Annotated in this window: 41 protein-coding genes and 4 tRNA genes; 13 read left to right on the forward strand and 32 right to left on the reverse strand. The window is 67.2% G+C overall.

What is annotated here, in order from left to right:
- The 24 genes from ACFXN1_RS43685 to ACFXN1_RS43800 form a co-directional block, all read right to left on the reverse strand.
- A partial coding sequence (locus tag ACFXN1_RS43685; RefSeq protein WP_379442435.1) for a DNA-directed RNA polymerase subunit beta occupies positions 1 to 1,992 on the reverse strand: 1,992 nt, incomplete at its 3' end.
- 533 nt (positions 1,993 to 2,525) lie between these two features.
- The gene (locus ACFXN1_RS43690; RefSeq protein ID WP_379399505.1) at positions 2,526 to 3,278 is read right to left on the reverse strand and encodes a hypothetical protein; all 753 of its coding nucleotides are present in this window, start codon (positions 3,276 to 3,278) and stop codon (positions 2,526 to 2,528) included.
- A gap of 12 nt (positions 3,279 to 3,290) precedes the next feature.
- On the reverse strand, positions 3,291 to 4,166 hold the full coding sequence (locus tag ACFXN1_RS43695; RefSeq protein WP_379442434.1) for a hypothetical protein: 876 nt from the start codon (positions 4,164 to 4,166) through the stop codon (positions 3,291 to 3,293).
- 82 nt (positions 4,167 to 4,248) lie between these two features.
- Positions 4,249 to 5,493, reverse strand: coding sequence for an MCE family protein (locus tag ACFXN1_RS43700; RefSeq protein WP_379442432.1), 1,245 nt, complete (start codon positions 5,491 to 5,493; stop codon positions 4,249 to 4,251).
- Positions 5,490 to 6,731 (reverse strand): MCE family protein, encoded by a 1,242-nt coding sequence (locus ACFXN1_RS43705; RefSeq protein ID WP_379442431.1) that lies wholly within the window; start codon positions 6,729 to 6,731, stop codon positions 5,490 to 5,492. The genes ACFXN1_RS43700 and ACFXN1_RS43705 overlap by 4 nt, the downstream gene beginning before the upstream one ends.
- Positions 6,728 to 8,005: an MCE family protein gene (locus ACFXN1_RS43710; RefSeq protein ID WP_379442430.1), complete on the reverse strand. Its 1,278-nt coding sequence runs from the start codon at positions 8,003 to 8,005 to the stop codon at positions 6,728 to 6,730. The genes ACFXN1_RS43705 and ACFXN1_RS43710 overlap by 4 nt, the downstream gene beginning before the upstream one ends.
- Positions 8,006 to 8,008: 3 nt before the next feature.
- On the reverse strand, positions 8,009 to 9,016 hold the full coding sequence (locus ACFXN1_RS43715; RefSeq protein ID WP_364625557.1) for an MCE family protein: 1,008 nt from the start codon (positions 9,014 to 9,016) through the stop codon (positions 8,009 to 8,011).
- Positions 9,016 to 10,092, reverse strand: coding sequence for an MlaD family protein (locus ACFXN1_RS43720; protein WP_354850823.1), 1,077 nt, complete (start codon positions 10,090 to 10,092; stop codon positions 9,016 to 9,018). Before ACFXN1_RS43720 ends, ACFXN1_RS43715 begins: the two co-directional genes overlap by 1 nt.
- 8 nt (positions 10,093 to 10,100) lie before the next feature.
- Positions 10,101 to 11,453 (reverse strand): MCE family protein, encoded by a 1,353-nt coding sequence (locus ACFXN1_RS43725; protein WP_379399510.1) that lies wholly within the window; start codon positions 11,451 to 11,453, stop codon positions 10,101 to 10,103.
- Positions 11,450 to 12,253 (reverse strand): MlaE family ABC transporter permease, encoded by an 804-nt coding sequence (locus ACFXN1_RS43730; protein WP_379390846.1) that lies wholly within the window; start codon positions 12,251 to 12,253, stop codon positions 11,450 to 11,452. The genes ACFXN1_RS43725 and ACFXN1_RS43730 overlap by 4 nt, the downstream gene beginning before the upstream one ends.
- A 66-nt stretch (positions 12,254 to 12,319) precedes the next feature.
- Positions 12,320 to 13,114, reverse strand: coding sequence for an ABC transporter permease (locus ACFXN1_RS43735; protein ID WP_354850753.1), 795 nt, complete (start codon positions 13,112 to 13,114; stop codon positions 12,320 to 12,322).
- Between the two features lie 10 nt (positions 13,115 to 13,124).
- The gene (locus tag ACFXN1_RS43740; protein WP_379399511.1) at positions 13,125 to 14,186 is read right to left on the reverse strand and encodes an ABC transporter ATP-binding protein; all 1,062 of its coding nucleotides are present in this window, start codon (positions 14,184 to 14,186) and stop codon (positions 13,125 to 13,127) included.
- Between the two features lie 272 nt (positions 14,187 to 14,458).
- Complete coding sequence (rplL, locus tag ACFXN1_RS43745; RefSeq protein ID WP_040862028.1) at positions 14,459 to 14,839, reverse strand: 50S ribosomal protein L7/L12; 381 nt, start codon at positions 14,837 to 14,839, stop codon at positions 14,459 to 14,461.
- 64 nt (positions 14,840 to 14,903) lie between these two features.
- On the reverse strand, positions 14,904 to 15,458 hold the full coding sequence (gene rplJ, locus ACFXN1_RS43750; RefSeq protein ID WP_354850760.1) for a 50S ribosomal protein L10: 555 nt from the start codon (positions 15,456 to 15,458) through the stop codon (positions 14,904 to 14,906).
- A gap of 418 nt (positions 15,459 to 15,876) precedes the next feature.
- Positions 15,877 to 16,587 (reverse strand): 50S ribosomal protein L1, encoded by a 711-nt coding sequence (gene rplA / locus ACFXN1_RS43755; protein ID WP_040862030.1) that lies wholly within the window; start codon positions 16,585 to 16,587, stop codon positions 15,877 to 15,879.
- Positions 16,588 to 16,657: 70 nt separating this feature from the next.
- Positions 16,658 to 17,092 carry a 50S ribosomal protein L11 gene (gene rplK, locus ACFXN1_RS43760; protein ID WP_354850762.1) on the reverse strand — a complete coding sequence of 145 codons (435 nt, stop codon included), beginning with the start codon at positions 17,090 to 17,092 and terminating at the stop codon, positions 16,658 to 16,660.
- A 158-nt stretch (positions 17,093 to 17,250) separates the two neighbouring features.
- Positions 17,251 to 18,078 carry a transcription termination/antitermination protein NusG gene (gene nusG / locus ACFXN1_RS43765; protein ID WP_379442428.1) on the reverse strand — a complete coding sequence of 276 codons (828 nt, stop codon included), beginning with the start codon at positions 18,076 to 18,078 and terminating at the stop codon, positions 17,251 to 17,253.
- 135 nt (positions 18,079 to 18,213) lie between these two features.
- Entirely contained in the window at positions 18,214 to 18,603 is a 390-nt protein-coding gene (gene secE / locus ACFXN1_RS43770; protein WP_379390814.1) for a preprotein translocase subunit SecE, read from the reverse strand.
- 29 nt (positions 18,604 to 18,632) lie between these two features.
- Positions 18,633 to 18,705: transfer RNA gene (locus tag ACFXN1_RS43775), tRNA-Trp, on the reverse strand.
- A 181-nt stretch (positions 18,706 to 18,886) separates the two neighbouring features.
- Entirely contained in the window at positions 18,887 to 19,939 is a 1,053-nt protein-coding gene (locus ACFXN1_RS43780; protein ID WP_379442440.1) for a fused (3R)-hydroxyacyl-ACP dehydratase subunits HadA/HadB, read from the reverse strand.
- A gap of 199 nt (positions 19,940 to 20,138) precedes the next feature.
- A complete protein-coding gene (rpmG, locus tag ACFXN1_RS43785) occupies positions 20,139 to 20,309 on the reverse strand; it encodes a 50S ribosomal protein L33 (RefSeq protein ID WP_029925945.1) in 171 nt (56 codons plus the stop codon).
- 42 nt (positions 20,310 to 20,351) lie between these two features.
- A tRNA-Met gene (locus ACFXN1_RS43790) sits at positions 20,352 to 20,424 on the reverse strand.
- 80 nt (positions 20,425 to 20,504) lie between these two features.
- A tRNA-Thr gene (locus tag ACFXN1_RS43795) sits at positions 20,505 to 20,577 on the reverse strand.
- A gap of 225 nt (positions 20,578 to 20,802) precedes the next feature.
- Positions 20,803 to 20,887, reverse strand: a tRNA-Tyr gene (locus tag ACFXN1_RS43800).
- A gap of 138 nt (positions 20,888 to 21,025) precedes the next feature.
- On the opposite strand from ACFXN1_RS43800, the gene ACFXN1_RS43805 reads away from it, so the two are divergent.
- Positions 21,026 to 21,517, forward strand: coding sequence for a YajQ family cyclic di-GMP-binding protein (locus ACFXN1_RS43805; protein ID WP_379442438.1), 492 nt, complete (start codon positions 21,026 to 21,028; stop codon positions 21,515 to 21,517).
- Here ACFXN1_RS43805 and htpX read toward each other — a convergent pair.
- Both htpX and ACFXN1_RS43815 read right to left on the reverse strand, forming a co-directional pair.
- Positions 21,514 to 22,395, reverse strand: a complete 882-nt coding sequence (htpX, locus tag ACFXN1_RS43810; protein WP_364625579.1) for a zinc metalloprotease HtpX — start codon at positions 22,393 to 22,395, stop codon at positions 21,514 to 21,516. The two genes, ACFXN1_RS43805 and htpX, sit on opposite strands and share 4 nt — an antisense overlap.
- A gap of 107 nt (positions 22,396 to 22,502) precedes the next feature.
- A complete protein-coding gene (locus ACFXN1_RS43815; RefSeq protein ID WP_357011283.1) occupies positions 22,503 to 23,525 on the reverse strand; it encodes a polyprenyl synthetase family protein in 1,023 nt (340 codons plus the stop codon).
- A 178-nt stretch (positions 23,526 to 23,703) separates the two neighbouring features.
- Between ACFXN1_RS43815 and ACFXN1_RS43820 the strand changes: the two genes are divergently transcribed.
- Both ACFXN1_RS43820 and ACFXN1_RS43825 read left to right on the forward strand, forming a co-directional pair.
- Positions 23,704 to 24,978 (forward strand): geranylgeranyl reductase family protein, encoded by a 1,275-nt coding sequence (locus ACFXN1_RS43820; protein ID WP_379399514.1) that lies wholly within the window; start codon positions 23,704 to 23,706, stop codon positions 24,976 to 24,978.
- Positions 24,975 to 25,394: a helix-turn-helix domain-containing protein gene (locus ACFXN1_RS43825; protein WP_379399515.1), complete on the forward strand. Its 420-nt coding sequence runs from the start codon at positions 24,975 to 24,977 to the stop codon at positions 25,392 to 25,394. The genes ACFXN1_RS43820 and ACFXN1_RS43825 overlap by 4 nt, the downstream gene beginning before the upstream one ends.
- A gap of 24 nt (positions 25,395 to 25,418) precedes the next feature.
- On the opposite strand, the gene ACFXN1_RS43830 is transcribed toward ACFXN1_RS43825, so the two are convergent.
- Positions 25,419 to 27,068, reverse strand: a complete 1,650-nt coding sequence (locus ACFXN1_RS43830) for a purine-cytosine permease family protein (RefSeq protein ID WP_379442437.1) — start codon at positions 27,066 to 27,068, stop codon at positions 25,419 to 25,421.
- A gap of 216 nt (positions 27,069 to 27,284) precedes the next feature.
- Here ACFXN1_RS43830 and ACFXN1_RS43835 point away from each other — a divergent pair, with 216 nt between their 5' ends.
- The gene (locus ACFXN1_RS43835; RefSeq protein ID WP_379399600.1) at positions 27,285 to 27,728 is read left to right on the forward strand and encodes a VOC family protein; all 444 of its coding nucleotides are present in this window, start codon (positions 27,285 to 27,287) and stop codon (positions 27,726 to 27,728) included.
- Between the two features lie 52 nt (positions 27,729 to 27,780).
- On the opposite strand, the gene ACFXN1_RS43840 is transcribed toward ACFXN1_RS43835, so the two are convergent.
- Complete coding sequence (locus tag ACFXN1_RS43840) at positions 27,781 to 28,284, reverse strand: DUF2505 domain-containing protein (RefSeq protein WP_379399516.1); 504 nt, start codon at positions 28,282 to 28,284, stop codon at positions 27,781 to 27,783.
- Between the two features lie 147 nt (positions 28,285 to 28,431).
- Here ACFXN1_RS43840 and ACFXN1_RS43845 point away from each other — a divergent pair, with 147 nt between their 5' ends.
- The 4 genes from ACFXN1_RS43845 (at position 28,432) to ACFXN1_RS43860 (ending at position 35,607) form a co-directional block, all read left to right on the forward strand.
- Positions 28,432 to 28,851, forward strand: a complete 420-nt coding sequence (locus tag ACFXN1_RS43845; RefSeq protein WP_379399517.1) for a DUF3592 domain-containing protein — start codon at positions 28,432 to 28,434, stop codon at positions 28,849 to 28,851.
- 166 nt (positions 28,852 to 29,017) lie between these two features.
- Positions 29,018 to 29,719 (forward strand): demethylmenaquinone methyltransferase, encoded by a 702-nt coding sequence (locus tag ACFXN1_RS43850; RefSeq protein WP_379399601.1) that lies wholly within the window; start codon positions 29,018 to 29,020, stop codon positions 29,717 to 29,719.
- Between the two features lie 157 nt (positions 29,720 to 29,876).
- A complete protein-coding gene (locus tag ACFXN1_RS43855) occupies positions 29,877 to 34,400 on the forward strand; it encodes a molybdopterin-dependent oxidoreductase (RefSeq protein ID WP_379442426.1) in 4,524 nt (1,507 codons plus the stop codon).
- Positions 34,401 to 34,545: 145 nt separating this feature from the next.
- Positions 34,546 to 35,607: an alpha/beta hydrolase gene (locus ACFXN1_RS43860; RefSeq protein ID WP_379399519.1), complete on the forward strand. Its 1,062-nt coding sequence runs from the start codon at positions 34,546 to 34,548 to the stop codon at positions 35,605 to 35,607.
- Positions 35,608 to 35,611: 4 nt separating this feature from the next.
- On the opposite strand, the gene ACFXN1_RS43865 is transcribed toward ACFXN1_RS43860, so the two are convergent.
- Positions 35,612 to 36,646 (reverse strand): aldo/keto reductase, encoded by a 1,035-nt coding sequence (locus ACFXN1_RS43865; RefSeq protein WP_379399520.1) that lies wholly within the window; start codon positions 36,644 to 36,646, stop codon positions 35,612 to 35,614.
- Positions 36,647 to 36,731: 85 nt separating this feature from the next.
- Between ACFXN1_RS43865 and ACFXN1_RS43870 the strand changes: the two genes are divergently transcribed.
- Positions 36,732 to 37,418: a TetR/AcrR family transcriptional regulator gene (locus ACFXN1_RS43870; protein WP_379442424.1), complete on the forward strand. Its 687-nt coding sequence runs from the start codon at positions 36,732 to 36,734 to the stop codon at positions 37,416 to 37,418.
- 76 nt (positions 37,419 to 37,494) lie between these two features.
- Here the strand turns inward: ACFXN1_RS43870 and ACFXN1_RS43875 are convergent, their stop codons facing one another.
- On the reverse strand, positions 37,495 to 38,073 hold the full coding sequence (locus ACFXN1_RS43875; RefSeq protein WP_379442423.1) for a TIGR03086 family metal-binding protein: 579 nt from the start codon (positions 38,071 to 38,073) through the stop codon (positions 37,495 to 37,497).
- Positions 38,074 to 38,268: 195 nt separating this feature from the next.
- Between ACFXN1_RS43875 and ACFXN1_RS43880 the strand changes: the two genes are divergently transcribed.
- Both ACFXN1_RS43880 and ACFXN1_RS43885 read left to right on the forward strand, forming a co-directional pair.
- Positions 38,269 to 38,502 (forward strand): hypothetical protein, encoded by a 234-nt coding sequence (locus tag ACFXN1_RS43880; RefSeq protein ID WP_364625607.1) that lies wholly within the window; start codon positions 38,269 to 38,271, stop codon positions 38,500 to 38,502.
- Between the two features lie 113 nt (positions 38,503 to 38,615).
- Positions 38,616 to 38,843 (forward strand): hypothetical protein, encoded by a 228-nt coding sequence (locus tag ACFXN1_RS43885; RefSeq protein ID WP_379390838.1) that lies wholly within the window; start codon positions 38,616 to 38,618, stop codon positions 38,841 to 38,843.
- A gap of 21 nt (positions 38,844 to 38,864) precedes the next feature.
- Here the strand turns inward: ACFXN1_RS43885 and menD are convergent, their stop codons facing one another.
- The gene (gene menD / locus ACFXN1_RS43890; RefSeq protein ID WP_379399523.1) at positions 38,865 to 40,499 is read right to left on the reverse strand and encodes a 2-succinyl-5-enolpyruvyl-6-hydroxy-3-cyclohexene-1-carboxylic-acid synthase; all 1,635 of its coding nucleotides are present in this window, start codon (positions 40,497 to 40,499) and stop codon (positions 38,865 to 38,867) included.
- A gap of 88 nt (positions 40,500 to 40,587) precedes the next feature.
- Here menD and ACFXN1_RS43895 point away from each other — a divergent pair, with 88 nt between their 5' ends.
- Positions 40,588 to 41,415: a siderophore-interacting protein gene (locus ACFXN1_RS43895; protein ID WP_379442421.1), complete on the forward strand. Its 828-nt coding sequence runs from the start codon at positions 40,588 to 40,590 to the stop codon at positions 41,413 to 41,415.
- A gap of 133 nt (positions 41,416 to 41,548) precedes the next feature.
- Here the strand turns inward: ACFXN1_RS43895 and ACFXN1_RS43900 are convergent, their stop codons facing one another.
- Entirely contained in the window at positions 41,549 to 41,995 is a 447-nt protein-coding gene (locus tag ACFXN1_RS43900) for a DUF6918 family protein (protein ID WP_379390844.1), read from the reverse strand.
- A 351-nt stretch (positions 41,996 to 42,346) separates the two neighbouring features.
- On the opposite strand from ACFXN1_RS43900, the gene ACFXN1_RS43905 reads away from it, so the two are divergent.
- Positions 42,347 to 42,780: enoyl-CoA hydratase-related protein (locus ACFXN1_RS43905; RefSeq protein ID WP_379463929.1), on the forward strand; the 434-nt coding region annotated here is incomplete at its 3' end.

A 42,780-nucleotide genomic window follows, 5' to 3' on the forward strand; every position in this document is an offset into this window, starting at 1 on the left:
CGAACGCTCGAACTTACGCAGCCGGTACGAACGGCGAGTGCCGTCGTCGTGCATGACGGTGATGAAGTCGGCCGAAACCTCCTCCACCACACCGGCCTTCTGGTTCACGACCACGTCGCCGGCGTCGACGGCGGCGCGCAGCTCCATGCCGGTGCCGACCAGCGGCGACTCGGAACGGATCAGCGGCACGGCCTGACGCTGCATGTTCGCGCCCATGAGGGCACGGTTGGCGTCATCGTGCTCGAGGAACGGAATCATGGCGGTCGCGACCGACACCATCTGGCGCGGCGAGACGTCCATGAAGGTCACCTCGGTCGGCGCGACGTACTCCATCTCCTCGTTGCCGCGGCGCGCGAGCACCTTGTCGTCGAGGAAGTTGCCGTCGGCGTCGACCGGAGAGTTGGCCTGCGCACGAACGTGGCGGTCCTCCTCGTCGGCGGTCAGGTACTTGACCTCATCGGTGACCCGGCCGTTCACGACCTTGCGGTACGGGGTCTCGATGAAACCGAACGGGTTGACCCGCGCGTACACCGACAGCGAGCCGATCAGGCCGATGTTCGGGCCTTCCGGGGTCTCGATCGGGCACATGCGGCCGTAGTGCGACGGGTGGACGTCACGAACTTCCAGGCCTGCACGCTCACGGGACAGACCACCCGGGCCCAGCGCCGACAGACGACGCTTGTGGGTCAGACCCGACAGCGGGTTGTTCTGGTCCATGAACTGCGACAGCTGCGAGGTGCCGAAGAACTCCTTGATCGCCGCCACGACCGGGCGGATGTTGATCAGGGTCTGCGGGGTGATCGCCTCGACGTCCTGGGTGGTCATGCGCTCACGCACGACGCGCTCCATGCGGGACAGACCGACGCGGATCTGGTTCTGGATCAGCTCGCCAACCGTCCGCAGACGACGGTTGCCGAAGTGGTCGATGTCGTCGACGTCGACCGGGACCTCGGAGCCGCCGGGGGCCGTCATCAGGCGATCGCCCTGGTGCAGGCGGACCAGGTACTCGATCGTCGCGACGATGTCTTCCTTGGTCAGCGTCGACCCGGTGACCGGCTTGTCCAGGTTCAGGCCGAGCTTCTTGTTGATCTTGTAGCGACCGACGCGAGCCAGGTCGTAGCGCTTCTCCTTGAAGAACAGGTTCTCCAGCAGGGTCTGCGCGGACTCCTTGGTCGGCGGCTCGCCCGGACGCAGCTTGCGGTAGATGTCGAGCAGCGCCTCGTCCTGACCCGGGGTGGAGTCCTTCTCGAGGGTGGACATCATGATCTCGGAGAAGCCGAAGCGCTCGGTGATCTCCTCGGTCGTCATACCCAGCGCCTTGAGCAGCACGGTGACCGGCTGACGGCGCTTGCGGTCGATGCGGACGCCGACGGTGTCGCGCTTGTCCACATCGAACTCCAGCCACGCGCCGCGCGACGGGATGACGCGCACGGAGTGCAGCGTCTTCTCGGTGGACTTGTCGATCGACTCGTCGAAGTACACACCCGGGGAACGGACCAGCTGCGACACGACGACGCGCTCGGTGCCGTTGATGATGAACGTGCCCTTGTCGGTCATCATCGGGAAGTCACCCATGAAGACCGTCTGAGACTTGATCTCACCGGTGTTGTTGTTGATGAACTCCGCGGTCACGAACAGCGGCGCCGCGTAGGTCATGTCCTTGTCCTTGCACTCCTCGATGGAGGCCTTGACCTCTTCGAAGCGTGGGTCGGAGAAGGACAGCGACATGGAGCCGGAGAAGTCCTCGATCGGAGACAGCTCCTCGAGCACCTCCTCGAGGCCCCCGACGGGATTTGTGACGTCGCCGCGCGCGATGGCACGCTCACGCCAGTCTGCTGAACCGACCAGCCAGGCGAACGATTCGGTTTGTAGATCGAGAAGTCCGGGAACCTCCAGGGGCTCACGAATCTTCGCGAAAGACACCCGCTTCGGGGCTCCGGGGATACCGGCCTTGGTCTGGGTGGAGACTGCCAAGATGCGTCCTTCCAGCACCTCACGCGCGTCGCGTGGTGGTCCGCGACCGTCGCTTGTCTGCTACGAATTCCGCTGGTTACGACCCGAACGAAACCCGAACAGCAAACAGCGGAAGTAACACCGGAAGGTGGAACTTTCGTGATGCGATCAAGGTATGGACAGGAGGCAGCCAGCGCAACGTCCAAAACTACACCCAAACCTACGGGGGTGTCAAAGTACCACCCGTGGCGATCCGTGGGCGGCAACTTCGCCCCGGTGTGTCCATGTCGATATCCGGCGATCAGAACGCCGATATCACCACAGTCGAGTGACGGTCTCCACACGGTTTTCCGGCCGGGCCGCAAGTCCGCTGGCTGCGTTCGCAAGGCCCTCGCCGGCGTTCTGTCCCCTGTGACAGCCGCCGCTGTTGTGAATAGCGTGACGGGTCGGACGAAACTCGTCAAGTGGCGGCCCGAGTTGACAAATCGCGAGATCGCCTGTCCCCCTACAAGATCACCTTCCGACGTCGTGCGATGCCGGAAAGACACCGGCATGCGACGGCGGGGAGGCGCTTACTTGTCGGTGATCTCGGCGGCCAGCCAGTGACCGCCGACCTTCTGCATGCGCAGCACGATCGGACCCGAGGCGAGGGGTTCGGGCTTGCCGTCCTTGACCGCGGAGATGTTCAGATTGACCAGGAGCTCGGCACGGTCGCCCGTGAGAAGGGTCACGCCGATCGGATCGGTTTTGACGTCGGTGTCGGTCTGGGTCTGCTTGATGGTCTCGACCGTGGTGTCGACGTACTTGGCGAAGTCCTTCTGCATCTTGTCGGTGAGCACCGAGTTGACCGAGGCCTTCCACTTGTCGATCTCGGCGGCCTTGTAGCCGTAGAGCGTGGTCAGCGCGTGGTCGCCGGCGGCCTTCACCTCGTCGGTGGCCTTGTTGTCGACGTAGGCCAGATTGCCCGAGTCCGAATCGGGCTTGCTCACCCAGTGGTGCACGGCACCGGTGATCGCGAAGGCCAGCAGTAGCGCGGAGAGCGCTGCGCACACCGTGGCGACACCCCAGTTACGCCAAAATCCGCCCTGGCCGGTCGGCTTGGAATACTGTTGCGGGGCACTGTCTTTGGACAGACCCGGACCGCGCGGCGGGGTGGTGCGCGACGCGGTCCGATCCGAACGCTCGGAGGTGGACCGGGCGCTCGTGGTCTTCCGCTCGGTGCTCCCGGCCTGGACGTCGGCGGCGGTGGTGCGCGACGCGGTGCCGCGCTGGGCGGCCGGGCGGCGCGGGGTGACGCGGTTGACGGGTCGTTTCCGGTTGGCCATGGTCACTCCCTCCTAGTTGCCCGGCTTGGGGGTGGGCTGGGTCGAAGTCGGCTGCTGGGGCGCGTCCTGCTGCGGCGCGGCCGAGCCCAGGGGCACCGGCTCGCCGAGGTTCTGTGCCTTCTCGGCCTTCCAGGTGCTGCCGACCTTGACCAGGTCGAGGGTCCACAGCTGGCGGAAGGACGCGGGCTGGCCACCGGGCCAGCTGCGGGTGATCTTCAGGACCGCGAAGGCGGAGGCATGGTCGAGCTCGCTGTTGAGCGCGGTGACCGTGATGCCCTCGACGGCGGCCCCGATGCGGGTCTTGGAGTCCTGGACGGTCTGCTTGAGCTGGTCCTGCCCGTCCTCCTGCTGCTTGAGCAGCTCGCCGGTCATGGATGACCGGATGTTCGCCAGCGACCCGTCGATGTCGTCCGGGTTGATGGACATGAGGTTGACGGCGGCCTGGCGGGCGTCGGTCAGGACGGCGTCGCGGGCATCGGCCCGGGAGCTGTCCTTGGCGTCACCGAACCAGATGAATCCGACCACGGCGGCGGCGATCACCGACACCACCAGCAGCGCGGCCGCGCCGACGGTCACGAGCTTCCGCGGGTCCGAGCCGGCTGCGCCGGGCGGCGGCGGCAGCTCGGCGACCTGATCAGCGGGCTCGCCCGGCACGGCGGCCGGCTCAGTAGGTTCGTCCGGCGCAGTGGGCTCGTCCGGCACGGTGGCCGGCTCGGCGGTGGATTCGGCCGACTCCGGCACGGCGGCCGACTCGGCCGACTCCGTCTCGGATGCCGCCGGCTCCGGCGCGACGTCCGCCAAGGACGCGTCCGGGGTTGTTTCGGGAACCGGCGGGGTTGCCGGCTTCTCGAGGTTCGCCCCCGATTCGCTGTCCTTGTGCTGACTCACGCCGCCACCATACTTTCCTCTCTTCGCGCCCTGGTCGGGACTGTGTGCCATCTCGCTGCCCGGAGCGTGCCGGGCAGCTCGGTCAGTGCTTGGGCGTGACGCCCATGAGCGTGGCCAGCTGGGTGGCCACCGGGTTCAGGTTGAGCTTGTCCGGGTCGTACTTCGGCTTGTCGTCCCAAGGCTGCCCGACGCTGGGGTCGGCCAGCTCCGCGCGACTCGCGCCGCGGACGTCGGTCTCGCTGCCCTGCGGCACCGTGCACCCGGCTTGGGTATTGAGCGGGAAGTCGTCGCGGGTGTCGTCGAAGTTGGGGTTCTGGGCCTTCATCTGGTCCAGAATCCGTTGTGTGCCTTCGTATCCCACCGTGCAGGCGGGCGGGTTGTTGGTCTCCAGCACCAGGCCGAAGTGGGTGGTGCCGTCACCGGGTGCGGTGGACGAGCCGCCCAGCGGCAGCAGCGGCAGCATCTGCAGCACCGGGCCGAGGGCGTAGAACTTCGGCGAGATGGCCAGCAGCAGGGTGCGCAGGTTGGTGAGGTCCTTGGTCAGGGCCGGGCCGCTCTCCTGCAGCAGGTGCTGGATCGCGGAGCCCGCGTCGGTGCCGGTGCCGATGAGGCGGCGGATATCCGGGTCGTTGGACTTCAGCTGCGCGGTGAGCTTGTCGAGGCCGTCGCTGAACTGCAGGATCGCCGGGGACTGCTCGGCCTGGGTGCCCAGTACGGTGCGGGCCGAGCGGATCAGGGCCAGGGTCTGCTGCAGGTTGTCACCGCTGGCGGTGGCGCTGAACTTGTTGAGCGAGTCGACCAGGATCTTGAGGTCGTCGCCCTTGCCGTCGAACGCCTTGCCCAGCTCGGTGATGGTGGTGGACAGCGCCTTCAGGTCGGTGGTGCCGGCGAAGTGGTCCACGCTGGAGAGCAGCTCCTCGACGTGGACGGGCAGCTGCGCGCCGACGATGACCGAGCCGTCCTTCAGGTACGGCCCGCCGTCGCTGGTGGGCTGCAGGTCCACGTACTGCTCACCGATGGCGGAGCGGTCGGCCACCACCGCCTTGGCATTGGCGGGGACCTTGGGCTTGCCGGAGTTCATCTCCAGGGTGATGAGCACGCCGTCGGGGGTGACGTCGAGGTCGCCGACCCGGCCCACGGGGACACCGCGGTAGGTGACCTCCGCGCCCTTGGACAGGTTGCCGGTTTCAGCGGCCTCCACCTTCACCTTGTACAGCCCGAAGCCGAGCATATTGTCCAAACGGACGTACTTGGCGCCGACGAACACGACGCCGAGCACCGCGATGACCGCGAAGGCGATCAGCTGATTACGCACCAGACGAGTCATCGCGGACCACCCACTCCCAGCTGCTCGAGAATCGATCCCAGCGGATCGGTCGGTCCCGGCTGCCCGATCGGCCGCGCCACGGTGGGCGGCAGCGGCAGCAGCGAGACGGTCGGCCAGCCGCCGCGCGGCCCGTTGCCGTTGTAGTACGGGTTGGTCGGATCCACGTTGACCTGGCGGCCCGCGGGCGGCAGGTACTGCGGATCTTGTTTGCCCACACCGAGATTCGACAGCAGGGTGCCGATCTGCAGGTCCACCGAGAGCCAGGTGTTGACCTGGCCGCCGAACGCGGACTTGATGGCCTCGTCCGGGAACGGGTAGGTCGGGATGAGCGGGAACGCGGTCACCAGGTCACCCGCGGACGAGCCCAGCGCCTGCAGCGTGGGCCGCAGCGAGGACAGGTCGGTGATCAGGTTGTCCTTGGACTTGTTCAGCACGTCGAATCCGGCCTGCCCCACCCGATCCAGCTGGCCCAGCAGCTGAATCAGCTGTGGCCGTTGCTCGTTGAGGATCTTGATGCCGCCGGGCAGCTCGTCGAGGATCTTGGAGATCTGGGTGGTCTGCTGCCCCACCCGGCTGGTCAGCGTGTCGAGGCTGTCCAGCGCGCGGGTGATGTTGTCGACCTGGTCGTCGAGGCCCTTGATCAGGGTGTTGGCCTGGCTCAGCAGGTCCCGGACCTTGCCTTCGCGGCCGCCCAGAGTCTTGTTGAGCTCCACCACGATCGGCTGCAGCTGCGCCACCCCGCCGCCATTGAGCAGCAGCGACAGCGCGCCCAGCACCTGCTCCACCTCGGTGGCGGTGCGGGTGTTCTCGACCGGGATCTTGGCGCCGTCCTTCAGCCGCGCGGAATCGGCATCCTTTGCGGGAGCGGACAGTTCGATGTACTTCTCACCCAGCAGGTTGGTCTGCTTGACCTCGGCGTGGGCATTGGCGGGCAGGTTCACGCTGTCGTCGACGAGCACCTGCACGCTGGCTTCCCAGTCGTTGTCGGGGGCGATGCGGATCTTGTCGACCCGGCCCACCGCGACACCGTCCACCTTCACCGACGACTGCGGGACCAGGTCCAGCACGTCGGAGAAGCGGATGTCGAGGTGCAGCGGGTGCTTACCGATGCTCGGGCCGCCGGGCAGCGGAATGCTGTCCGCGCCGCAGCCGGCCGCCATCAGCGTCACCGCGCCCAGCGAGGTGGCAAGGAGGGCGGTGCGCCGGACCCGGCCGCCGCGAATCCGGTTGGCGCTCATCGCTGCCCACCTTCCTGCTGCGACGGCGGCAGCTGGTCGGACGGAGTGCCGGGGACGGTGCCGGGGACCGTGTTGTGCTGCTCGTTCTCGCCGCTGAGGATGCCGAAGGGCAACACCAGCGACGGTGTCTTCACGCCCGCGGTGAGCTGATCGGTGATCATCTTGCAGTTGTTCAGGATCGGCTGCAGCTGACGCGAGATGGCGTCGAACTTGGGGTCGCCGGGACGCAGCTTGCCCAGGTCCAGCATCTTGCAGATGACGCCGAACGGATCCTGCAGGTCGGTGAAGTTGGGACGCATGTCGAGAGTGCCGGTCTCACCGTTGTGCACGTTGATCAGGTTGCTCAGCGCGGTCGGGATGAGCGGCAGCGCCTTGGCCAGATCGTCGCGCTGGTCGGCGAGGGTCTGGGTGAGCTTGGTCAGCGCATCGGCGTTGGACTGCACCAGGTCCCGGTTGTTGTCGATGAACCGGGCCACGTCGCCGAGCGCGACCGACAACAGGTTCAGCGCCTGGCCGAGGGTCTGGCGCTCGTCGGACAGGAACCCGGCCAGCGAGGCCAGCTGGGTGTTGAAGGTCCGCACCTGCGCGTCGTTGTCGGCCAGCGTCTGCACGAAGGTCTGCAGGTTCTTGACCGTGTCGAAAATGTCGGTGCGCGAATCGGAGAGCACGTGCGCGGCCTTGGACAGCTGGGTGAAGCTGTTGCCCAGCGCGTCGCCGTTGCCGGCGAGGTTCGCCGCGCCGGTGCGCACCAGCTGGTTCAGTGCGCCTTCACCGGTGGCGCCGTCGGGCTTGTTCGCGCCCTCCGGGCCGAGTGCCTTCGACAGTTCGGTGATGCTGTTGTAGAGCCGGTCCACCTCGACCGGGGTCGCGGTGCGATCCTTCGGAATGGTGGCGTTGCGGGCCATCTTCGGTCCGCCCTTGTAGGCGGGCGCGAGCTGGATGTACCGGTCCGACACCACCGAGGGGGTGATCTGGGCGGCCTTGGCGTCGGCGGGGATGTCGTAGCTGCGGTCGACCTTCATGACGACCTTGACCACGTCGCCCTGCGGGTCCACCGAATCCACCCGGCCCACCGGCACGCCCAGGACGCGCACGTCGGAACCCTTGTAAATGCCGATGGACTTGTCGAAGTACGCGGTGATGGTGGTGGTGTTGAGCCGATCGAAGCTCCACCACGCGACGCCCGCGAGCACCACCGCCAGGACGGTCACTCCGGCGATGATCTTGCTCTTGGTGCTGGTGCCACGCAGGGCGGTCAGCGGGTTGCTCGCCACGAGTTAACCTCCCATCTTTCGGATCGGCTGGCGGTCACCCGGGATGTCCGGCAGCGCGGGCGGAATCAGGTTCGTGATGACCGCGTCGAACCAGCGGCCGTTGCCCAGCACGTTGGAGTAGAGCCCGTAGAAGGGCGCGGCCAGCGTGAGGGTCTTGGACAGGTCGGCCTGGTGGTCGTTGAGCAGGTCGATGGTCTTGTTGAGGTTGGTCAGCGCCGGGCCGATCTGGGCCTCGTTGTCCTTGACCAGCGCGGTCAGTTCCGCCGCAACGGTTTTCGCGCCGGTGAGCAGCTGGTGGATGGCCTGCTGGCGCACGTTCAGCTCGGCCAGCAGCTCGCCGCCGTTGGAGATGAGCCGCTCGAACTCCTGGTTGCGGTCGGCCAGCACCTTGGTGGTGGTCTTGGTGGCCGCGAACAGCTTCTTGAGCTGATCGTCACGCTTGGCCAGCGTCTCCGAGAGCCGGGCGACGCCGTCGATGGAGCTGCGCAGTTCCGGCGGGGTGGCCGAGAAGGCGTCCGACAGCACGGTGAAGCTCTTCGCCAGCTGCGCGGTGTCGGTCTGCTCGATGTTCTTGGCGGCGTCGCTGAACGCGTCCACCACGTCGTAGGGAGACACGGTGCGCGAGAGCGGGATCCGGTCCGAGGGGTTCAGGACCTTGGTGCCCTTGGGATCCAGCGCCAGGTACTTCTGCCCGAGCAGGGTCTTGATCTGGATCGAGGCGGTGGACTCGTCCCCGATCCAGGCGTCCTGGGTGCGGAAGTCCACCAGCACCTTGTCGCCGTCGAGGCGGACATCGGACACCGCGCCGACCTTGACGCCGGCGATGCGCACCTCGTTGCCCTTCTTCAGGCCCGCGGCCTCGGAGAACTCGGCGGTGTACTTGATGCCGGCGCCGATGATCGGCAGTTTGTCGAGGTTGAACGCGGACAGGGTCACCAGCAGCACCAGGATCAGGCCCAGCCCACCCATGAACGCCGGACTGCGCTTGCCCAATACAGCGCGGTCGTCCATCAGCGGCCTCCCTTCCCATGGCAGCGCGGGGCCGGATTCGTGTAGATCGGCTGGTTCACAGTCGGCATGTTCTGCAGTGCGGGCGGGAAGTTCAACTGCGGCGCGTCCTTGGTACCCGGTCCGGCGACGATGTCGATGCCGCACAGATAGAACTGGAACCAGGAGCCGTAGGACGCCGCGCGACCGAGCTTCTCCATCTTGATGGGCAGGTTGGTCAGGCCCTCGTCGACCTCGTCCTTGCGGTCGTTGAGAGTGCCGGTGAGCTGATTCAGACCGGCGATGGCGCCCTGCAGGTTCGGCCGCACCGGGACCAGCAGGTCGGCGGTGGCCGAGGCCAGGTTGCCGAGCGAGGTGACCGCCGAGCCGATGGTGCCGCGATCGGCGTTCAGCCCGGTGACCAGCGCCTCGGTATTGACGATCAGCTGGTCGAGCTGGTCGCCGCGCGAATTGATGCTGTCCAGCACGGCATTCAGGTTCTTGATCAGCTCACCGATCACGGCGTCCTTGTCGGCCACCTTGTTGGTGAGCGAGGCGGTGTTGGCCACCAGGTCCGCGATGGTGCCGGATTCGCCCTGGAAGACCTGGATGATCTCGGACGACAGCTTGTTGACGTCCTCGGGGGTGAGCGTCTGGAACAGCGGCCGGAAGCCGTTGAACAGCTCGGTCAGGTTGACCGCCGGCTTGGTGCGCTCCAGCGGGATGGTCGAGCCCTTGTTCATCTTGCGGCCCTGCTGCCCGGTGCCCTGCTCCAGCGCAATGTAGCGCTGGCCCACCAGGTTCCGGTACTTGATGGTCGCGGTGGTGGAGGCGGGCAGCCAATCCCGGTCGGTCAGTTCGAATTCCACATTGGCCAGGCGCTTGTCCACGATGGACACATTGGTCACCTTGCCCACCCGGACACCGGCCACGCGCACCTCGTCGCCCTTGTTCAGGGAGGTCACATCGGTGAACCGGGCATTGAACTTGGTACCGCCGCCACCGTAGTTGGCGATGGTCAGCGCCAGCACACCCGTCAGGAAGACCGTGACGAGAATGAAGGCGATCAATTTGGTCAGCGTCGGCCCGAGGCCGCGCAGCAGATCCTTCACTTGACGCTCACCTCACTGCCGCGGAAGGCCGGGGCGGCGATCTTGGTCACCCAGGTGGGCACCTGTTCGGGCGAAACTCCGTGTGCCGCACCGTAGATCGCGCCCAGGGCCTGTGCCTCCTGCGGCGAGTAGGCGGTGGTCGGCGCCTGCGGGCCGTACACCTTGTACTGCGGCTCCGGCATGCGGCCGATGTTCTGGTCACCCGGATTACGGCTCGGCGGCTGGTAGGAACCGTCATTGGCGGAACCGTCGGTGTACTGGCCCGGGTCGGTGAACGGCGGGTACATCGGAACACACAGCGGCCCACGCGGATCGAACCAGCGCGGCTCGTCCTGGTTGGGCACGTAGCGGCCGCGCGGATTCACGATCTGGATGGTCACGCGCGAGCCCGGCAGGTTGGTGCCCTTGCCGAAGATCTGGTCGATGCGCGGCTTCAGCTCCGCGAAACCGGCCAGCGCGCAGCTGTAGCTGGGCGAGTACTTGGCCAGCGCCTCCAGCGCGGGCCGCGAGTCCGCCGCCACGTCGATGATGTTGTCGCGGTTGGCCACCAGGAAGTCGGCGGTGGTCGAGGCGCTCGGGGTCAGCGTCGCCAGCAGGGTGTCGACCTGCGAACGCTTCTGCACGATGGTGGCATTGGTGGTGCGCAGGTTGTCCAGCGCGGACACCAGCTCGGGCGCGGCATCGGCGTAGGTGGTCGCCACGTCGGCCAGGCTCTTCAGATCCTGTTGCAGCGTCGGCATTTCACCGTTGACCTGGGTGACGATGTCGTCGAGCCGGTCGATGGTCCTGCCCAGCTCCTCGCCCTGCCCCTGCAGCGCATTGGACAGCGCGCCCAGCGTGGAGGACAGGTACTGCGGCGGAATCGCCTGCAGCAGCGGCAGGATGTGGTCCAGCAGCTGGCTCACCTCGACGGCGTTGCCGCTGGTGTCCTGGTGCAGGGTCACGCCCGCGGTGAGATGGCCCTGCGGGCTCTCCGGCCACACCAGATCGATGTAGCGCTCACCGAACAGCGTCTTGGGCAGCAGGCGGGCGGTCACATTGGACGGAATCCTGTCGGCCTTGCCCGGATCGATGGCCAGATCCAGCGTGACGTTCTTGCCGTCGTAGGAGCTCGACCGCAGCTCGCCGACGGTGACGCCGCGGACCTTCACATCCGCGTTGCGGGTCAGCGCGTTTCCGACGGTGTCGGTGATCAGGTTGACCCGGACGGTGTCCACGAACTGCTTGTTGTAGATGGCGATGGTGGTCCACAGGAACAGCGCCACCAGCACGAAGAACAGCACGCCGAGGGTACGGCTGCGCAGTTTCTCGGTGGAACGCCAGAACTGCACGCGCTGCGGGTCGCTCATCCGGCCACCCGCACCGTCGTGGTCGTGCCCCAGATCGCCAGGGACAGGAAGAAGTCGAGCACGTTGATCAGCACGATGGCGGCGCGCACCGCGCGGCCCACGGCCACACCCACGCCCGCGGGACCGCCGCTGGCGTTGTAGCCGTAGTAGCAGTGCACCAGGATGATCACGAACGCGAAGATGAGCACCTTCACGAAGGAATAGAGCACGTCCTCCGGTGGCAGGAACAGACTGAAGTAGTGGTCATAGGAACCACTGGACTGCCCGTTGAAGTAGATGCTGATCATCCGCGAGGCCAGGTAGGTGCCCAGCAGGCCGACCACGTACAGCGGAATCACGGCGAGGAAGCCGGCGATGGCGCGCGTGGTCACCAGGAAGGGCACCGACGGCACCGCCATCACCTCGAGCGCGTCGATCTCCTCGGAGATCCGCATGGCGCCCAGCTGCGCGGTGAAACCACAGCCGACCGTCGCCGACAGTGCCAGTGCCGCAACCAGTGGCGCGAGCTCGCGGGTATTGATGTACCCGGTCAGGAAGCCGGTGAGGACACCGGAGCCCAGGGCGTCGAGGGCCTTGAAGCCCTGCAGGCCGACGACCACACCGACCGAGGCCGACATGAACACGATGACGCCGATGGTGCCGCCGATGACCGCGAGGGCGCCCGATCCGAAGGTCACCTCGGCCAGCAGCCGCATGACCTCCTTGCGGAAGTGCACGATCGTCTTCGGGATCGCGCCGATCGCCCGGGAGTAGAACGACATCTGATCGCCGGCCTTGTCGACCAGGTCGACCGGCGCCATGAGCACGGGTCTGACCCGGCGCGCCGACCGGGAGAAGACGGTGGTGCGCTGCGAAACAACCATGGATCACGCGCCCTTTGCGGGGACGACCTGAAGGTAGATCAGGGTGAGGATCAGATTCAGGAAGAACAGAACGAGAAACGTGATCACCACGGATTGGTTCACCGCGTCACCCACTCCTTTCGGTCCCCCCTTCGGATGCAGGCCCTTGTAGGCGGCGATCACGCCCGCCACGACGCCGAAGATCAGGGCCTTGATCTCGCCGATGACCAGGTCGGGGATCTGTGCGAGGGCGGAGAAGGACGCGAGGTACGCGCCCGGGGTGCCGCCCTGCAGCCCGACGTTGAAGAAGTAGCCGCCGCAGATGCCGACGACCGAGACCAGGCCGTTGAGCAGGAAGGCCACCAGCATCATGCCCAGCACACGCGGAACCACGAGGCGCTGGATGGGATCGATGCCGAGGACCTCCATGGCGTCGATCTCCTCGCGAATGGTGCGCGAGCCGAGATCGGCGGCCACGGCCGAGCCGGCGGCGCCGGCGATGATCAGAGCGGTGACGACCGGTGCAGCCTGCTGCACGGTGGCCAGCACACTGGTCGCGCCGGTGAAGTTCTCCGCCCCCAGCTGCTTGATGAGCGAGCCGGTCTGCAGGGCCACCACGGCGCCGAACGGGATTGCCACCAGGGCGGCGGGGAGGATCGAGACACTCGCGATGAACCACGACTGTTCGATGAACTCCCGCCACTGGAAGGGCCGGCGGAACGTCTTCCGGAACACGTCCAGGAAGAGTGCGAATATGTTGCCGGCCTGGGCAAGTCCCGACTCGACCGGGGTGCGCAGTCGTGTCAGGGTGGGATTCACGCCGCGTATGTTACCCGTTAGTCAGGTTCTGTCGAACCGTGGAGTCGTACCCGCCTTGATAGGCGGGCATCACCTGTGTATCGGAATCATCGCCGTTCCCCGCCATGGACTCTCGGATGGCTTCCTGAGCGGCCGGGGGCAGCGTGTGCATGATCTGACGGACCCGCTCGCGCCGCCGGTGCACGGCGCCACGGATCGGCATGCCCGGCGTGGCGCGCATCTGCGGGATGATGCCCTCGATCTCCTCCGCGCCACCCGCGTGGTGACCCGAGTCGAACATGGCCTGCTCGCGGGCCATCTGGGCTTCGTCCTTCTCCTCGGACATACCGATCGGGCCCTGCATGCGGCCGTTGAGGAACTGCTTGACCACCGGCTCCTCCGAGGTCAGCAGCACCTCACGCGGGCCGAACATGACCAGGTTGCGGCGGAACAGCATGCCGATGTTGTCCGGCACGCTACGGGCCAGGTTGATGTTGTGCGTGACGATCAGGATCGTCGCGTCGATCTGCGCGTTGATATCGATCAACAGCTGCGAAAGATAGGTGGTGCGAACCGGATCCAGACCCGAGTCCGGCTCGTCGACCAGGATGATCTGCGGGTCCAGCACCAGCGCACGGGCCAGGCCGGCACGCTTGCGCATACCACCGGAGATCTCACCGGGCAGCTTGCCCTCGGCGCCGAGCAGACCGGTCAGCTCGAGCTTCTCCATGACGATCTTCTTGATCTCGGATTCGCTCTTCTTGGTGTGCTCGCGCAACGGGAAGGCCGTGTTGTCGAACAGGTTCATCGACCCGAACAGCGCGCCGTCCTGGAACAGGACACCGAACAGCTTGCGGATCTCGTAGAGATCCTTGTTCGAGCAGGTGGTGATGTCGGTGCCGTCGATGTAGATCGAGCCCTTCTCCGGGCGCAGCAGACCGATCAACGACTTCAGGAAGACCGACTTACCGGTACCGGACGGGCCGAGCAACGCGCTGACTTCCCCCGGCGGCAGCGTCAGCGTGACGTCCTGCCAAATACGCTGCGAACCGAACGACTTCGTGATGCCTTCGGTTCTGACCTCGACGCCCACGCCAACCTCCACTTTCTCCGACGAGCGCACTACGTGTGACTACGGGCCACAAAATTCGCGCGGTGTGGCGCATCACAGTAGGTCCGGTCACTGTATCGCATATACACCGTCTCGGACACTGGGACCTGACTGGTCGGTAGCAACATTCGTATCGAATTATCGATTACGCGCCAATCACGACGGCACAATACGCGAAAAGGGCGGTCCCCCAATGGGAACCACCCTTTTCACAATCAACGCGGCACGGGGCTGTGCCCCGCCACAGGTCCGTCTTACTTGACGGAAACCTTGGCGCCGGCCTCTTCCAGCTTCGCCTTGGCGGCCTCGGCGGCGTCCTTGGCGACCTTCTCCAGGATCGGCTTCGGGGCACCCTCGACCAGGTCCTTGGCTTCCTTCAGGCCCAGGCCGGAGACGATCTCACGCACGACCTTGATGACCTGGATCTTCTTGTCGCCGGCACCCTCGAGGATGACGTCGAACTCGTCCTGCTCCTCGGCGGCCTCGGCCGGAGCAGCAGCGCCACCGGCGACGGCGACGGCGACCGGAGCGGCAGCGGTGACCTCGAACTTGTCCTCGAACGCCTTCACGAACTCGGACAGCTCCAGCAGGGTCATGCCGGCGAAGGTCTCGAGCAGCTCATCAACGTTGGCCATTGATATTTCCTTTCGGTAGTTCCGTCACCGCGCGAACGGCGACGAAGAGGTTTGGGGTAGTGACTTATTCGGCGTCTGCGGCCGGAGCTTCGGCGGCGCCACCCTCGGCGCGCTTCTTCTCCTCCAGGGCCGCGGCCAGGCGGGCGATCTGCGAGGCCGGGGCGGCGAACAGCCCGGCAGCCTTCGACAGGTTGCCCTTCATCGCGCCGGCCAGCTTGGCCAGCAGCACCTCGCGCGACTCCAGGTCGGCAATGCGCTCGACCTCGGACACGGACAGCGCGGCGCCGTCCATGTAGCCGCCCTTGATGATGAGCGCCTTGTTGTCCTTGGCGAACGCCTTCAGCGCCTTCGCGGCGTCGACCGGCTCACCCGTAATGAAGGTGATGGCGGTCGGACCGACGAACAAGTCATCCAGGCCTTCCACGCCCGCCTCGGCGGCAGCGCGCTTGACCAGGGTGTTCTTGGCGACGGAGTAGGTAGCGTTCGCGCCGAGGGCACGACGCAGCTCAGTGATCTTGCCGACGGACAGGCCACGGTATTCCGTGACGACAGTCGCGGTGGACGACTTGAACTGCTCGGTGATCTCCGCAACCGCGGTGACCTTCTCAGCCTTTGCCATACTTCGCCTCCTCTCTGGATGGTCGGATCTCGTATGAACTACCGAGTTCCGCCACAGGGGCCGGCGACAAAGCAAACGCCCCGGACGCAAGGTGGTCCCGGGGCGCACAAGAAACAGTCGCGATTTCTCGCGGGTTTCCCGACCTCGGCTCTCCCTGCGTGGGCCGCCGGCAATATCGCCGGACCTTCAGCCGCCTGACGGCAGCAACCAACGGTCTTCGGTAGAACGATTTGGGGGTGATCACCGAACGGGCCGGTGACCGTTGTCCAATATAGCGGACCAGCATCGATACGCCAAAACGGGGGTGACACCCCCACCCGTCCGCTATTGTTCTTCTTCGCAAAAGCGAAGGGCCGGTACGAGATTCGTACCGGCCCTTCGGGCTTCATGCGTTGCTACGCGTTACCGCGTCGAGGAATCAGTCTTCCTCGGCGAAGTTACGGGTGCGGTTCGGATCCACCGGGATGCCCGGTCCGGTGTTGGTCGAGAACGTCACCTTCTTGACGTAGCGGCCCTTCGCGGTGGAGGGCTTGACACGCAGGATCTCGTCGAGCGCGGCGCCGTAGTTCTCGGCCAGCTTCTTCTCGTCGAAGGAAGCCTTGCCGATCACGAAGTGCAGGTTGGCCTGCTTGTCGACGCGGAAGTTGATCTTGCCGCCCTTGATGTCGTTGACGGCCTTGGTCACATCGGGGGTGACGGTGCCGGTCTTCGGGTTCGGCATCAGGCCACGCGGGCCCAGCACGCGAGCGATACGACCGACCTTGGCCATCTGGTCCGGGGTGGCGATCGCGGCGTCGAAGTCCAGCCAGCCGCCCTGGATGCGCTCGATCAGGTCCTCGGCGCCCACGGCGTCCGCACCGGCGGCCTCGGCCTCGGCGGCCTTGTCGCCGACCGCGAACACGATGACGCGGGCGGTCTTACCGGTGCCGTGCGGCAGGTTGACGGTGCCACGGACCATCTGGTCGGCCTTGCGGGGGTCGACGCCCAGACGGACGGCGACCTCGACGGTCGCGTCGGTCTTGGTGGTCGCGGTCTCCTTCGCCAGGCGCGCGGCGGCCAGCGGAGCGTAGAGCGCGGCGCGGTCGACCTTGGCGGCCGCCTCGAGATAAGCCTTGCTTCGTTTTGCCATGATTCTCTGTCCTTGTCTAAGTCAGAAGTGGTGCGGGACAGGCGGTCCCTTCCACAAGAGCTCGAAAGCCCTACTCCGCGATGGTGATACCCATCGAGCGGGCGGTACCAGCGATGATCTTCGCCGCGGCGTCGATGTCGTTGGCGTTCAGGTCTTCCTGCTTGGTCTTGGCGATCTCACGGACCTGGTCCATGGTGATCTGCGCGACCTTGTTGCGGTGCGGCTCGGCGGAGCCCTTCTGGATCCCGGCGGCCTTCAGCAGCAGACGCGCGGCGGGCGGCGTCTTCAGCTTGAAGTCGAACGAGCGGTCTTCGTAGACCGTGATCTCGACCGGGATGACGTTGCCACGCTGCGACTCGGTCGCCGCGTTGTACGCCTTGCAGAACTCCATGATGTTGACGCCGTGCTGACCCAGCGCCGGACCGACCGGCGGAGCCGGGTTGGCGGCACCGGCCTGGATCTGGAGCTTGATGAGCCCAGCGACCTTCTTCTTCTTCGGGGGCATCTTTCTTCCTTGGGTTAGGTTCCTTACGGATTCCCGTAAGCCTTCTCCGGACCATGCCCCGGACAGCATCGCCCGAGGCACAACCCGTCAAGTCTATGCGAACGCGAAAAAGGCGGTGACACCGGCCCGAAGCGGACCGGGCCACCGCCCTGACGCATTTAAATCTTGGCGACCTGCGTGAAGGCCAGCTCGACCGGAGTCTCGCGGCCGAAGATCGAGACCAGCACCTTGAGCTTCTGTTGCTCGGCATTGACCTCGGAGATGCTGGCCGGGAGGGTGGCGAAGGGGCCGTCCATGACGGTCACCGACTCGCCGACCTCGAAGTCGACCTCGATGACCGGCTTCACGATCGGGGTCTCGCCGGCGGCAGCGGTGGCGGCGGCAGCCGGGGCGGCCTTCTTCTGCTGCGCGGCCGGGACCAGGAACTTCACCACTTCGGGAATGGTGAGCGGCGAGGGCCGCGAGGTGGCGCCGACGAAACCGGTGACACCGGGGGTGTTGCGCACCGCGCCCCAGGACTCGTCGTTCAGCTCCATGCGGACCAGGATGTAGCCCGGCAGCACCTTGCGGTTGACGTTCTTCTTCTGGCCGTTCTTGATCTCGGTGACCTCTTCGGTCGGCACCTCGACCTGGAAGATGTAGTCCTCGAGACCGAGGTTCTGCACGCGGGTCTCGAGATTGGTCTTCACCTTGTTCTCGTAGCCGGCGTAGGAGTGGACGACGTACCAGTCACCGGGCGCGCGCCGGAGCGCGGCGGTCATCTCGGCGACCGGGTCGGCCGGCTCATCGGAGAGCTCGGCGGCGGGGCGGGCGGGCTCGTCCTCCTCGGCGTCGGCGGCGAACTCGCCGGCCTCCGCGTCGGCGGCGAAAGTCTCGGCCTCGTCGGCGAAGCCCTCAGCGTCGTCTTCGACGTCCGCGGTGGTCTCGTCGATCACCGCGTCATCCACCGGGAATTCCTCGGTTGTGCCGTTCTCCGGGGTGCTCACTGGGGCACTCGCTTCCTTAGTCGTCACGTAATCCTCTGCGCGCCGGGACAAAACGCCCGGCGGATGGTCCCGCTCCCCGCCTCTGCCCGGGGGCCGGTCACCGGCCGCGACGGTCAGACGCGGTCATCGTGCCGCCTAGCCGAAGAGCCAGCTGACACCCTTGATGAACGCCAGATCCAACCCGCTGATGTACGCGACGATGAAAATCACGAACACCAGGACAACGCTCGTATAGGTGACCATCTGCTTGCGGTTGGGCCAGATGACCTTGCGAAGTTCCGCGATGACTTCCTTGAGGAACTTCACCAGGCGCTTGAACGGATTGCCCGTTCCGCCTCGCCCGGCCTTCTTGTCCTTGCCGGACTGCTTGGTGGTTGCCTTGGCCGAGTCCGACGGTCGATCGATCGTCGCGACGGCGCTGGACGACGCGGCGCGCGTGCGCCGGGCGGACCGCTTGCCGCTCGGCCGAGCCACCGCGGCGGTGTCATCGCCATCTTCGTGGCGAGTGTCCCGCTCGTCGCTCACGTCGATCCTCTCTACGTCGGCATCCAGGGCAGGGGCGACAGGACTTGAACCTGCAACCTGCGGTTTTGGAGACCGCTGCTCTGCCAGTTGAGCTACGCCCCTTCGGCTGGACGGGGTAACGAGTCCAGCCACTGTTCTATTCAGTTGTACACGGGTTTTCACACAACACGCGCGCCGCTCCTCGGAGCAGCGCGCATCGGCTGGTAACCCCAGATTCCCGAGTGTACGTTACCCCGTGTGGCGATCGCCAATCGGGGTGTCGCAGCGTACCTCGGGTCGAAGGTCAGGAGAGCTGCACCGTTGCGGTGGCGCGGCCGAAGATCTTGCGCCCCTCGGACTTCGCCACGATGGCGACGACGGCGGTGCGGGTCTCCGGGTCCACGGACTTGACCTTGCCGGTGTACTCGATCTCCGCGGGACGGTCGACCGGAACGTAGACGGGGCTGGTGAAGCGGACGTTGTACTCCTTGACCGCACCCGGGTCGCCGAGCCAGGAGGTGACGAAGCCGCCACCCAGGCCCATGGTCAGCATGCCGTGCGCCACAATGTTTTCCAGGCCGACCAGCTTCACGACATCGTCGCTCCAGTGGATCGGGTTGGCGTCGCCGGAGACGCCGGCGTAGTTCACCAGATCACCACGGGTGAGACGAACCACGCGCGGGGGCAGTTCGGCGCCGACGATCACATCCTCGAAGCGGCGGACGTGCTTGCTCGCGACGATCGTCCCGGTGGCCGCGATCTTGACCGGCGCCGGGGGCGGCGGCACGTCGACGCTGCCCGAGTGGTGCTCCGGACGCTCCTCCGGGCCGACGCCGTGCATGAGCACGTTGCGCACGGCGTCACCGATATTGGGATCGATGTCACCGCCGCTGCGGCCGATGAGGGTGGTGTAGGTGGTGAGGACCAGCTCGTCGTTCTGGTCCACCACGTCGTTGCGGGTGACGATGATGTCGCCGCCGAAGGCCTGCCGGAAGGAGTGCAGGTAGACGATGCAGGACAGCTGGTCGCCGGCCCGGATGGGCCGGTGGAACTCCAGGATCTGGTCGGTCTGCATGATCTGGCTCAGGTCGTAGCCGGTGATCATCTGCTCGAAGAGCCTGCGCTGGGCCAGGATTCCGACCAGGGAGATGAAGGTGAGGGGGGCGACCAGCCCGTCGTGACCGTAACTCCGGGCGATGTCCTCGTCCCAGTGGACCGGGTGGTAGTCCTGCACCGCGCGGGCGTACTCGCGCACCTTCTCGCGGCCGACCTCGTAGTGGTCGTCGACGCGGTAGTGGTGGCCGACCATGGAGGCGGCGTGTGCGGCGGGGTCGAAGACCTCGCTGGAATCGACCATGTCGGCCTCGGTGTCAATGTCGATGTTGATCGTCACGGCAGGAAGTCCCTATCTGATCCCCGGTACGGGATCGGGCGAGAGCGCTGAACCACCGCTATATACGCCAAATGCCGGACCGGCGCCACCGTCTCTTTCTAAGAGACTAGGTGACCTGCCGATCCGGCACTGTCATCCACGCGGTAGATCGCGCGGGTTTAAGTTAGCGAGACTCGCGGTGCGCCCGGTGGGTACCGCAGTTCGGGCAGAACTTCTTCAGCTCGAGGCGGTCCGGGTCATTGCGCCGGTTCTTCTTGGTGATGTAGTTGCGGTGCTTGCACTGCTCGCAGGCCAAGGTGATCTTTGGCCGGATATCAGTGGACTTCGCGGCCACGATTGCCTTCTTTCCGGTCAGCCTGATTGGGATATCAGTATGTAGCGATGGCCGGACTTGAACCGGCGACACAACGATTATGAGTCGTTTGCTCTACCGACTGAGCTACACCGCCATCTGTTGTCGGTACTGACGGCGGGAAGGTCCCGGGTCCTGCAACGAGAAGCCGAGTCGGTCACCACCGGCAATCCGGCGAGCCCCCTAACGGAATCGAACCGTTGACCTTTTCCTTACCATGGAAACGCTCTGCCGACTGAGCTAAGGGGGCGTGTCTGTCTTGCTCCGGTCTCGGCCGGGGCGCTGACGACTTGAACGAGATTACACACATCCTCGCCGACTATCCAAACCGGCTGGTCAACGCGGGTTTCGCGGCTATTCGAGCGGGGTAACCCAGACGTCGGTGCCCGCGTCGGCCGGAGCAGGGCTCGGGACAACCGGCCGGCGTGGCCCGAAATACCAAGAGCCCCGTGGACACTGGGTCCACGGGGCTCTCTGGTGGCGGATGAAGGATTTGAACCTCCGAAGCATTACGCGGCTGATTTACAGTCAGCTCCCTTTGGCCGCTCGGGCAATCCGCCGGGGTACGCCTTGCAGCGCTCCAGCAGAATACAACGAACACACGCCCGGAATGCAAACCGGCTGGATACAGCCGTGCCGAAGGGGCTAGCGTCGGCGTGGAACATCCCGAATATCCGAGTCTCGGACAGGAGAAGAGTGTGGCGGATTCGTCGTTCGATGTCGTCAGCAAGATCGATCGCCAGGAGGTGGACAACGCCCTGAACCAGGCCGCCAAGGAGCTGAGCCAGCGCTACGACTTCCGGGGCACCGGGGCGAGCATCGAATGGTCGGGCGAGGAGAAGATCATCCTCAGCGCCGAGTCGGAGGATCGCGTCAAGGCCGCCCTGGATGTGTTCAAGGAGAAGCTGATTCGCCGCGACATCTCGCTCAAGGCGTTCGACGCGGGTGATCCGCAGGCCTCCGGCAAGGTGTACAAGATCACAGGAACCCTGGTGCAGGGCATCACCACGGAGAATGCGAAGAAGATCGCCAAGAAGATCCGTGACGAGGGCCCCAAGGGCGTCAAGGCGCAGATCCAGGGCGAGGAGCTGCGGGTCACCAGCAAGAGCCGCGACGATCTGCAGGCGGTCATCTCGCTGCTGAAGGGCGGCGACTTCGATATCGCCCTGCAGTTCGTGAACTACCGCTAGTAATTGCGGTTTCCACCAGCCATCTCCTCGAGGCGGGCGATACGGTCCGCCATCGGGGGGTGGGTGGAGAACCAGCGGGCCATCCGATCGCCGTTGCGGAACGGGTTGGCGATCATCAGGTGCGACTGAGCGGTCAGCTGCGGCTCGGGGGGCAGCGGGGCGGCCTGGGTACCGCGTTCCAGCTTGCGCAGGGCAGATGCGAGGGCCAGGGGGTCGCCGGTGAGTTCGGCGCCGTCCTGGTCGGCCTGGTACTCCCGGGAGCGGGAGACGGCCAGTTTGATGAGCGAGGCCGCGATCGGGCCCAGTAGCGAAACCAGCAGGATGCCAATGATATTCGGGCCCTCGCCGTCCCGGCTGCCGCCGAAGGCGCCGGCGAAGAAGGCCAGGTTCGCCAGGCCGGAGATGACCGAGGCGAGCGCGCCGGCCACCGACGAGATCAGGATGTCGCGGTTGTAGACGTGCGAGAGTTCGTGGCCCAGCACCGCGCGCAGTTCCCGCTCGTCGAGGATCTGCAGGATGCCGGTGGTGCAGCAGACCGCGGCATTGCGCGGATTGCGGCCGGTGGCAAAGGCATTCGGCGCATTGGTGGGGCTGATGTAGAGGCGCGGCATGGGTTGCCGTGCGGCCGTGGCCAACTCGCGCACGATGCGGTACATGGCCGGGGCTTCCAGCTCCGTCACCGGCTGCGCGTGCATGGCCCGCAACGCCAGCTTGTCGCTGTTGAAGTAGGCGTAGGCGTTCATGCCCACGGCCAGCACGATCGACAGGATCAGGATCGTGGGACTGCGGAACATCGCTCCCGCGAACACGATCAGCGCCGACATCCCTACCAGCAGCCCGAACGTCTTCAACCCGTTCGCGTACCCGTGCCCATGCATGCTTACCCGCCTCTCCGCGACTTTTGCCGGCAGTTGGGTGCCTTACACCAGGTCAACGAACTCGAGCCGGGTTGAAGTTCCCAGTTGTTCGACTGATCGGTTTCGGATCAGCCGACGCGTTCGATGGTGTAGCGGACCAGGTGTTCCAGGGCCTCGTTGGCCGGGCCGGCGGGCAGGGCGGAGAGTTCGGCGTGGGCGATGTCGGCGTAGCCGTGCAGCTTCTCCTTGGCCAGCACCAGGCCCCGGGAGCGGGACAGCAGGTACAGGGCCTCGTCGACCTCGGCGTCGGTCTCCAGCGGGCGGGCCAGCAGCTTGCGCAGTCGGTCGCCCTCGGCGCCCTCGTCACGCAGGGCGTAGAGGACCGGCAGGGTGTGGACGCCCTCGCGCAGGTCGGTGCCGGGGGTCTTGCCGGACTGCTCGGACACCGAGGAGATGTCGATGATGTCGTCGGCGATCTGGAAGGCGGTGCCCACGGCGTCTCCGAGGCGGGCCAGCCGCTCCACATGGTCGCGATCCGCACCGGAGAAGGTGCCGCCGAAGCGGCCGGCGGCGGCGATCAGCGAACCGGTCTTCTCCCACACCACGCGCAGGTAGTGCTCGACCGGGTCCTGGGACTGCCGGGCGCCGATGGTCTCGCGCATCTGGCCGGTGACCAGCTCGGCGAAGGTCTCGGCGATGATGCGGACCGCGTCCGGGCCGAGGGTGGAGACCAGTCGCGAGGCGTGGGCGAACAGGTAGTCGCCGGCCAGGATGGCGACGCTGTTGCCCCAGCGCGAGTTCACGCTGGGCGCGCCGCGGCGCATCGAGGCCTCGTCCATGACGTCGTCGTGGTACAGGGTGGCGAGGTGCACGAGCTCCACCACGGTGCCGGCGGTGACCAGGTCGGGGCTGGTCGGGTCGGGGCCCAGCTGACCGGTCAGGATGGTGAACAGGGGACGAAACCGCTTGCCGCCGGCCTTGGCCAGGTGCAGCGCCGCCTCCTGCAGGAACTCCTCGCCGTCGGACAGCTCGGTGATCAGCAGATCTTCGACCTCGATCAGGCCCTTGCGCACGGTCGCCGCGAGCTCGGGATCGCCCAGATCCACCCCCGCGACCACGGTGCTCTCCTCGCTCACAGCTGATGCGCTCATTTCATCTCCCAGTGCCGCGTCCGACCCCACGCCAAAGAACCTAGCGTGTGGACCGATCACCCCCTATGGACACCACCGTAGTGCGACGCACGAAACACTCGCCACGCGAAACGAAACGCCCGCTATGAAGCGCAGGGCAAATATGCGCGCCCGGTGATGTGCTGCAAGTATTGATCGCATGGGTTCACCGGAACACGCGCCCGAGCAGGGGAAATCATCGGATGTTCTGCCGGCGCACGCCGAGGTCCTGGTAGTCGGGGCGGGTCCTGCCGGGTCCGCGGCGGCCGCCTGGGCCGCGCGCATGGGTCGGGATGTGCTGCTGACCGATTCGGCGGTGTTCCCGCGCGACAAGACCTGCGGTGACGGACTGACGCCGCGCGCCGCCGCCGAACTCGAGCATCTCGGGCTGGGCGACTGGGTGCGGGCGCACACGGTCAATCGCGGCCTGCGGATGGCCGGGTTCGGGCGGGAGGCGCTGCTGCCCTGGCCGGACGGGTCGTTCCCCGCCTACGGAAGCGCCGTTCCGCGAACCGAACTCGACGACAAGCTGCGCGAGACGGCGATCAAGTCGGGCGTGCGGATGGTGGACGGGGCCAAGGTGGTGGAGGTGGCCCGCGAGGGCGACCGGGTCACCGGGGTGACCGTCAAGACCGACGCCGGCCTGCGCGCGGTGTCGTGCGACATCCTGATCGTGGCCGACGGCGTGCGCTCCCCCGTCGGAAAGCTGCTGGGCCGCACCTGGCATCGCCAGTACGCGTACGGGACCGCGGCGCGGGCCTACATCAGGTCCGAGCGCAGTGACGACGAGTGGATCACCTCGCATCTCGAATTGCGGGATGCGAACGGGGAATTGATTCCCGGATACGGCTGGGTTTTCCCGCTCGGCAATGGCGAGGTGAATATCGGCGTCGGCTCGCTGGCCACCGAAAGGCGTCCGTCGCATATCGCGTTGAAACCGCTACTGCAGCATTATGTTTCGGAACGCCGCGCGGAGTGGGGATTCGAGGGCGAGGCGCGGGCGGTGGCGTCGGCGCTGCTGCCCATGGGCGGCGCGGTGTCGAATCTGGCCGGGCGCAACTGGGCGCTGGTGGGCGACGCGGCCGGGTGCGTGAACCCGCTCAACGGCGAGGGCATCGACTACGGCCTGGAGGGCGGGCACATGCTCGCCGGGATCCTGGACCAGCCCGATCTGACCCATATCTGGCCGGAACTGCTGCGGGAACGCTACGGCCGCACCTATTCGGTGGCCCGGCGGCTGGCGGGGCTGGCCACCCACCCGCGCACCGTGCCGCTGGGCGGGCCGCCGATGATGCGGTCGAAGCTGTTGCAGCGCACCGCGGTCCGGGTGATGGGCAATCTGGTCACCGACGAGGACGTGGACCTGACCGCCCGGCTGTGGCGGGGCGCGGGCCGGGCCTCCCTGCGTTTCGACAAGATCCAGCCGTTCTCGTGAACGCCCGGCCGGTTCCCGAGGAGCTGCTGCCGCATCTGCGGCGAGCACGGGATCTGGCCGACCGGCACTACGCGGAGCCCTTGGACCTGGACAGTCTGGCGGCGGCCGCGGGGGTGTCGAAGTATCACTTCCTGCGGTGTTTCGCGGCGACGTACGGCAAGACGCCCGCGGTGTATCTGGCCGAGCGCCGGATCGAGCGGGCCCAGGATCTGTTGCGCGCCACCAATGTGACGGTGACCGAGGCCTGCATGCTCGTCGGCTACAGCAGTCTCGGGTCGTTCAGCAGCAAATTCACCGAGCTGGTGGGGATGTCGCCCTCGGAGTATCAAGCGAAGTTCGCGGCCGAGGGCGCACCCCATATCCCGGGTTGCTACGTCTTCATGCACGGTCTCTCGGATCGGAAACGCACACAATGACGCGAATTCATTCGGGCCACAGCCTCATCGGGACGGCAGGACGTGAATGCCGGTCTTGTCCGTCGAGAGTGCGAGCGAGCTGATGTACTGGATCTCGCCCCCGGGTCCCGGGACCGCCGAGGCGATCATGTCCGGGCGCTCGAATTCCATGCCGGTGACGGCGCAGGTGAGGGTCTCCCCCGAGGGGTTGCCGTGCTCGTCGAACATGGGCAGCTCGATGCCGTCGTGGTCGCGGCGCAGGTAGTACCTGCCCTTGGTGAGGATCGCGGTCAGCGGGGTCGCCAGGAACGAAACCACCACGGCCACAATGGGCGAGTACGGCTTCAGGGTCTCACCGAAGATGCCGAAGAAGGTCATGATCGACAGCACCGCCGACAGGCCGAAGCCGACCAGGCCCACCGGGTTGAAGTCGTGGAGCATGCCGCGCCGGAACTCCGGCTCCTTGGGCGAGATCTTCAGCACGTACTTGTTGATCGCGATATCCGTTGCGACGGTGACGATCCAGGCGATGCCGCAGTTGGCGTAGAAGCCGAGGATGTTGTTGAGGAAGTCGAACATGTTGGCTTCCATCAGGATCAGCGCGATGGCCAGGTTCAGGCCGAGGAAGACGATGCGGCCCGGGTAGTTCTTGGTGACGCGGGTGAAGGAGTTGGTCCACGCCAGCGAGCCCGAATACGCATTGGTCACATTGATCTTGATCTGGCTGATGACGACCAGCGCCACGGCCAGGGTCATGGCCAGCCAGGACGGCATCATGTCGCGGTAGATCTCGAGGAACTGGTGCACCGGCTGGTTGGCGATGTCCTGCGCGCCGGGCAGATTCGCGATCAGGTAGACCGCCAGGAACAGGCCGACCACCTGCTTGATGGCGCCGAAGAGCACCCAGCCCGGTCCGGCCAGCAGCATCCAGCCCCACCACTTGCGGGCGTTCTCCGGGGTCCGGGGCGGCATGAAGCGCAGGTAGTCGATCTGCTCGGCGATCTGGGCGATGAGCGAGAGGCAGACACCGGCGGCGAGCAACGCGCCGGACAGGCTCACGCCCTTGCCGTCCTGGCCGCCGTAGGACAGGAAGGTGCCGACCGAGTCCGGGTGGCGGACCAGCAGGAAGCCGAACGGCAGCACCATCAGGATCAGCCACAGCGGGGTGGTCCACACTTGCAGTTTGGCCAGGGTGTTCATGCCGTAGATGACCAGCGGAAAGATCATCACCGTGGACACCAGGTAGCCGATCGGCAGCGGCACGTGCAGGCCGAGTTTCAGGCCCTGCGCCATGATCGAGCCCTCGAGGGCGAAGAAGATGAAGGTGAAGGAGGCGAACACGATGTTCGTCACCACCGACCCGTAGTACCCGAAGCCGCTGCCGCGGGTGATCAGGTCCAGGTCGATGTTGTAGCGCGCCGCGTAGTAGGCCAGCGGGAAACCCGTGAGCATGACCACGATGGCGAAGATGCCGATGCCCAGCAGGGCGTTGCCGGTGCCGTTGGCGATGCCGATGTTCGCGCCGATGGAGAAGTCGGCCAGGTAGGCGATGCCGCCCAGCGCCGAGACGCCGACCACCGCCGGACTCCATTTGCGGTAGCTGCGGGGCGCGAACCGCAGCGTGTAATCCTCCAGCGTCTCCTTGGACGCGGCGACCGCATCGGCCGCTGGGGTGTCGACCTGAACCACCGGCACTCCTCGTTCGGGCTCGTCACGAGCTTTTTCCGATTCGAGGGTGGTCACCGAATATTGATCTCGGCTTTCCGCTCCATTGCGCGGCTGTTACGGCAGGCTCACCGAGGTTCCGAGTGTGTGAACTCGGCTATCCGGACGCGAATCCGCCCGGCGCGGAAACGCGCAATTTCGGAGAAGCCCGCGCGGGCCCGCCGTCCATAGGCTCGGGGCATGACGATCATCACCAATGTCTCGCTCGTGACCGTGTACGTGACCGATCAGACCGCCGCGAAGCAGTGGTACATCGAGAAGCTGGGTTTCGTCGAGGCCAGCGATGTGACCATGGGCGACAACGGCTTCCGCTGGGTGACCGTGGTGCACCCGAACCATCCGGAGCTGGAGGTCACGCTGATGATCCCGGGTCCCCCGCTGGACGACAATCTGGCCGAGGCCATCCGGCGGTCCATGGCCAATGGCACGCACGGCGCACTGGGCCTGCGAACCGACAACTGCCAGAAGGCCTTCGAGGAACTCACCGCCAAGGACGTGGAGTTCGTGCAGCCGCCGTCGGAACGCCCCTACGGCGTCGAGGCCATCGTCCGCGACAACTCCGGCAACTGGCTGGTCCTGGTCGAACCCCGCGAATTCGATCCGGCCACGGCCCAGTTCGGCCCGGAGTAAGCACAAGCCCCCGTGGATGCGGGACCACCCCCGCATCCACGGTTTACCGAGATCAGGCGGTCTGCGCGGCGAACCAGGATTCGACGGACTTGCGCTCACTGTTCATGACCCGCTTGAGCAGGTTCTCGACCAGCGGTTCGATGGCCCCGCCGACCAGCGGGACCTTCACGTCGACCGTGCCGGTGGCCTCGATCTCGGAACCTTCGGCGGTGGGCCGCAATTCGAACGCGCCCGCCATCTCGGTGGTGATGCCGCTGGAGCGGCCGCTGAAGCCGCCCTTGGCGACGCCGTCGGTGAGCGCTCCCCAGGTGTCGGTGCGCTCGAGCATGAGCTCGCTCTTGAGGACCTTCTTGACGATGCCGGGAATCTGGTCCTCGGGCGCCTTCTCGGTCATGTGGATCTGGATGGTGCCGGGGCCGTCCGGGTGGGTGAGCTCGAGTGTGGCGGTGGTCGCCCCGGCGAAGCGGGCCTGCCACATTTCGTCATTGGTCAGTGCCCGGTGAAGCTCTTCGACCGGAACGCTGTACTGCACGGTGAAGCTGAATTTTCGGGACATGGCGAAGACCGTAGCCCAGCGATGGAATAGCCTGCTGAAGTGTCGGAAACTAGCCAGTCTGATAGCGGAGCGCAGCGGAGCGACGATCGGACACAGCGCGCTGAACAGCGGCGGGCGGTTCGGTTGCGGCGGGCTCGGATCGGGGTCGTGATCGCCGCGGCCACGGTCAGCTTCCTGGCCGTACTGCTGGTGCTGGCGGCCTGGCGCGACGACCACCTGATCAACTCCGACAAGGGCGTGACCAGCGCCGAAGTCCTCTCGGCCGGCACGCTGCGATCCGCGGTCATCTTCGTGACGCCCGACGGCGAGACGCACAATCCGAAGACCGGGGTGCTGTACCCCACCAGACTGACCGTCGGCGAACGCATCAATGTCGAATACCGGCGCAGTGATCCCGATCTCGTACGCGTGGCGGGTCGCGATGCGCGTGTCGCGATCATCCCGGCGCTGTCGGTCATCGTGGTCTCCTGGGCCGTCGCCATCCCCGCGGTGTGGTTCCTCGGCTCACCCCCGAGCCGGTGGCTGGGCGCGCTCCGAGCAAAACTGCGAACTAAGCTGCGGCGGTAGAAGAACCCGGCCACCACCCACAGGTTCGCGGCCCGTCTCGATTCTGGACTGCGGCTCCATAGACCAGCGCCTTGGAGCGAGACGGCGAGCGAAGCGGAGGAGCGGAGGAGGGAAGAATCGAGACCTCCGGGGCCGCGAACCCGCCCGGAGCGAAGCGGAGGGCAAAATTAACAGAGCATCGTTTCGGGCCCAGCTGGACAAGCAGCCGCGCGACGTCGCATCCATGTTCGACGGTGTCGCCAAGCGGTACGACCTGACCAATTCGGTGATCTCCGTTGGCCAGGACAGGTATTGGCGCTGGGTGACGCGCAAGGCACTGGGCCTGCGACCCGGCGAGCGGGTGCTGGATCTGGCGGCGGGGACCGGTGTCTCCACCGTGGACCTGGCCAAATCGGGCGCGTGGGTGCTGGCCGCGGACTTCTCCCAGGGCATGCTGTCGGCCGGACGGCACCGCAATGTGCCCATGGTCGCCGCCGACGCCATGGCGCTGCCCTTCGCCGACGACTCCTTCGACGCGGTGACCATCGCCTACGGCCTGCGCAATGTGGCCGACCCGGATCTGGCGCTGCGCGAGATGCTGCGCGTCACCAAGCCGGGCGGGCGGCTGGTGGTGGCCGAGTTCTCCACGCCGACCTGGGAACCCTTCCGGACCATCTACATGGAGTACCTGATGCGGGCGCTGCCGCCGCTGGCGCGCGCGGTCTCCAGTAACCCGGACGCCTATGTGTATCTGGCCGAGTCGATTCGGGAGTGGCCGAACCAGCCGCAGCTGGCGCTGCGGATCGCCGACGCCGGTTGGTCCTCGGTGCAGTGGCGCAATCTCTCGGGCGGGGCCGTGGCCCTGCACCGGGCGTACAAGCTGGGCTGAGCGGAGAACGAGTCCGGAGCGGCCGACCTGTGGCGTTGCTCACGGCAGCGTCCCGACCTGGGCCTCACACTCGCGGAAAACGGCTGTGAGGTGGATTGTCATCTGGCGATAACGTTCGGTAAATCCACCGCAACCCGGGGTGGCTTAACTCGGAACCATGCCGGAACAGCCCACGCCCCCGACGAGCGCCCGGACCGCGTGCTCGTACTGCGGGGTGGGCTGCGGCATCACCGTCGAAACCAAGCCCGGCGCACGCGGACTGCCCGTGATCGCCAAGGTGAAGGGCGACAAGGACCACCCGGTCAATGCCGGGCGGCTGTGCACCAAGGGCAATACGCACGCCGAACTGATGGCCGCGCCCGGCCGCATGGAGACCGCCTACCGCCGGCCCGAACGCGGCCAGCCGCCGGTGCCCATGCCCGTCGATGAGGCGATTCACGAAGCCGCACAGCGTCTTCGCGTGATTCTCGACACAGATGGACCGGACGCCATCGCCCTCTACGTGTCCGGCCAGCTGTCGATCGAGGCCCAGTACCTGGCCACCAAGCTCGCCAAGGGCCACCTGCGCACCGTGCACATGGAGGCCAATTCGCGGCTGTGCATGGCCAGCGCGGCCAGCGGGTACAAGTTGTCGCTGGGCGCGGACGGGCCGCCCGGGTCCTACGACGACCTCGATCACGCCGACCTGTTCTTCGTCATCGGCGCGAACATGGCCGACTGCCACCCCATCCTGTTCCTGCGCATGGCCGACCGGCTCAAGGCGGGCGCCAAGCTGATCGTGGTGGATCCGCGGCGCACCGACACCGCGGCGCGCGCCGACCTGTTCCTGCAGATCAAGCCGGGCACGGATCTGGCGCTGCTGAACGGGCTGCTGCACCTGCTGGTCGAGAACGGCGACATCGACGCCGAATTCATCGCAGAGCACACCGAGAACTGGGCGGGCATGCCCGAGTTCCTGGCCGCCTACACCCCGTCGATGGTGTCCGAGGAGACCGGTATTCCCGAGGCCGACATCCGCACCGCCGCGGCCTGGATCGGCGCGGCGGGAGAGTGGATGTCGCTGTGGACCATGGGCATCAACCAGTCCACACACGGCACCTGGGCCAGTAACGCCATCATCAACCTGCACCTGGCCACCGGCGCCATCTGCCGCACCGGCAGCGGGCCGTTCTCGCTCACCGGGCAGCCCAATGCCATGGGCGGGCGCGAAATGGGTTACATGGGACCGGGATTGCCGGGTCAGCGCAGCGTGCTCGCCGACGCCGACCGGGCCTTCGTGGAGGCCGAATGGGGGCTGGCGCCGGGCACCATTCGCGCCGAGGCCGGGCCCGGCTCCATCGAGATGTTCCGCGGCCTGGCCGACGGAGAGATCAAAGCCTGCTGGATCATGTGCAGCAATCCCGTTGCCTCCATGGCGAATCGGCGCACCGTCATCGCCGGGCTGGAGGCCGCCGAGCTGGTGATCGCCCAGGACGTGTTCACCGACACCGCCACCAATGCCTACGCCGACCTGCTGCTGCCCGCCACCCTGTGGGCCGAGGCCGATGGGGTGCAGGTGAACTCGGAACGCAATCTGACCCTGCTGCAGCAGTCGGTGGAACCGATCGGCGACGCGCGCCCGGACTGGCAGCTCATCGCGCAGGTCGCGACGGCGCTCGGCTTCCCCGGGTTCGAGTACGCCTCCAGCGCCGAGATCTTCGACGAGATCCGGCGATTCGCCAATCCGGCCACCGGCTACGACCTGCGCGGCATCGACTACGACGCGCTGCGGGCCGGGCCCGCGCAGTGGCCGTGCCCCGATCCGGCCCAGCGCCGCAACCCGATTCGCTATCTCAACGACGGGGTCAGCCAGACCCTGCACACCGACGAACACGGGCACACCCCGCGACTGGCGTTCGCCACGCCCAGCCGCAAGGCCGTGTTCTGGGCGCGCCCGCACCTGCTGCCCGACGAGATGCCGGACGAGGATCACCCCTTCGTGCTCAATACCGGTCGCCTGCAACACCAGTGGCACACCATGACCAAGACCGGGAAGGTGGCGAAACTGACCAAGCTCAACGGCAAGCCCTTCCTGGAAATCCACCCCGAGGACGCCGCCCACCTCGAGGTGCGCGCGGACGACCAGCTCGAAATCACCTCCCGCCGCGGCCGCGCCGTGCTGCCCGTCCAGGTGAGCGACCGCGTCCTCCCCGGCACCTGCTTCGCCCCGTTCCACTGGAACGACGAGCAGGGCGAATACCTGACCATCAATGCCGTCACCAACGACGCGGTCGACCCGATCTCCCTGCAACCCGAGTTCAAGGCCTGCGCGGTCCGGCTGCGGAAGGTGGCGGCCCTGAGCACCACCGCTCCGACCGGCACCGGCAGTGCAGACGATCAGACCGGCCACGCCGACCCGTTGTCCGCGGACCGCTATCCGGCCGGGACGGGCAGTGGTCCGGACCGGACTGCGAGCGGACCGCATCCCCTGGCGCTCATGCTCGGGTTGGAGACCGGTGTCGCACCGACGCTGACCGAGACCGAGCGCATCTATCTCGGTGGATATCTCGCTGCGCTGCAGAGCATGCCGGTCAGCGGCGTCCCGGTGCTGCCCGCGACCGCGCCGATCTCGGAGCGCAGCCGGGTGTGGATCGACGGGCTGCTGGGCGGGATGTATTCGCGTGGGGCGCAGCACTACTCACCGGCGCTCGACAGCGCCGTGCGCAGCAGCGCGTCGCACGGCCCGTCGGACACCACGCCTGCGGCGACGCGCACGGTGACCGTGCTGTGGGCGTCGCAGACCGGGACGGCGGAGGAACTGGCCGCCGCCCTGGCGACCTATCTGGCCGATTCGGGATTCGCGCCGCGCCTGCTGGACATGGATTCCGCCGAATTGTCCGACCTGACGGGTGATGTGCTGGCCATCAGCAGCACCTTCGGCGACGGCGGCCCGCCCGACAATGGCGCGGACTTCTGGGAACGCCTGAACGACAGCGCGATCCGGCTGACCGGTATGCGGTACGCGGTCTTCGCGCTGGGCGATTCCTCGTACGACGACTTCTGTGGCCACGGCCGCAAGCTGGACGAACTGTTCGAGAAGCGCGGAGCCACGCGCCTGTTGCCGCGCGTCGACAGCGAACCCGATCACGAGGACCTGTCCGCGGCCTGGTTCGACGCCGTGGCCGACGGCCTCGCCCAGATCGCGGACCACGCCGCCACGTCGGCTGGTTCGGGACCGGACGACCGTTCCGCCGGTGGAGCCGGTGCCATACCGGGCCGCGGCAGCAATCTCGACCGGTCGGGCGGCGTCACTGGGTTCGGCGGGCCCGCAGCGGGTGCCCCGGGTTCGGATGGTTCGGCCGCCAGGCCCGGCGATGTGCCGCCGGGTTGGGGTTCCCCGGGCTTCGGCCCGAATTCCACTCCCATGGGCGGTGATGACCAACACGGCGCGGCCGGGTCGGCGCGGCCGCACCGGTCCGATGCAATCACGCCAGGGTCCGCCGCACCGCGGGCCGGATCCGGCACTATCACCGGCCTCGCGCCGGGGCGGCGGATACGCGCGACCGCCGCCGCGCCTTTCACACGGAATTCGCCGGTGCTGGCGAAATTGGTCCGCAATGAACTGCTTTCGCGGGACGGTTCCGGAAAAGAGGTGCGGCAGTTCGGTTTCGATCTGAGTGATCCCGAGGCCACCTACGAGGTCGGGGATTCGCTCGGGGTGCGGCCCGCGAATTGTGAAGCGCTGGTGGCGGAGTGGCTGGCGGTGACCGGACTGGAGGGGCGGCGGCTCATCGACGTCGAGGACGGCGAGCTGGCGCTGGCGGAGGCGCTGCGGACGCACTACGACATCACGCGGGTGAGCGCCGATCTGCTGTCGTTCGTGGCCGAGCACAATGCCAGCCCGCGGCTGGCCAAGCTGCTGCGCCGGGACAATCGCAATGAGCTGGACGGGTATCTGTGGGATCGGCAGGCGGTGGACGTGCTGCGCGACTTCCCGGTGCGGGCCGATCTGGTGGAGTGGCTGGGCACGCTGAAAAAGCTGCAGCCGCGCCAGTATTCGATCTCGTCGAGCCCGCTGGTGAGTCCGCGCGAGGTGCAGCTGACGGTCGGCGTGGTGCGCTACGGCGATCCGGCGGCCATCGGTTCGGCGGCCCGGCGCGGCGGGGTGAGCTCGACGTTCCTGGCCGATCGCGCCCACGCGGAGGTGCCGATCTTCCTGCAGCGGGCGCCGCATTTCCGGCCGCCGCTGGATCCGAACGCGCCGATGATCATGGTGGGTCCGGGTACCGGCATCGCGCCGTTCCGCGGTTTCCTCCAGGAGCGCCGTGCCCTCGGCTGCCGGGGCCGCAATTGGCTGTTCTTCGGCGATCAGCACGCCAAGGACAATTTCTATTACCGCGCCGAACTCGAGGACATGTTCCGTTCGGGATTCCTGGCCCGGCTGGATCTGGCGTTCTCCCGGGATCAGCGCGAGCGGATCTATGTGCAACACCGGATGATCGAGCACGGCGCGGAATTGTGGGCGTGGTTGCGCGAGGGCGGTCATTTCTATGTGTGCGGTGACGCCGCGCGCATGGCCAAGGATGTGGACGACACCCTGCTGAAGATTGCCCGCATTCACGGCAAGCTGAGCGAGGACGGCGCGCTGGCGTTCAAGAAGCAGCTGGTGGCCGAGAAGCGCTACGTGCGCGACGTGTACTGATCCGGTCGCCCGCTCGCGGCGTCGGTCCGCCGATTCCGGCCTCCACAAATGTGAAACTGTGGTATTTGTAACTCGCCTGTCCAGGCTCATGCGGATGGGCGGGCCGTCACCGGGACGGCTGCCAGGAACGCTGAGGGCAGGTGCCTTGAACCGTCGGATCAGTCGAGTCACCGGACGATTGACGGTGGCGGTGCTCGCGACCGTCGCCGCACTGGGCCTGTCGGGCGCCGTGCCCGCCGGCGCGGACGATCCCACCGCACCCGGCGTCTCGGTCCCGGACATGAAGACCGACGACGGCTCCTTCATTAAGAGCGTGGGCGTCACCGACGACCGCCACGTCACCTTCACCGTCTACTCCGCCGCCATGAACCAGACCTTCCCGGTCGACGTGCTGCGCCCGGCGGACACCTCCGAGCCGCGCCCCACCCTCTACCTCCTCAATGGCGCCGGCGGCGGCGAGGACGCCGCCACCTGGCAATTGCGCACCGATGCACTGGATTTCCTGAGCGACAAGAACATCAATGTCGTGCAGATCATCGGCGGCAGATTCAGCTGGTACACCGACTGGCTCCAGCCCGACCGCGCGCTGGGGGTCAACAAATGGTCCACCTATCTGGGCAAGGAACTGCCGCCGTTGATGACGGCCGCACTGACCAGCAGTGGCAACAATGCCATCGCCGGTATCTCGATGGCCGGTCTGCCCGTACTGAATTCGGTCATCTTCAATCCCGGGCTGTTCCGTAGCGCGGCCGTGTACAGCGGTTTCTTCCAGACCATCACGCCGATGGCCCGGGAGGCCATCAAGATGGTCACCGAGCTCTACGGCGGCGGCAAGGTCGAGAACATGTGGGGCCCCGAGGGCGGTCCACTGTGGGTGGCCAACGACCCCACCCTCAATGCCGAGAAACTGCGCGGCACAAACCTTTTCATCTCCACCGGCAACGGCATTCCGGGCGCCTTCGACATGCCCGGCGCGCGTGGCCGGATGGAAGCGCCCGCGGACACTCCCAAGACCGTGGCGCTGGGCTCCCTCATCGAGGCGAATTGCGAACTGTCCACGGCGATTCTGCAGAAACGCCTGGAATCCCTGAACATTCCGGCGACATTCGAATTCCGCAGCAGCGGCACCCACATCTGGGGCTACTGGCAGGACGACCTGAAGACCTCGTGGCCGGTGCTCGCGCAGGGACTCTTCCCGAACCCGTGAACCCTTACACCGCCGGCGGATTGAGCCGGGCGAAGTCCGGCAGCCGGTAGTACGGGTAATAGGGATAGGGCGGGGTCACCGCGCTCGCTTTGTCCAGCCGGGCGAGCTGGTCGGCATCGAGACTCCAGCCGACCGCGCCGAGATTCTGGCGCAGCTGTTCCTCGTTGCGCGCGCCCACGATGACCGTGGCCACGCTCGGCCGGCGCAGCAGCCAGTTCAGGGCGATCTGCGGGACCGTGCGGCCGGTTTCGGCAGCGATCTCGTCGAGGACGTCCACGACGTCGTAGAGCAGTTCGTCGCGCACCGGCGGGCCCGCCTCGGCGGTGGTGTGCAGGCGGCTGCCGGCCGGAAGCGGTTGTCCGCGACGGATTCTGCCGGTGAGGCGGCCCCAGCCGAGCGGGCTCCAGACCACCGCGCCCACCCCTTGATCCAGGCCGAGCGGCATCAGTTCCCACTCGTAATCGCGGCCGACCAGGGAGTAGTAGACCTGGTGCGCGACATAGCGCGGGAAGCCGTACCGGTCCGCGGCGGCAAGGGATTTCATGAGCTGCCAGCCCGCGAAATTGGAGGCGCCGACATAGCGGATCTTGCCGGCGCGCACCAGCTCGTCGAGCGCCGCCAGCACCTCCTCGACCGGCGTGCCCGCGTCGAAGGCGTGCAGCTGGAACAGGTCGAGGTGGTCGGTGCCGAGCCGCCGCAGTGAGCCCTCGACCGCCGAGATCAGCCGGGCGCGACCGGATCCGGCGTCGAACGGGCCGGGACCGGTGGGCAGCGAGGCCTTGGTGGAGAGCAGCAGCTGCTCGCGGCGGCCCCGGATCGCCTCGCCCAGCACCTCTTCCGAGGCGCCGTCGGAGTAGACGTCGGCGGTGTCGAAGAGGGTGACGCCCGCGTCCAGGCTGATGTCCACCAGGCGGCGGGCCTGCCGGGCGTCGGTATCGCCCCAGGCGGAGAAGAGTTCGCCGCGACCGCCGAAGGTGCCCGCGCCGAAGCTCAATGCCGGAACCAGCAGACCCGAGGCGCCGAGCCGACGATATTCCATGATCACCACTCCTAACGGAACTGCAGTTTCATTAACTCGCCCGACGCTACACTCGTCTCGCCGCAAATGGAACTGGAGAACCGTTATGAGCCGCGACATACGCGCAGAGGGCAGCGAGACGCACGCAGCGGACCATGCCGACCCGACCCCCGGCTCGGTCCGCCCGGGCGGGCGCACCGCCCGCGTCCGCGAGTCCGTGCTGCGCGCCGCCGGCGACCTGCTCGCCGAACGCGGCTTCGCCACCCTCGACCTGGCCGAGGTGGCCGCACTCGCCGAAGTCGGCAAGACCACCGTCTACCGCCGCTGGCGCACCCCGGTGGGACTGGTCGCCGACCTGCTGGCCGACATGGCCGAAACCTCACTCCCCCACAGCGATACCGGTAGCCTGCGCGGGGACCTGCTCGCCAATGCGCGGCTGGTCGGGAAGACGCTCACCGATACCCGGCAGGGCCGCCTCTTCCGGGCCGTCATCGCCGCCGCCACCAGCGACGACACCGCCGCCGCGGCCCTGCGCGCCTTCTACGACACCCGGCTGACGGAATGGTCCCCCTGCGTCGAGGCGGCCGTCGCGCGCGGCGAGGTCCCACCCGGAACCGACCCGCGCGCAGTGCTTTCCGCCGTCTCGGCCCCGCTCTACTACCGCCTGCTGGTCAGCGGGGATCCGGTCGACGAGAGGGCCGTCGACGCCGCCGCCGAGGCCGCCGCACTGGCCGCGGAGCAGGGCGTATTCGCTTCCGGCACAACCGAGCACGCGCACCGGATGCCTCGATAGCCATCCCACGGCCCACCCCGCGGCCACCCGCACGCACCACCCCTCGCCGTGCCTGCGGTCGCCGTTTCCCGCGTGGTCAGTCCGCCGTCCAGGCCGGATCGCGACCGGTCAGTCCGACCACGCGATCGATGAGCGGCGCCTCGGCCGGGATATCGACAACCGGCCCGAAGAGCCCGGGCACTCCTGCCCGCGGGGTGTCACGAAGGAAGCCGAGCAGCACCGCCAGATCCGGCTCCGCCGGGGCATAAGGCTGTCCGACCGCCCGGGCCAGGTCCCAGCCATGGATCACCAACTCGTCCAGAGCGAAGATCGCCATCTGCGGGGCGGGCGCGAGCACACCGCCGACCTCGGTGTCGCCTACCCAGGCCGCCGGTTCGCGCCAGGCGGCCACGAGAGCCTTCAACTGCGCCGGAATGCGGTCGCGCCAATCCTCGGGGAGCGATCCGGTCCCCGGCGCCGGCGGCTGGGACCGGCCGATCATCTCCTTGGTCGCGCCCAGCCGGAAGCCCTCGGTGAAGCCCAGCACATGAACGAGCATGTCGCGCACGGTGATCTCGGACGGCGTGCGGCGGTCGAAGTCGGCCTCGGAGACAGCGGCGACGACCGCCTCCACCGCGCTCGCGGCGGCTTCGAGGTCGAATTCCGGTGTGGTCATGGTTCCTCCCGGGGACATGCCGAACCAACGGTGCGGCCCGGTCACCGATGGAGACGGGGCGGCCCGGCGGAATTCATCGCCGCGGCGCGCACGATGCCCGGCGAGCGCCCGGAATGTGCTTGCAGCGCTGCGCCGCAACCGGTTCGTTAGGCGGTATCAGCGGCGAAAGACCCTGGTAGGGAGGAGAATTGATAGATGAAAGGTGATCGCGTGGAGATCGTCGTCGACACCGGCGACGGGTCTCGGAACTACGAAATCATGGCGACCAGAGCGGGCCGCCGCATCGAGACCCGCATTGCGCGGGGAATCGTGGAGGTCAGCGAAGTGACTCGAACCGGCGGGCCGGTCCGCACCGCCCGGTTCATGGCGGGCCGGGTACTGGCTCTCGTCGAGTACCCCGCGGACGACGCGGCGCTGCCCGGCGAGTGATGCCGACCCGGTTGCCGGGCGGGATGAAGACGGGTTGCCGAGCTGGTGAAACGGGAGCATTCTCGAAGTGCCCGACTGCACGGCCCGCCCACCCCGGCAGAGAGGAGCAAGCGATGATCGATCGCATCGACGCAGTGCCCGAGGCCGACTATGTAGAGCAGAGCACCCCCGCCAATCCGCTGGACGAGGTGAACCCCGAGACGCTCGAATCGGACTCCGAGATCACATCGCTGCCCGCCGGAGACAGTGGCTGGACCGCCTCCGAGGGGGATCTGGTCGAGCAGGCGATCCCCGTTCCCATGGACGACGACTACGAATCGGACGCCGGCACCGAGTACTGACCGGCGCCGTTCGCGCCCAGGCTAATTCGACACGCCTGCCCGCATGGTGGCGTGCAGCTCCCGTAGGCTCGACCGCTCGGTCGCGACCTCGAGTACCCGAATGCCGTGTGCGCTGCTGGTCAGCTCGATGGCCAGCTGCCCGGGATCGACCTGGCGGTGCGGAACGCGGTAGGCGGCGCACAGCGCGGCCAGATCCATGCCGTGGGGGGTGCCGAAGACCCGCTCGAACACGCCCGCGTACTGCGGATCGCCCTGCTCGAGCAATTCGAAGATGCCGCCGCCGTCGTCATTGGCGACCACGATGGTGAGGTCCTGCGGTCGCGGCTCGCCCGTGCCGATGAGCAGGCCGGACGCGTCGTGCAGGAAGGTCAGGTCGCCCATGAGCGCGACGGTGCGGCCCGGATGGGTGAGGGCCGCGCCGACCGCCGCCGAGACGGTGCCGTCGATGCCGGCCACGCCGCGGTTGGACAGCACCCGCACGCCGGGCCGCGGCTCGGAGACCAGCGCGGCGTCACGCACCGGGTTCGAGGCGCCGAGCAGCAGCTGGTCGCCGTCGTGCAGGGCGTCCATCACCACGGACGCGACATGCAAACCGGTCGGCTTCGGGTGTCCGGCCAGCTTCGCGCGCACCACGGTGACGGCCTTCTCGTTCAGATCCCGGCACAGCTCCAGCCACTCCGGCCGCGGCGCGCCATGGGTGACCGCGCGGGTACCGGTACCCACCACATTGCCGGACACATCGGGCCAGCGCGGGCCGGTGGTCAGCGCGTACACCGTGATCTCCGGGTCCGACAGCACCCGCGACACCTGCCGGTGCAGGGTGGGCCGGCCGGTGATGATCGCCTGCCGGGGCTGCAGCAGCGGCAGCGCCAGCGGATGCAGCGCCGGGCCGTGCATGGGCGCGGTGGGTTCGGCGACCGTGGGCAGGGCCGCGAGTTCGGGGCGATGGCCCGCGCCGTGACCGGAGATGACCACGGTGTCCGGGGTCAGGTCGATATCCAGGGGGACGTCGAGGGTCGCGTATTGCGTTGCGGTCCAGGGCTCTTCGTCTATCCGTCCCGGGGGCAGCAGGTCACCGGCGGCCAGGTCCGGCACCAGCGGTTCACGCAGCGGAATGTCGAAGTGCACCGGCCCGGCATTGCCGGAGCGGGAGCCGCGGGCGGCGGCCAGCACGCGGCAGACCGCGGAGCGCCACACGCTGTTCTGCTTCGAGTACAGATCGTCGCCGGGCTCGGACTCGGCCAGCCCCAGGCTGATGGCGGCGCGCACCTGGCTGCCGAAGAGACCGAACTGCTCGACGGTCTGGTTCGCCCCGGTGCCGAGCATCTCGTACGGGCGGTTGGCGCTCAGCACGATCAGTGGGATGCGGGCGTAGTTCGCTTCGAGGACTGCCGGGCCCAGATTGGCCACGGCGGTGCCGGAGGTCATGACGACGGGCACCGGGCGACCGCTGGCGGCGGCCAGGCCGACGGCCAGGAAGCCCGCGGAACGCTCGTCGATGCGCATGTGCAGCCGGATCCGCCCGGCCCGGTCGGCCGCCTGCAACGCGAAAGCCAGCGGCGCATTTCGCGACCCGGGGCACAGGACGACATCCCGCACTCCGCCGCGCGCGAGCTCGTCGACGACGACGTGCGCCTGGGCTGTCGAAGGATTCACACCTCCAGCCTCTCAGACAGCCGCCCGCCCCGCTCCGTCGGCCCGCTCACACCTGTGTTATTAAGTTAGGGTTTGCTAACCTAAGCCAATGGCGAAGCGCAGCAAGCATGTCAAGCCCGAGCACCGCGAGATCCTCACCGCGGAGGTCCTGGCCAGCAAACGGATCAGCCCCCATTTCGTCCGCGTCACCCTCGGCGGCCCGGGCCTGGCCGGATTCACCGCCATGGGCTACGACCAGTGGTTCCGGCTGTTCATGCCGGGACGCGACGGCAACCTGCGCCTGCCCACCTCCGCGAGCAACCTCGGCTGGTTCGCGCAGTACCTGATGATGGGCAAGGAACACCGTCCGCTGGCGCGCAACTACACGGTGCGGGATTACCGAGCGGCCGGTTTCGGGGAGTTCGGCAGCACGGCCGAGATCGACATCGATTTCGTCTCACACGGTGACGACAGCCCCGCCTCCGCGTGGGCCAACAGCGCCACACCGGGCTGCCAGGTCGGACTGCTGGACGAGGGCATCACCTATCAGGCTCCCGACCACAGTGATTGGACACTGCTGGTGGGTGACGAGAGCGCGCTGCCCGGCATCGCGGGCGTGCTGCGGTCGCTGCCACGGGACGCCAGGGGCGCGGCGTATCTCGAGCTTCCGTCCGCCGAGGACCGGCAGGAACTGGGCGAACCCGAAGGCGTGCAGGTGAACTGGCTGGTCCGCACGGATCCGCACGCTGAGATCGGCGCACTGGCGGCGGAGGCCGTGCGCGGGGCGGACCTGCCCGGCGCGGGCGTCTACGCCTTCGTCGCGGGTGAGCAGAAGCTGGCCGCGGGAGTGCGGCGGCATCTGGCGCAGGAGCGCGAAATCCCCAAGGCGGACATCACTTTCACCGGCTACTGGCGGGTGGGCAAGTCCCAGGGCTGAACCGGCTCACGGAGCCGGAAAAAGGCGAGTGCCCCCGAACCACCTCGGCGGGCATTCGCTGTCCACGGGCGGCAGCACCGCGGACCGTTGACTGTTCGCGGCCCCTCGCCGGGCCGCGAACCGGTCGGCGTAATTAACCAGCGTGCTTCTGCACCAGGTCACCCAGGCGCGGAAGGGCCTCGGCGACATGCTTCTTCGCCGACGAACGCATGGAGTTGTAGACCTTGGTCAGCGCCGGGCGCGACGACGCCTCGGCCCGCGCGTCGGTCACCGACAGCAGCGCGTCGGCCACCTCGTCCTGCTTGGAGACCAGCAGATCGGCGAACGACCCGGCGCCACCGTTCTTGTACTCCGCCCAGAACGGCTCCAGCTGCTCGACGAACTTGGGCGCGAAGGACTCCAGCGCGTCACTCACGATCGAGGGGCTGACCTTCTTGATCGCGGCGTAGCCGCCCTTGACGACCAGGCCCGACGCGCCGCCCTTGTCCGACACCTCCTCGTCCAGAACCTTCTCCGCGTCGGCGATGAAGGCCGGACGCTTGGCGTCATCGAGCAGGGATTCAGACAGTGCTGCAACCACTTTCAGGTTCCTCCGGATAGTTTTTCGATGAACGAGCGCACGCAACTATACGCACCGGTGTCCCCGCACACACGATGCCAATGCGCTGCTACTGCCTCAGCAGCAACAGCACTGTAAGCCCTCCGCAATCGATTGGCAGCGTTTCACTTTCGGTTACCGATCGGTCGGAGTTCTCTCCGTACCAATAGCAAGCGTCCGATCGAGCCCCGGGCAACCCCGCCCGCTAACAATCAGCGCGCTTGTCGGATGGCCGAATTCCGCCGCCGGTAATCCGGAGTGACGCGCAGAACACGGCGCCGAACTGCGGTGGGTCTGCACCACGCCGGAAACCGGAACAGTATGTTCACTCCCGTGACCTTCAATGCGACGCTGTGGCGGCCCGTCCCGGGATTCGAGAACCTCACCGACATCACGTACCACCGGCACATCGAGCAGGGCACGGTCCGGATCGCCTTCGATCGCCCCGAGGTACGCAATGCCTTCCGCCCGCACACCGTCGACGAGCTGTACCGCGCGCTCGATCACGCCCGGATGAGCCCCGACGTCGGCGCGGTCCTGCTCACCGGGAACGGCCCCAGCGCCAAGGACGGCGGCTGGGCCTTCTGTTCCGGCGGCGACCAGCGCATCCGCGGGCGCAGCGGCTATCAGTACGCCTCCGGCGACACCGCCGACACCGTGGATGCGGCGCGTGCGGGGCGGCTGCACATCCTCGAGGTGCAGCGGCTCATCCGCTTCATGCCCAAGGTGGTCATCGCGCTGGTCAACGGGTGGGCGGCGGGTGGCGG

It is taken from the genome of Nocardia sp. NPDC059154 (assembly GCF_042755705.1).
GTDB lineage: Bacteria > Actinomycetota > Actinomycetes > Mycobacteriales > Mycobacteriaceae > Nocardia.

Bases quoted from the DNA above. Each gene is read 5' to 3' on its own strand.
- ACFXN1_RS43705 (WP_379442431.1), bottom strand. From the start codon at position 6,731: ATGAGCGCCAACCGGATTCGCGGCGGCCGGGTCCGGCGCACCGCCCTC.
- ACFXN1_RS43815 (WP_357011283.1), bottom strand. From the start codon at position 23,525: ATGAGCGCATCAGCTGTGAGCGAGGAGAGCACCGTGGTCGCGGGGGTG.
- ACFXN1_RS43820 (WP_379399514.1), top strand. From the start codon at position 23,704: ATGGGTTCACCGGAACACGCGCCCGAGCAGGGGAAATCATCGGATGTT.
- ACFXN1_RS43725 (WP_379399510.1), bottom strand. From the start codon at position 11,453: ATGAGCGACCCGCAGCGCGTGCAGTTCTGGCGTTCCACCGAGAAACTG.
- ACFXN1_RS43870 (WP_379442424.1), top strand. From the start codon at position 36,732: ATGAGCCGCGACATACGCGCAGAGGGCAGCGAGACGCACGCAGCGGAC.
- rplA (WP_040862030.1), bottom strand. From the start codon at position 16,587: ATGGCAAAACGAAGCAAGGCTTATCTCGAGGCGGCCGCCAAGGTCGAC.
- htpX (WP_364625579.1), bottom strand. From the start codon at position 22,395: ATGCATGGGCACGGGTACGCGAACGGGTTGAAGACGTTCGGGCTGCTG.
- ACFXN1_RS43880 (WP_364625607.1), top strand. From the start codon at position 38,269: ATGAAAGGTGATCGCGTGGAGATCGTCGTCGACACCGGCGACGGGTCT.
- ACFXN1_RS43715 (WP_364625557.1), bottom strand. From the start codon at position 9,016: ATGGACGACCGCGCTGTATTGGGCAAGCGCAGTCCGGCGTTCATGGGT.
- ACFXN1_RS43780 (WP_379442440.1), bottom strand. From the start codon at position 19,939: ATGGTCGATTCCAGCGAGGTCTTCGACCCCGCCGCACACGCCGCCTCC.
- ACFXN1_RS43730 (WP_379390846.1), bottom strand. From the start codon at position 12,253: ATGGCGCCGGTCGACCTGGTCGACAAGGCCGGCGATCAGATGTCGTTC.
- ACFXN1_RS43855 (WP_379442426.1), top strand. From the start codon at position 29,877: ATGCCGGAACAGCCCACGCCCCCGACGAGCGCCCGGACCGCGTGCTCG.
- ACFXN1_RS43865 (WP_379399520.1), bottom strand. From the start codon at position 36,646: ATGGAATATCGTCGGCTCGGCGCCTCGGGTCTGCTGGTTCCGGCATTG.
- ACFXN1_RS43690 (WP_379399505.1), bottom strand. From the start codon at position 3,278: ATGGCCAACCGGAAACGACCCGTCAACCGCGTCACCCCGCGCCGCCCG.
- ACFXN1_RS43840 (WP_379399516.1), bottom strand. From the start codon at position 28,284: ATGTCCCGAAAATTCAGCTTCACCGTGCAGTACAGCGTTCCGGTCGAA.
- ACFXN1_RS43885 (WP_379390838.1), top strand. From the start codon at position 38,616: ATGATCGATCGCATCGACGCAGTGCCCGAGGCCGACTATGTAGAGCAG.
- rplK (WP_354850762.1), bottom strand. From the start codon at position 17,092: ATGCCCCCGAAGAAGAAGAAGGTCGCTGGGCTCATCAAGCTCCAGATC.
- ACFXN1_RS43895 (WP_379442421.1), top strand. From the start codon at position 40,588: ATGGCGAAGCGCAGCAAGCATGTCAAGCCCGAGCACCGCGAGATCCTC.
- rplL (WP_040862028.1), bottom strand. From the start codon at position 14,839: ATGGCCAACGTTGATGAGCTGCTCGAGACCTTCGCCGGCATGACCCTG.
- ACFXN1_RS43875 (WP_379442423.1), bottom strand. From the start codon at position 38,073: ATGACCACACCGGAATTCGACCTCGAAGCCGCCGCGAGCGCGGTGGAG.
- rplJ (WP_354850760.1), bottom strand. From the start codon at position 15,458: ATGGCAAAGGCTGAGAAGGTCACCGCGGTTGCGGAGATCACCGAGCAG.
- ACFXN1_RS43700 (WP_379442432.1), bottom strand. From the start codon at position 5,493: ATGACTCGTCTGGTGCGTAATCAGCTGATCGCCTTCGCGGTCATCGCG.